The sequence below is a fragment of the Sphaerimonospora thailandensis genome, assembly GCF_016863115.1.
GTDB lineage: Bacteria > Actinomycetota > Actinomycetes > Streptosporangiales > Streptosporangiaceae > Sphaerimonospora > Sphaerimonospora cavernae.
The window spans coordinates 56,314-105,923 of sequence record NZ_BOOG01000025.1 but is presented as its reverse complement, the minus strand read 5'-3'; the positions used below and the strand labels follow the sequence as shown (position 1 = coordinate 105,923).

The window sequence follows — 49,610 nt, the reverse complement described above, 5'->3', positions numbered from 1 at the left end:
GACAACGCCCAACGACCAAGCCGTGTCACACCTATCGGGCACCGTGGATGACAACACGCCGACCCGCGACGACATTCCCCCCCGGGCACGGACGTGAGGCAGGGACGAGCAGCCCACCCGTCCCCGCCTCACCCGACCCGACCACGGCAACACCGCGGATCAGGCGACCTCGACGCCGCCGATGGTCTTCTTGCCGCGCCTGAGCACGAGAAAGCGCCCCTGGAGCAGATCATCGCCGGTCGGCACGTACTCCTCGTCCGTGATCTTCACGTTGTTGAGGTAGGCGCCGCCCTCCTTGACCGCGCGCCGCGCGGCCGACTTCGACTCGACCAGGCCGCTTTCGGTCAGCAGGTCGACGTACGTCGCGCCCAGCGCGGATACGGCGGCCTTCGGGACCTCGGCCAGCGCCGACTCGAGGGTCCGGGCGTCGAGTTCGGCGAGTGATCCCTGCCCGAACAGCGCCCGGGATGCGGCGACGACCCGGGCCAGTTCGGCTTCGCCGTGGACCAGGGTGGTCAGGTCTTCGGCCAGAGCGCGCTGAGCCTGCCGCGCCGCCGGACGCTCGGCCACGGCCTTCTCCAACTCGTCGATCTCCTCACGCGAGCGGAAGGTGAAGACCTTGAGGAAGCGGGCGACGTCGCGGTCGTCGGCGTTCAGCCAGTACTGGTAGAACGCGTACGGCGACGTGAGGGCGGGATCCAGCCAGACGGCGCCGCCGGCCGTCTTGCCGAACTTGGTGCCGTCGGCCTTCGTGATCAGCTTTCCGGTGTAGGCGTGGACGTGCGCGCCCTCGACACGGCGGATGAGGTCGACACCCGCGGTGATGTTCCCCCACTGGTCGCTGCCGCCGACCTGCAGCGTGCAGCCGTGCCGGCGGTACAGCTCCAGGTAGTCGTTGGCCTGGAGGATCTGGTAGCTGAACTCCGTGTAGCTGAGCCCCTCCCCCGCCAGCCTGGCCGACACCGACTCCCTGGCCAGCATGCGGTTGACCGGGAAGTGCTTACCGACGTCACGCAGGAATTCGATCGCCGACAGCCCGGCCGTCCAGTCAAGGTTGCTGACCAGGGACGCGGCCGTCGGTCCCTCTTCGAACGAGAGGAACTTCTCGACCTGCACCCGGATCCGCGACACCCACTCCGCGACGACGTCCTCCGAGTTCAGCGCGCGCTCGGTGCTGCGTCCGCTCGGGTCACCGATGAGGCCGGTCGCGCCGCCGACCAGACCGATGGGCCGGTGACCGGCCCGCTGGAAGCGGGTGAGGATCAGCAGCGTGGCCAGGTTTCCCACGTGGAGCGAAGGCGCGGTCGGGTCGAAGCCCGCATAGACGGTGATCGGTCCCTCGGCCAGTGCCTTCCGCAGTGCGTCGGCATCGGTGGTCTGCGCGGTGACGTCGCGCCATTCAAGCTCATCGAGGAAGTCTGTCACTGCCCTGGCTTTCGCTAATCGATGGATGTACGGCTTACGCCCCCGTACCAGCCTGCCTGACCAGGAAACCCTATCGCCACTCGCCTACGGCCGAGGCAGGCGGCGGATCAAACCCGGGTGCGCTGACGCCGTACGTGCGGGCGATAGGGCGACACCGTGGGGTCGCCGTCGATCCAGAACCGCCAGGGGGTCTCGGCTCCGGCCGCGACCCCCGTGCGGGGCCCGGTCCTGACCAGCGACGGGTCGACCGGCGCCCCTTCGAAGACCCGGATCCGCCCGCCGGCCGAGCAGCAGTCCAGGCCGTTGTGCTCCCGGACCAGGCCCAGGGACACCGCGAGCCGCGCCGGGCCCCTCGCCAGATCGCGGTCGGGGACGGTCCGCGCCGTACGGCCCGCGGACGACCCGTTCGTCCCGTTCCCTCCCGCGAGGCGGCGGGAACGGGCCACGTCGGCTCCCGCGATCACCTCACCGGCCCGCATCAGCACGGCCGAACCCACATCCTCGGGCAGGCAGACGAGGTTCGCGCAGAAGTGCATGCCGTACGTGAAGTACACGTACACATGTCCCGGCTCGCCGAACATGACCGAGTTACGCGGCGTACGACCCCGGTAGGTGTGCGACGCCGGGTCCTGCCCGGGCCCGCCGTACGCCTCGACCTCGGTCAACCGTACGGCCACGGGCCCATGGGCGATCACGCGGCCGAGCAGGTCGGGCGCGACCTCGCAGGAGGGACGATCGAAGAAGGCCCGATCGAGCGGGCGGCCGAAGAGGCCACCCACCCCGGGCAGGTCCGGTCCCGCCTCGTCCAATCCTCGCCCGTCCAAACTCTCCCTCAGCTCTCGTTCGCCCAGGCCGCCTGATCGTCGACCGTCTCACGCAGCGCGGCGATCTGGTCCCGGACCCGGTCGGGGGCGGTGCCGCCGCGCGCGGCACGCGCGGCCAGGGCGCCCTGCACGTTCAGTACGTCCCGGACACTACCGTCCGGCCCGGAGGCGAAGTACGGGGAGACCTTCGCCAGCTCCTCGTCGGTCAGCTCGCCGAGGTCCTTGTCGTTCACCTGGCACCACACCACGAGGTGGCCGACCGCCTCATGTGCCTCCCGGAACGGAACACCCTGGCGGACCAGCAGCTCGGCGAGGTCGGTGGCGAGGGCGAACCCGTCGGGGGCGCTCGCCTCCAGCTTCGCCTTGTTCACCCGCATGGTCGACACCATCCCCGACACCGCGGGCAGCACGAGCAGCAGCGTGTCGACGGCGTCGAACACGGGTTCCTTGTCCTCCTGGAGGTCCCGGTTGTAGGTCAGCGGCAGGCCCTTCAGCGTGGTCAGCAGGGACATCAGCGACCCGATCAGGCGGCCGCTCTTGCCCCTGGCCAGCTCGGCCACGTCCGGGTTCTTCTTCTGCGGCATGATCGATGAGCCGGTGGAGTAGGCGTCGTCCACCTCGATCCAGCGGAACTCCTGCGACGCCCACAGCACGAGCTCCTCGCCGAGCCGGGAGATGTGCACTCCGATCATGGCGGCGCAGAACAGGAACTCGGCGGCGAAGTCGCGGTCGGCGACCGCGTCCATCGAGTTGGGCGCGGCGGAGTCGAACCCGAGCTCGGCGGCGACCGCGGCGGGGTCGAGCGGCAGCGAGGACCCGGCGAGCGCGCCGGACCCGAGCGGCGACACCGCGGCCCGCCGGTCCCAGTCGCGCAGCCGGTCCACGTCCCTGGTCAGCGCGTGAGCGTGCGCGAGCAGTTGGTGGCCGAACGCCACCGGCTGCGCGTGCTGCAGGTGGGTCATGCCCGGGGCGGCGGTCTCGGCGTGCTCCTCCGCCTGGCCGATCAGCGCCGTCTCCAGCTCCACGAGCCGGGAGACGATCGTGCGCACATGGTCACGCAGGTAGAGCCGCAGGTCGGTGGCGATCTGGTCGTTGCGGCTGCGACCGGCGCGCAGCTTGCCGCCGAGCGTGCCGAGGCGTTCGAGCAGGCCGCGTTCGAGCGCGGTGTGCACGTCCTCGTCGGCGACGGTGGGACGGAACTCCCCGTTCCGGCATGCCTGGTCCAGGTCGTCGAGCGCGCCGAGCATACGGTCGAGTTCGTCCTGCGCGAGGAGCCCGGCGCGGTGCAGCACCCGGGCGTGCGCGCGCGAGGCGAGCAGGTCGTACGGCGCCAGCCGCCAGTCGAACTGCACGCTCACCGACAGGCGTGTGAGCGCGTCCGAGGGTCCCCCCTCGAATCTGCCGCCCCACAGCCGCATCGGCTTGTTGTCCGCCACCGTCTTCTCCCTCCGACATGATGCTGTTAGCTGACGTACGCCCCGGCTCCGCAGCCGGGGGACCGGGGCGTATGGACAATACGCGAGGCCTGGGCCGTGCCGTACGGCCGTGCCGCGCTAGCGCACGTCCCTTGCGGCGGCGATCTTACTGGGCAGCGCCCAGAGCTGTACGAAGCCCTTGGCCAGCGACTGGTCGAAGGCGTCACCGGTGTCGTACGTGGCGAGCGAGAAGTCGTACAGCGAGTCGTCGGACCGGCGCCCGGTCACCACGGCGCGCCCGCCGTGCAGCACGAGCCGGATCTCGCCGGACACGTGGCGCTGCGCGTCGGCGATGAACGCGTCGAGGGCCCGCTTGAGCGGCGAGAACCACAGGCCGTCGTAGACCAGCTCGCCCCACCGCTGGTCGACCGACCGTTTGAACCGGGCGAGGTCACGCTCGACCGTGACGTTCTCCAGCTCCATGTGGGCCGTGATCAGCGCGATCGCGGCGGGCGCCTCGTACACCTCGCGTGACTTGATGCCGACGAGCCGGTCCTCGACCATGTCGAGCCGCCCGACCCCCTGGGCGCCGGCCCGCCGGTTGAGCTCGGCGATGATCTCGTACGGCGACAGCGTCCGCCCGTCGAGCGCCACGGGGACGCCCCGCGCGAAGGTGATCACGACCTCGTCGGGCTCGCGTGGCACGGCGGGGTCGGCGGTGTAGTCGTAGACGTCCTCGATCGGGCCGTTCCAGATGTCCTCGAGGAAGCCGGTCTCGACGGCGCGGCCCCAGAGATTCTGGTCGATCGAGTACGGCGACTTCTTGGTGACGTCGATCGGCAGGCCCTTCTCCTCGGCGAAGGCGATGGCCTTGTCGCGGGTCCAGGCGTAGTCGCGAGCCGGGGCGATGACCTTCAGGTCGGGGTTGAGCGCGGCCAGGCCGGCCTCGAACCTGACCTGGTCGTTGCCCTTCCCGGTGCAGCCGTGCGACACCTGCGTGCCGCCCAACTCCTTGGCCGCCGCGGCGAGGTGCTTGACGATGAGCGGCCGCGACAGCGCGCTGACCAGCGGGTAGCGGTCCATGTAGAGCGCGTTCGCCTGCAGGGCGGGGACGCAGAAGTCCCGTGCGAACTCCTCACGGGCGTCCACGACGACCGACTCGACGGCGCCGCAGTCGAGCGCCCGCTGCCGGATGACGTCCATGTTCTCGCCGCCCTGGCCGACGTCGATGGCGACGGCGATGACCTCGGCGCCGGTCTTCTCGGCCAGGAACGGGATGGCCACGCTTGTGTCGAGGCCACCGGAGTAGGCGAGTACAACCCTGTCGCTCATGAATTTCTCTTTTCCCATTGCAACTGCAAGATCACGGAGGGTGTTCGCGCAGGTGGTGCGGCATCTCTCGGAGAAACTGCAAGATCACAAACTGCCGAGGCGCAGGTCAGCGGCACCGGCTGCGAGCATTCGCAAGATCACGGCGTGGTCATCACGGTGGTCACGTGGTCCACGGTGGTCACGGTGGGGGTGGTGGGCGGCGGGGGGTGCCGGCCGGGGTGGCCATGTTGAGCAGCAACCTGGCCAGGGCGTCGCCCCCCGCGGGATCCCGGCTGATCACCAGGATCGTGTCGTCGCCGGCCACCGTGCCGAGGATCGACTCCCAGTCCGCGTGATCGATGGCCGAGGCGAGGAACTGCGCCGCCCCCGGAGGCGTACGGAGGATCACCAGGTTGGCCGAGGCCTCGGCCGACACCAGGAGCTCCTCGGCGATCCTGCGCAGCCGCGCGTCCGGATTCTCCGCCGAGCCGTTCGGCACGCCGGTCCGGTAGAGCGGGATCCGCCCCCCGCCCTCGCCGGGCAGCGCGTAGACCAGCGTGCCGTCGTCCGCTCGCAGCTTCAGCGCACCGAGTTCGTCGAGGTCCCGCGAGAGGGTGGCCTGCGTGACCTCCACGCCGCCCTCCGCGAGCAGCCGGGCCAACTCCGGCTGCGAGCGGACCTTGTGCCTGGTCAGCAGTTCGACGATGCGGGCGTGCCGCGCCGCCTTGGTGAGCGGGATGGTCACGACGCCTCCCCACCGCCCGTCTCCGCGCAGCCGCCCGTGGCCAGCCAGTGGAGCAGGGCCTTCTGCGCGTGCAGCCGGTTCTCCGCCTCGTCCCACACCACGCTGCGCGGGCCGTCGATCACCTCGGCGGTGATCTCCATCTCCCGGTAGGCCGGCAGGCAGTGCAGCACGATCGCGTCCGGCGCGGCCAGTTCGAGCAGCTTCGCGTTCACCTGGTAGGGGCCGAAAGCGGCGACCCGCTCCTCCTTGCCGTCCTGGCCCATCGACACCCAGGTGTCCGTGGCGACGACGTGGGCGCCGGCGACCGCCGCCTCCGGATCGCTGACCACCGTCACCGAGCCTCCCGTCTCCGCCGCGATCCGCGCCGCACGCTGCACGACGACGGCGTCCGGCGTGTATCCGGCCGGGGTGCCGATCCGCACGTGCATGCCGGCCGTGGCCCCGCCCAGCAGGTAGGAGTGCGCCATGTTGTTCGCCCCGTCCCCGAGGTAGGCCAGGGACACCCCGCGCAGGGCGCCCCGGTGCTCACGGACCGTGAGCAGGTCGGCGAGGATCTGGCAGGGATGGAACTCGTCGGTCAGCGCGTTCACCACCGGGACCGAGGACGCCGACGCCATCGCCTCGATGCGCTCCTGCCCCCCGGTCCGCCACACGATCGCCGCCACCTGGCGTGACAGCACGCGGGCGGTGTCCTCAATCGGCTCGCCGCGGCCCATCTGCGAGGTGCCCAGGTCCATGACCAGCGGCTGGCCGCCGAGCTCGGTGACGCCGACGCTGAACGAGAGCCTGGTACGGGTGGAGGCCTTGTCGAACAGCACGGCCACGGTCTGCGGGCCCTCGAACGGCCGGTAGCGGCTGCGCCGGCCCTGGGTGGCGGCGCGGTCCCGCTTCATCGCCTCGGCGAGGTCGAGCACCCGCGCCTGCTCCTCCGGCGACAGATCGTCATCTCGCAGGAAGTGCCTGACCTCAGACATCGGCGGCCTCCAGGATGGCGGGGAACGCGTCGAGGAAGCTCGACACCTCTGCTTCGGTGACGACCAACGGAGGGGCGAGCCGTACGGCGTCGGGCTGCACGGCGTTCACCAGGAAGCCGGCCTCCTGCGCCGCCGCCTGCACCTGACCGGCCCTGGCCGAGGTCAGCACGGCGGCCAGCCAGAGCCCTCGGCCCCGGACCCCCTTCAGCAGCGGGTGTGAGATGGCCGCGATCCCGTCGGCGAGCCGCCGTCCCACGGCCTCGACGTGCTCCAGCAGGCCCTCACGCTCGATCGTGTCGAGCACGGCGAGCGCGGCGGCGCACGACACCGGGTTGCCGCCGAAGGTCGAACCGTGGTCGCCCTTCTCGAAGATCGTGCCCGCCTCGCCGAAGCCGATGCACGCGCCGATCGGCATGCCGCCGCCGAGTCCCTTGGCCAGCGTCAGCACGTCGGGCAGCACACCCTCCGCCTGGTGGGCGAACCAGTGGCCGGTCCGCCCGATGGCCGACTGGATCTCGTCGGCGACGAGCAGCGCGCCCGCCGAGGAGCAGATCTCCCGGGCGGCCGCGAAATATCCGTCCGGCGGCGGCACGACCCCGGCCTCACCCTGGGTGGGCTCCAGGAACACCGCCGCGCAGTCGCCGGTCACCGCGTTCTTCAACGCGTCCGCGTCGCCGTACGGCACGAAGCGCACGTCGATCGGGAACGGGCCGAACTGGTCGCGGATCGAGGCCTTGCCGGTGAGCGACAACGCGCCGAGGGTCCGGCCGTGGAAGCCCATCTCGGCGGCGACGAAGTAGCTCCTGCCGTGTGCCCTGCCGTACTTGATGGCGAGCTTCAGCGCCGCCTCGTTGGCCTCGGTGCCGGAGTTGGCCAGGAACACCTTCGCCGGCCCGCCCAGCAGACCGATCAGCCGCTCGGCCAGCAGCACCTCGGGCTCGTGGAGGAACAGGTTCGAGGTGTGGGCGAGGACGGCGACCTGGCGGGAGACCGCCTCGACCAGGGCGGGATGGCCGTGGCCGAGCGACGTCACCGCGATGCCGCCGATGAGGTCGAGGTAGCGGCGGCCGTCGACGTCCCACACGACGCTGCCCTCGCCCCGGGCGATCGCCACGGGCGGCACGCCGTAGTTGGGCATGAACGCCGTCTCGAAGCGCTCGCTCAGCGCCTCAGTGCGCGTACTCATCTGGCCTCCTCCTCGCTCTCGTCGGTGCCGGGCACCACCATCGTGCCGATGCCCTGGTCGGTGAAGATCTCCAATAGCAGCGCGTGGGCCACCCGCCCGTCGAGGACGTGCGCCTGCGGCACCCCGCCGCGGACGGCCGACAGGCAGGCCTCCATCTTCGGCACCATGCCGCTGGACAGCGACGGCAGCAACTCGGCCAGGTCCGTCGCGCCGATCCGGCTGATCACCTCGTCACTGCTGGGCCAGTCCGCGTACAGGCCCTCCACGTCGGTCAGCACGATCAGCTTGGCCGCGCCGAGCGCCACGGCGAGCGCGGCCGCCGCGGTGTCGGCGTTGACGTTGTAGACGTCGGCGCCGGCGTCCACCCCGTCCGCCCCGTCCTGCCCGTCCTGCCCGTACTGCCCGGCGTCGAGGTCGGCGCGGGCGATCGACGACACCACGGGGATCCGCCCGTCGTCGAGCAGTGCCCGTACGGCTCCCGCGTCCACCCGGACGATCTCACCCACCTGACCGATGTCGACCTTGACGCCGTCGACGACCGCGTGCTTGCGCTCAGCGGTGAACAGGTGGGCGTCCTCGCCCGACATGCCGACCGCGAACGGCCCGTGCCGGTTGATCAGGCCGACCACGTCCCGGTTGACCTGGCCCGCCAGGACCATCCGGACGACCCGCATGGCCTCCGGCGTGGTGACCCGCAGGCCGGACACGAAATGGCTGTCGATCCCGAGCAGGTCGAGGTGGGCCTGGATCTGCGGGCCGCCGCCGTGGACGATCACCGGCCTGAGCCCGGCGTACCTGAGGAACACCACGTCGGCGGCGAACTTCGCGCGCAGGTGCTCCTCGGTCATGGCGTTTCCGCCGTACTTGATGACGATGGTCTCGCCGTGGAAGCGCGCCAGCCAGGGCAGCGCCTCGATCAGGGTGTGCGCCTTGTCCAGCGCGCCGCCCAGCCGCGCGCTCGCGTCGGTGAGGGGGGCGGTCATGACGAGTACGCCGAGTTCTCGTGGACGTACGCCGCGGTGAGATCCGTCGTGTGGACGGTCGCGGAGTGCGATCCGGCGGACAGGTCGACGGTGATGGTCACGTCGCGGGGGCGCAGGTCCGCCTTCGAACGGTCGTCACCGGCCGCGCCGCCGCGGCAGATCCAGATGCCGTTGATCGCGACGTTGAGCCGCTCGGGCTCGAAGGCGGCGTCGGTGGTGCCGACCGCGCTGACCACCCTGCCCCAGTTGGGGTCCTCCCCGTGGATCGCGCACTTGAGCAGGTTGGAGCGGGCCACGGCCCGGCCCACGGTCACCGCGTCGTGCTCCGAGGCCGCCCCGACCACCTCGATCGCGATGGCCTTGGTCGCGCCCTCGGCGTCGACCAGAAGCTGGCGGGCGAGGTCGGCGCAGACGGCGGTGACGACCTTCCCGAGCTCGGCGAGGTCCGGCCGCACCCCCGAGGCGCCGCTGGCCAGCAGCAGCACGGTGTCGTTGGTCGACATGCAGCCGTCGGTGTCGAGCCGGTCGAACGTCACGGCGGTGGCGTCGCGCAGCACCACGTCCAGGTCCTCGGCGCTGACGTCGGCGTCGGTGGTGATCACGCAGAGCATGGTGGCGAGGGCCGGCGCGAGCATGCCCGCGCCCTTGGCCATGCCGCCGACCATGTATCCGCCGTCCCCTCGGCGGAACGAGATCTTGCTGACGGTGTCGGTCGTCCTGATCGCATCGGCGGCCGCCAGGCCGCCGTCGCGCGAAAGCTGGGCGGCGGCCATGTCGACCCCGGCCAGCAGCGCGTCCATCGGCAGCCGCTCGCCGATCAGGCCGGTCGAGCAGACCGCGATCTCCGCGGCCCCGATCCCAGGGGCGCTGCCGCCCAGGACCTCGGCGGTCTTCTCCGCGGTGGCGTGGGTGTCCTGGAAGCCGAGCGGACCGGTGCAGGCGTTGGCGCCGCCCGAGTTGAGCACCACGGCCCGGACCCGGCCGCCGCTCAGGACCTGCGCCGACCACAGCACGGGCGCCGCCTTGACCCGGTTTCGGGTGAAGACGCCGGCCGCGGCGCACGACGGGCCGTCGTTGATGACGATGGCCAGGTCACGGGCACCGCCGCTCTTGATCCCCGCGGCCACGCCGGCCGCCCGGAACCCCTGCGGTGCTGTCACGCTCATGGCTGCTCCTCGGTTGAGACCGGCTCTGTGATCAAGGGGCGACTCCGTTCAGGGGAAGGCCGAGTTCTTCTGGAAGGCCAAGGGCGAGATTGGCGCTCTGGATCGCGCCGCCCGCCGTGCCCTTGGTGAGGTTGTCGATCGCGGCGACGGCGACGATCCGGCCCGCCCGCTCGTCCAGCGTGACCTGCAGGGCGGCCGTGTTGGCGCCGACCGTCATCGCGGTGGCGGGCCAGACGCCCTCAGGCAGCAGGCGCAGGAACGGTTCGTCCTTCACTGCCGTCTCGTACGCCTCCCGGAGCGCGGCGGCGGTGACGCCGGGCGTGGCGGGAGCCGTACAGGTGGCGAGGATGCCGCGGCTCATCGGCGCGAGCGTCGGGGTGAACGACACCCGGACCGGCCGCCCGGCCACCGCCGTCAGGTTCTGCTCCATCTCGGGGGTGTGCCGGTGGACACCGCCCACGCCGTACGCGCTGACCGAGCCCATGACCTCGCTGCCCAGCAGGTTCGGCTTGAGGGAGCGGCCGGCGCCGGAGGTGCCGCTCGCCGCGACCACGACGACGTCGGGCTCGGCCAGGCCGGCCGCGAACGCCGGGAACAGCGCGAGCGTCGCCGCGGTCGGGTAGCAGCCGGGGACCGCGATCCTGCGCGCGCCGCGCAGCCGCTCACGCCGGCCCGGCAGCTCCGGCAGGCCGTACGGCCAGGCGCCGGCGTGCTCGCCGCCGTAGAAGTGCGTCCAGTCCGCGGCGCTGGTGAGGCGGAAGTCGGCGCCACAGTCGACGATCAGCGTGTCCTGTCCGAGCCGGGCGGCGAGGTCGGCGGACTGGCCGTGCGGGAGGGCGAGGAAGACGACGTCGTGGCCGCTCAGCGCCTCCGGCGTGGTCTCCTCGATGATCCGGTCGGCGAGCGTGGGCAGGTGAGGCTGGTGCTCGCCGAGGCGGGTCCCCGCGCTCGACCCCGCGGTGAGCGTGCCGATGCCGATGGACGGGTGGCCGAGCAGCAGCCTGAGCAGCTCGCCCCCCGCGTACCCGCTCGCCCCGGCGACCGCCGCTTTCATCCCGTCCCCCAGCCTTTAGATGGCTTCTGCATGGCTATGCGGTACTGCTCATGAAATTGCTTACATGGAAAGTATGCAACCGACAGCATGATCATGCAACCACCGTCTCGCTGAGCGGACACCTGGCCTGCGTACCTACCGGTCGGTATCGTGATATTTCGGCGAACGACGACCCGGGAGCGCCCGACGATGACGATCACCAGGGAACAGGTCCAGGCCCAGCTCACCGCCCCCGGACAGCTCTTCGAGATGGAAGAGGCCGAGGTCGGCGGTCACAAGATCCGTACGTGGAAGCACGCCCCCTCGACCTTCCGGGCGCTGCTGGAGATCACCCGGTTCCATGGCGACAAGGTCTTCGTGGTCTACTCCGATGAGCGGTACACGTACGAGGAGCACTTCCGCCTGGCGGCGACGCTGGCGCACCGCCTGGTTGACGACTACGGCGTACGCAAGGGCGACCGGGTGGCCATCGCCATGCGGAACTACCCCGAGTGGATCGTCTCCTTCTCCGCCACCCTGGCCGTCGGGGCGGTCGCCGTACCGTTGAACGCGTGGTGGACGGAGCAGGAACTGACGTACGGCCTGGCCGACTCGGGGGCCAAGGTCGTGATCGCCGACGGAGAGCGCGCCGAGCGGCTGTCCGGCGCGGGGCTTCCCGTGATCGTCACGCGGGGCGCCGGCGCCGACCGCGCCGACTGGGCGAGCTGGGCCGAGGTGCTCGGCGAGGTGCGGGCCGATGTGACACTGCCGACGGTCGAGGTCGGCCCCGAGGACCCCGCCACGATCTTCTACACCTCCGGGACCACCGGCCGGCCCAAGGGCGCGCTCGGCAGCAACCTCAACCTCGGCCAGGCGCCGATGACCGTGGCCTACGCGACGATGCGCGGCGTCGCGCTCTCCGGCCAGGACCCGGCGGGCGCCGCGGGCAAACGCACCAGCACCCTCCTCGCCGTCCCGCTGTTCCACGCCACCGGGTGCTTCGCCGTGCTGCTGACCACGATGTTCAGCGGCGGCGGGCTGGTGCTCATGTACAAGTGGGACGCCGGCGTCGCGCTCGAGTTGATCGAGCGCGAGAAGGTCACCGGGATGACCGGTGTGCCGACCAGCGCCTGGCAACTCCTGTCGCACCCGTCCCTTCACGGCCGTGACATCTCGTCGCTCGGGTCGATCTCCTACGGGGGCGCGCCGGCCCCGCCCAAGCTGCTGGAACGGGTCACCGAGCTGCTCCCGGGCCGGACCCCGTCCAACGGGTACGGCATGACCGAGACGTCGGCGCTGGCCATCTACAACAGCGGCGGAGACTACCTCGCCAGGCCCGACAGCATCGGCCATCCGCTCCCGGTGGTGGATGTCAAGGTCTGCGACCCGCTCGGTGAGGAGCTGCCCCCGGGTCAGGTCGGCGAGCTGTGCGTCCGCGGACCGATCGTGATCATGGGGTATTGGAACCGGCCAGGGGCGACCGCCGAGACGTTCGTGGACGGCTGGCTGCACACCGGCGATCTCGCCAGGATCGACGAGGAGGGCTTCGTCTACGTCGTCGACCGAGCGAAGGACATGGTGATCCGCGGTGGCGAGAACGTCTACTGCGCCGAGGTCGAGGCGGCCTTGTTCGAACACCCGGCGGTGGACGACGCCGCGGTCATCGGCATCCCGGACGATGAGCTCGGCGAGCAGGTCGGGGCCGTCGTACGGATCAGGCCGGGCTCGGCGGCGTCCACCGAGGAACTGCGGGAGTTCCTGCGCGGACGACTGGCGGCCTTCAAGGTGCCGATCCGGTTCTGGTTCCGCGATGCCGAGCTGCCGCGCAACCCCGGCGGCAAGGTCCTCAAGACCCTGCTCAGGCAGGAGACCCTCGGCCGGTGAGTCCCTGCCGGATACGTCGGCCTGACCTTCGACGACGGCCCCGACCCGGGCAACACCACCACGCTGCTCGACACACTGAAAACAACGCCCGGCCGGCCCGGCGCAATACCATTCAGAGAAACGGATGGTGACGAAGGAATTTCGAGGGCCGCGAATCCCGGCCGAATCGCAGAAGATTGCCTCACCTGATGATTCGCCGCTTCGAGCGGCCGTGAGACTGCCAGGAAAGCGGGCTGGTACGGCTCCCGATCCAACAGGAGAGCCGTACCTCTAACGCCCGCATTCCGCTCCAGCAAGCCCCCCATGACTCGGCTGCGCCATCGCTGGAACGCTCTCCGAAAGAAAGCAATCGAAATCTATACAGAATCCGCAAACCATGTCCACAATGGCGGATGTGACCTGCATCACATCGAATTCTAGATTTCTTCTAGATAATTGAAAACGATAGCACCGGCTCAAGGTCGCCGCATTTTTCCGCGATCGCGAGAGCCACGTCCGAAACTCCGACGGGGACCCTCATCCGGGCGTCAGATCTGCCAGGGCTCCCAGAGCTTCGTCGAGATCTCCACGCCGAACGGCTCGGGGAGCTCGACCGTCTGGCCGAAGTCCCACACACCGGCGAGCATGCCGTAGGTCCCCTGCTCCCGGTCGGGATCGGCGTAGAGCAGCACTCTAGCCACCCGGGGATCGCGGTCCACCAGTAGGTAATGCGGGATCCCGCTCCGGGCGTACCGGCTCCCCGTGGTCAGTGGGGAACGCAGCGTCCCCGGGTGCGGCAGCTCATCCACCGCGTTCCCCCGCGAGGTGACCTCCATGACCATGACCACCTGTGCGGGGAGCAGGTGCCGCGTGCGCTGTTTCCGGGCCTCCACGAGCGTCCCCCCGTCGACCACGAGCAGGTCGGGAGTGCGCCCGTCCCCGATGTCGGCCAGGTTGAGGTCGGCCGCGTGAACGGCCTGCCACTCGGAACCGGTCCTGCCGGTCTCCGCAGCGGAGAAGACCTTCTCGACGTCTCTGACCATTTCGTTGTGATCGACCGGGGGGCACGGCGATCCGCCGATCTCGGCGTCCGGAAGCAGGTGGTGGACCACCGCGGCAACGCTCACGACTCCTCCAGGAATTCAGATCTACTGAGCGTAACATCGCAGTCACCGAAAGGTATGGAAATTTCCGGAACGGGTCAGAGCCGGTGATACATCACGTGCAGCCCCACGAAACCGTGCTCGGGATGGTCGAACGCCTCCGGCACGGTACCGATGATCTCGAAGCCGAGAGACTTCCACAGGTGCACGGCGGGGTCGTTGACCTCGACTACCGCGTTGAACTGGATGCCCCGGTAGCCCTCGGCACGCGCCCAGTCGACGACATGGCGACCGAGAGCGCGGCCCACCCCCCTGCCCTGCCGGGCCGGGTCGACGAGGAACGACGCGGTGGCCACGTGTGCGCCGCGACCGGGCCGGTTGGGCCCCATCTTCGCCGAGCCGAGGATCACACCGTCCTCGACCGCGATCACGGTCTGCCCCGGGGGCGGTTCCATCCACCACGGCCGGGCCTCTTCGAGGGTCTGCCCCTCGGGGAAAGCGTAAGTGCGCCCCGCATCGATGATCGCGGAGTAGAAGGGATGGATGTCGGGCCAGTCCTCGTCGGTGGCGGTTCTGATCTCCATCCGCCGAGGGTACTGACGGACACCGGCGGGCGCCGATTGATTTTCCGGCGCCCGCCGCGCTGTCCGTCCTGCCGTACGGCCCCGTCGTTCAGGTTGGCGGGTCAGGCTCCGCGGAGCCGGGCCCCGGTCCGGTCGGCGGCCAGGGAGACCGCGGCGTCGCGGGCCGCGGTGGTCTCCTCGACCGTGAGCGTCCGGTCGGCGGCCCGGAAGCGCAGCGTGTAGGCGAGCGACTTGCTGCCCGCGCCGACCTGCGGGCCCTGGTACACGTCGAACAGCCGGACCGACTCCAGCAACTCGCCCGCGCCCTCGCCGAGCGCGGCCGCCACCTCGGCGACCGGCGTCTCAGCCGGGACGATCAGCGCGACGTCCTGGGTGGCCACCGGGTAGGCGGACACCGCGGGCGCCTGAACCGGGCCCGGCGGCCGGAGCAACGACAACTCCAGCTCCATCGCGGCCGTGCGGGGCGGCAGGCCGTACGCCTCGACGACACGCGGGTGCAGCTCGCCCGCGTGGCCGACCACGACGCGCTCACCGGTGCCCGAGTCGGTGATGCTCAGCTCCGCGCACCGTCCGGGATGCCACGGCTCGTGCCGGCCGGCCCGGACCTGGATCTCGATCCCGGCCTCGCGGGCGACGACGCGAGCCGCCTCGATCGCGTCGGCCCAGGTGGCCTGGCGGCCCTCGCCCCACCATCCGGAGCGCTCGAGCTCTCCCGCGAGGACCACGGCCACGTGGTGCGGCTGCCTCGGCAGCGCCCTCTCGATCCGGGCGAGCTCCTCGTCGGACGGCCTGCGGTCGACCGCGAGCACCGGCGCCGTGGCCGGCGCGTCCGGCTCCGGCCGGTAGACCAGGCCGGTCTCGAACAGCGCCACGTCGGTGAAGCCACGACCCACGTTGCGTACCAGGGTCTTCAGCAGGCCCGGCAGCAGCGTGGTCCGCATGAACGGCTCGTCCTCGCTCAGCGGGTTGACCAGCCTGGTGACCCAGCGGCGCGCGTCGCCGGCGGCCAGTTGCAGGTTGTCGAGGTCGCGGCCGCCGATGAACGGATACGACAACACCTCGACGTACCCCGACATCGCCAGCGCCCGGCCCACCTTGCGGCGCAGCCGCTGCTCCTCGGTCAGCCCGGCGCCGGCCGGGGCGGCGGGCAGCACCGACGGGAGGTGCTCGTAGCCCTCCAGCCGGATGACCTCCTCGGCGAGATCGTTCGGGTCGGTCAGGTCGGGCCGCCAACTCGGTGGAGTGACCGTGATCAGGTCGTCGCCGGGGACGGCGAGCTTGTCGGCCAGGTCGCCGCTCGACACCACTCCGGTGGCGGCGACGCCGCCCGTCCCGGCGCCGGACAGCTCGGTACCGGACGGCTCCTGCGCCCCTTCGGCCACGGCGCAGCCGATCTGCTCCAGCCTGCGGATCACGGTCTCTCGCGAATACGGCAGACCGGCGACGCGGCCGGGGTGGCCGACGGGGATCGCGATCCGTACCGGGGCGGGCTCGACCCGGGCGTGGGTCACCCCGGGCTCGACGGTGGCCCCGCCCAGCTCGACGAGGAGTCGTACGGCACGCCAGGAGGCGGCCAGCGGCAGTTCGCGGTCGACGCCGCGCTCGAACCGCTTGGAGGCCTCGCTCACCAGGTTGTGCCGGCGCGACTCCCTGGCGATGCCGGTCGCGGAGAAGTGCGCGGCCTCGATCACGATGCCGGTGGAGACGTCGGAGATCTCGGTGTGCAGGCCGCCCATCGTGCCGGCCATCGAGATCGGCCCGGAGTCATCGGTGATCAGGATGTCTTCCTCGTGGAGCTCACGCACCACATGGTCGAGCGTCTCCAGGCTCTCCCCCGGCCGGGCGCGCCGTACGACGATCTCGCCCGTCAGGCGGGAACGGTCGAAGGCGTGCAGCGGCTGGCCGAGTTCCAGCATCACGTAGTTCGTCACGTCGACGGCGAGCGAGACCGGCCGCATGCCGGCGCGCGCCAGTCGCACCCGCATCCACAGCGGGCTCTCGGCGGCGGGGTCGAACCCGGTGACGGCGCGCAGCACGAACCGGTCGCAGGCGGTGGGGTCGGCGATCGACGCCGGCCACGACTCGCCATCGGCGGCGGGCACCTCGATCTGGGCGGGATCGCGGAACGGCACGCCGAACGCGATGGCCGCCTCGCGCGCCACGCCGCGGATCGACAGCGCGTACCCCCGATCGGGGGTGACCTCCAGCTCCAGCACGTCGTCGCGCAGGCCGAGCAGTTCGACCACGTCGGCCCCGATCGGGGTGTCCTGCGGCAGCAGCAGAATTCCCGGGGAGGACTCGGCGATGCCGAGCTCGGCCTCCGAGCAGATCATGCCGTCCGACATCCGCCCGTAGGTCTTGCGGGAGCCGATCTCGAACCCGCCGGGCAGGACGGCGCCGGGCAGCGCGACCGGCACGACCGCGCCCTCCGAGAAGTTGGTCGCGCCGCACACGATCTCACGCGGCGCGGCCTCCCCGACCTCGACCTTGCAGTGCCGGATGGGCTTCTTGAACCCGGTCAGCTCCTCGATCTCGAGGACCCGGCCGACGACCACGTTCTTGATCTCGTGGCCGTACGAGGTGATGGCCTCCAGCTTGAGACCGGCGGCGGTGAGCTTGTCCGCCACCTCGTGGGCGGTGACCGCGGGAAGATCGACGTACTCCCGCAGCCAGGAGAGCGGGACCCTCATCAGACCTCCATCCCGAACGGCAGGGTGAACCGGATGTCGCCCTCGACCATGTCGCGCATGTCCTCGGCGTTGTGCCGGAACATCAGCGTGCGCTCGATGCCCATGCCGAAGGCGAAACCGGAGTAGACGGACGGGTCGACCCCGCAGGCGAGCAGCACGCGCGGGTTGACCATGCCGCAGCCGCCCCACTCGATCCAGCCCTCGCCCTTGCACGTACGGCACGGCGGGTTGCCGGGCGCCGCCGAAGCGCCGCGGCAGACGAAGCAGCGCAGGTCGAGCTCGGCCGACGGCTCGGTGAAGGGGAAGTAGTTCGGCCGGAACCGGGTGTCGATGCCCGTGCCGAACATCACCTCGGCGAACCTGTCGAGCGTGCCCTTCAGGTGAGCCATCGTCAGCCCCTTGTCGACCGCCAGGCCCTCCACCTGGTGGAAGACCGGCGTGTGGGTGGCGTCGAGCTCGTCGGTGCGGAAAGTCTTGCCCGGCGAGACCACGTAGACCGGCAGCGGACGCGACAGCAGCGCGCGGATCTGCACCGGCGAGGTCTGGGTGCGCAGCACCTTGCCCGACTCGGTGCTCTCCACGAAGAACGTGTCGTGGTCGGAGCGGGCCGGGTGGTCGGGCGCGATGTTCAGCGCGTCGAAGTTGAACCACTCACCCTCGAGCTCGGGGCCCTCCGCGACCTCGTAGCCCATCGCGACGAACGCGTCGGCGACGTGCTCCTGCAGTGTGGTGAGCGGGTGCCGGGCGCCGCGGGGCCCGCGGTCCCACGGCAATGTGACGTCGACGGTCTCCTCGATGAGGACGCGGGCGTCGCGTTCGGCCTCCAACTCGACCTGGCGGGCGGCCAGCGCCTCGCCGATGGCCTTGCGTGCGGCGCCGATCCGCTTGCCCGCCTCGGACCGCGCGGCGGGCGGTAGCGCGCCGATCTCGCGGTTGGCGAGCGCGACGGGCGATCTGTCTCCGGCGTGCGCGAGCCGGGCCTGCTTGAGTTCGTCGAGGTCTTTCGCCGTGGCGATGGCGGCGAGCGCATCGTCCTGCGCCCGCGCGACCTCGTCCGCGTGCAACGGCGTCACCTCGACCGGGTCATAGGTGTTCGACAAGAGAAAGCTCCGTATCCAGGGCGGCGAGCGCCGGGCGCTCGGCGGAGTCGAGTCTAGTGCCCTGGCCGTCAGTCTCCGTCCCGGACGGATCTTGACAGCTGGGACACTGTCCGATCAGCCCACCGGGCCGTCAACCGAAGTCGGGGGCGCCGGCGGGCAAGATAAATCGGAACTCGGCGCCACCGCCGGGCGCGCGCTGCACGCTGATCGTGCCGCCGTGGGCCTCCACAAGGCCCTTGACGATGAACAGGCCGAGCCCGGTGCCTCCCCGGCGACGCCCGTTGCCGCGCCAGAACTGGCGGAAGACACGCCCGACCAGCTCGGGCGCCACGCCCTCACCCTCGTCGCGTACCGACACCGCCACTCCCCACTCGACCGGCTCCACCACTATGGTCACCGTACCGCGTCCGTGCCGCAGCCCGTTTTCCACCAGGTTGCCGAGGATTTGGTCGATCTTGTCCTGGTCGAGCCAGGTCTCGGGCAACTCGCCGCGGACCTCCAGGCGGAAGCGCTCCTCCCGCTCCCCCGCCGCCACGCGGCCGGCGATGATCCGGCGGGCACGCGCCGGAATGTCGACGATCTGGCGGTGAATCTGCAGCCGGCCGGACTCGATCCTGGACACGTCGAGAAGTTCGGTGATCAACCGGGTGACCCGGTCGGCGTCGGCGTTCACCGTCTCCAGCATGACGAGCTTCTGCGCGTCGGAGAAGCGCTCCCACTTCCCAAGCAGCGTGGCGGTGAACCCCTTGACGCTGGTCAGCGGCGATCTGAGCTCGTGGGCGACGGTGGACACGAGGTCGGCCCGGCTGCGCTCGAGACGGGCCCTGGCCGAGGCGTCCCTGAGCGTGAGCACGATCCGGACGACCGGGCCGCCGCGCTCGGGACTGCGGACGAGGCGCGTGACGGCCAGGAGTTCCGGGCGGCCCGGCAGATGCAGCGGGCGCTCCGGCTGACGGCTGCGGGTAGCCAGTCCGCCATGCGGGTCCAGGCATTTCCACCAGTCACGGCCGTCCGCGTCACGTAACGGGAGGGTGTCGCTGATGTGCCGGCCGGTCGCCGCCTCGCGCGTCACCCCGGTCAGCCGCTCCGCGGCCCGGTTCACGCCGAGCACGACGCCGTCGACGTCGACCACGACCAGCCCGTCGGGAAGCTCGTCCATGTCGATGTGCGCACTCCCCTGGTCGGCCCGATCCCGGGTGCCGCCTGGGGTGTCGTCACATCGCACGAGAGCGCCTCCTTGACTTCCGCCTGGGACTTCCGCCAGGGACTTCCGCCTGGGTCCTGCCCGCCGACAATAGCGGGATTCCTGGGAATGTCGGCAGGGTCAACCGCGCCGGGTAGTGGGTTCTTCTACAGCGTGTAATGTCTGCCGTTGAACTCGCGCGGAAGCGTAGAGGCAAACACCCGCCGCGGTGGCGAGATTGAGGCTTTCGGCCCGGCCGTAAATGGGCACCCGCACCACCTCGTCCGCGAGATCGAGCAGCTCGGCCGGCAGCCCCCATGCCTCGTTCCCGAACACCCACGCCGTCGGCCGGGACAGGTCGGCATCGTCGAGCGTCCGGGTGCCCGCGCCGTCGGCGGCGAGCACCCGCAGCCCCGCCTCGCGCACCTGCCGTACGGCCTCGGCCACCGGGGCGCCGGTCGCGACCGGGAGGTGGAACAGGCTCCCGGCACTGGCCCGGACGCACTTGCCGTTGTAGGGATCGACCGAGGCGCCACTGAACACCACGGCGTCCGCTCCCGCGGCGTCCGCCGTACGCAGGACCGTGCCCGCGTTGCCGGGGTCGCGGACGTGGGCGAGCACGGCCACGAGCCGGGCGCCGGACGGCACCGCCTCAGCGAGCGGGACGTGGACGAACCGGCACACGGCGACGATGCCCTGCGGCGTGACGGTCTGGGTCAGCTCGGCCATGACCTCGCCGCTGGCCCGATGGACCGGGACACCCGCCGCCGCGGCGGCGCCCACGATGTCGGCGTGCCGCGTCCGCGCCTCGGTGGTCGCGAACAGTTCGACCGTCGCGCCCTCGACCGCCAGTGCCTCGCGGACCGCCTGCGGTCCCTCGGCGAGGAACGCCCGGTCTCGATCGCGGAAGGCTCGCTTGACCAGTCTGCGCGCGGCCTTGGCCCGCGGCGACCTGATATTCGTGATCTCCGCCATGACCACCTCGGATCCCTCGTTTCCCCTCAACATGACCGAGGGCCCACCGGACGACGGTGAGCCCTCGAGTTCAGGTGGCCGGTTCAGGCGACCGGTGCGTTCACGTCGGCCGGGAGCGCCTTCTTGGCGGACTCGACCAGCGTGGCGAAGGTCTGCGCGTCGTTCACCGCGAGGTCGGCCAGGATCTTGCGGTCCACCTCGATGCCGGCGAGGCGCAGGCCCTGGATGAACCGGTTGTAGGTCATGCCGTTGAGGCGCGCGGCCGCGTTGATCCGCTGGATCCACAGACGGCGGAACGCGCCCTTCTTGTCCTTGCGGTCACGGTACGCATAGGTCATCGAGTGGAGCATCTGCTCCTTGGCCTTGCGGTACAGCCTCGACCGCTGCCCCCGGTAACCGCTCGCCCGCTCGAGGACGACCCGGCGCTTCTTCTTGGCGTTGAGCGCCCGCTTCACGCGTGCCATTTCGTTCTATCTCCCCGGGTCGTTACTTGGCGAGCAGCTTCTTGATCTTCTTGGTGTCGGCGTCCGACATGACGACCACACCGTCGAGACGGCGCGTGCGGGTGGACGGCTTGTGCTCGAAAAGGTGCTGCCGGTTGGCACGGCGGCGCATGACCTTGCCGGTACCGGTCAGCCGGAACCGCTTCTTCGCACCGCTGTGCGTCTTCATCTTCGGCATGTCAGCCGTCTCTCCCTACTTATCCGTGCCGCCGGTCCGGACTCGACCCTCCGGGCCGACGGCGTGATCTACCACGCCGGGACCATGACAGCCCTGGCTCATCCAATATGTCGTCTGTTTCCGAGTGCTCGGACCCGGCTCACCCGGCCGGACGCGCCGTCACTCGGGTTGCGCGGACTGCACGGCCTGCGCGGGCTGTTCCTGGGCGTCGGCGGAATCCTCCGCCGTCGGATCCGCTCCGCGCTGTGCCTTGGCCGCCGCCTTCTCGGCCTTCGCCTCGGCCTTCTTCTTGTGCGGCCCGATCACCATGATCATGTTTCGGCCGTCCTGCTTGGGCTGCGACTCCACGAAGCCCAACTCCATGACGTCCTCGGCGAGCCGCTGGAGCAGCCGGAACCCCAGCTCCGGACGGGACTGCTCGCGGCCCCGGAACATGATCGTGACCTTGACCTTGTCTCCCGCCTTCAGGAAGCGCACGACGTGACCCTTCTTGGTCTCGTAGTCGTGCGGATCGATCTTCGGCCGGAGCTTGATCTCCTTTATGATCGTGTGCGCCTGGTTGCGGCGGGCCTCTCGCGCCTTCATGGCCGACTCGTACTTGAACTTGCCGTAGTCCATGAGCTTGCAGACCGGCGGCCGGGCCGTCGCCGCGACCTCCACGAGGTCGAGGTCGCTCTCCTGCGCCAGCTTCAGGGCGTCACCGATGGAGACGATGCCGACCTGCTCGCCGTTCGGGCCGACGAGGCGGACCTCGGGCACACGAATGCGGTCGTTGATGCGGGGCTCGGTGCTGATGGGACCTCCAAAAGACTTCCGCTAGCTGCTCGACCGTGCGGGAAACACAAAAACCCCGCACGTCACGCATGCGGGGTCACTGAGCCGAGCTCTTGCCGAAACTCCCGGCCCAGCCGGGTGCTCCGGTGTGATCCTTGACCCGTCCACCTTTCGGTGGATCAGGTGGGAGGAGGACCTCCGCTTGCGCGTCCGGCGGCGCGCCGGACCGATCGATGACTCACAATAGCACAACGCCGAGACCGCACGGAGCATTCCTCCCGCCGCTCCTCGCGACGGCGGTTCACCCGGCCCGACCCGCGATCCGACGCGCGATCTCGGCCTCGCCGGCGACGCGCATCGCCTCGACCGGGACGTCGTCCCGGCCCGTCATCAGCTCCACCTGCCTGACCGCCTGGTGCAGCAGCATCGGGAAGCCGCCGACCACGGTCAGTCCCCGGTCCCGTACGGCTGTCGCCAACGGTGTCGGCCAGGGAGAGTACACGACGTCGAACAGCGCGCCCTTGTGCGGCAGCGCGGCGGCCACCTCCCGGGCGAGGCGGTCGGCCGCCCCGGAAGGCAGCGTGGAGATCACCAGTTCCCCCACGCGGGTCCGGCCGGCCCGATCGCCGCCGAACCGGTCGAACCCGCTCACGGTCACCGCCATCCCGAGCCGCTCGGCCACCCGGAGGGTCTCCCCGGCACGGGCGGGGTCGCGGACCACGAGGGCGACCTCGGTCAGCCCCAGCTCGCGCAGGGCGGCGATCGCCGAGGCCGCGGTCGCCCCGCCGCCCAGGACCGTCGCCCCCGCCGGCGCGGACACCCCCGCCTCGTTGAGCGCCGCCACGATGCCGTACACGTCGGTGTTCTCGCCATGCCGCGCGCCGCCGTCCCTGAGGTCGCCGTCCCTGAGGTCGCCGTCCCTGAAGCCGCCGTCCCTGAAGCCGCCGTCCCTGAAGACCACGGTGTTGGCGCCGCCGACCGCCTCGGCCAGGTCGGAGACCGTGTCGAGCAGGGGCAGCACGGCGCGCTTGAGCGGCATCGTGAGCGACAGACCCGCCCATTCCGGTCCCATCGTGGCGAGCAGCCCGGCCAGGCCGTCCTCGTCGCACTCGATCGCGTCGTAGCGCCAGTCACGCAGGCCCAGCCCGGCGTAGGCCGCCCGGTGCAGGACCGGGGACAGCGAGTGCGCGATGGGCGAGCCGAGCACGGCGGCCCGGCGGGCGATCGCGGTCATCGGGTGTTCCTGTTGAGCTCTTCGACGAACCTCTGGTGCTCGGTGTCGCTGTCGGTGAACTTCGTGATGCCCCGCTTGGGGTCCACGGTCACGAAGAACAGCCAGTTGCCGTCGGCCGGCTTCAGCGCCGCCTCGATGGCGTGCTCGCCCGGGTTGCTGATCGGGCCGGGCGGCAGACCGAGGTACTTGTAGGTGTTGTACCGCGAGGTGCTCTTCAGGTCGGCGTGCGTGGCGGCGATGCCGTACTTGCCCAGGCCGTACATGACCGTGCTGTCCATGGAGAGCGTCATCTGCGGGTTGTGTCCGAGCCGGTTGTAGATGACCCGCGCCACCTTGGGCATGTCCTGCGTGCTGCCGGACTCGGCCTGCACGATGCTGGCAATGATCATGATCTGGCGAGGCGTGAAGCCCAGTTGCTTGGCCCGTACGTCGAGGTCGAGGCGCTCGGCGGTCTGGGTGAACCGCTCGACCATCTTGGCCAGGGTCTGCTTCGGCGTCTGCTTCGGACTGATCTCGTAGGTCGCGGGGAACGCGTACCCTTCGAGCCTGCCCTTGGCGTACGAGGGAAGGCCGAGGTCCTCCTTGGCGGCCTTGCGGAACTCCGAGACGGGCCTGCCCGTGGCCGTGGACAGTTCGGTGTAGATCTTGCTGAGGCGCAGACCCTCGCGGATCGTCAGCCTGTTGAGCACCCGGTTCTTCGGGTCCAGCAGGGTGAGGGCGGCGGCGGCCGACATGCCCTTGCGCATCGCGTACTGCCCCGGCTGGAGTGAGGAACTCTTGCCCGCCGCGCCGACGGCGTTGACGAACGCCCTGGCACTGGCGACGACGCCCGCGTCCTCCAGCATCTGGGCGATGTCGGAGGCGGTGGCCCCCTCGTTGATCTCGACGACGACCTCCCCGGTCCCCTCGCCGGTGTAGTCCTTCGGGATCATCACGTCGCCGACCCAGTTGAAGCCGTAGTATCCGGCACCGCCCAGGACGCCGACGATGATCACAAGGGCGAACAGGGTCGCGACGTAGCCCTTGCGACGCTGCCGCTTGCGCCGCCGGCGACTGCGACGCTGCTGGGTCCGGCTGCCGGGGGCCCGACGGCGGGACGGCGCCTCGTCGTCCTCGGCGCCTAGCAAGAAGTCCATGTCCAGATCATTCATAGTGCGCTGGCCAATCTCCCGGTCCGGACGGTCCCGCGTCAAGCGGATGGACCGAACCGGGGGTCGGGGCCGTCCTCCTCCGGGACCAACTAACGCTAGTTCGCCCCGAGATACCTGTTCAGCTCCTCCCGATATTTCCGGAACTCCGTCTCTTTGTCAGTAAATTTGGTGATTTTCCGCCGTGGATCGGTCGTTACGAACCAGTACCAGTCGCCCTTGGCCGGTTGGAGGGCCGCCCGCAGGGCGCTCTCCCCCGGGTTGCCGATCGGCGCCGGCGGCAACCCCGGGCGGGCGTAGGTGTTGTACGGCGAGTCCACCTTGGTGTCCTGCACGGAGACCTTCAGCGTGTGCCTGCGCAATGCGTAGTTGACCGTGCTGTCCATCTCCAGCTTCGCGCCCCGCCGCAGCCTGTTGTACACGACCCGTGCGATCTTGGGGTAGTCGGAGTCCCGGCCGCCCTCGGCCTGCACGATGCTGGCCAACGTCACGGCCTGCAGCGGCGTCAGGTTGTACCGGGGGGCCAGCCGCTCCAGGCGGACGTCGCGGGCCGCCTGCCGGAACCGGTCGATCATCGCGGCGAGCAGTCCCTGGGCGGTCGTGCCCGGCGTGATCTCGTAGGTCGCCGGGAAGAGGAACCCCTCGACCACGCCCCCGGCGTACGCGGGCAGCCGCAGGCCGTCCGGCCGGGCTACGGCCCTGGTGAAATCCTCCAGCGGGATGTCCGACTTGGCCGAGAGCGTGGCGAGCACCTCGGACAGGCGCATCCCCTCGGGCACGGTCACCGTGCGCATCACGCGTGAAGTCGGGGCAAGCAGGAGATCGAGCGCCGAGGCGGCCGCCATCCCCCGGCGCATGCGGTAGCGGCCGGGCTGCAGGCTGCCCTCCTTGGACCGCGCCACGACCGCCTGCACGAACGACTGGGTGCTGGCCACCACACCCGCCCGCCGCAGGGTCTCGCCGATCTCGCCCGCACTCTGGCCTGGGATGATCTCCACGATCACCGCGCCGGAGCCTGCGCCCACGAAGTCCTCGACATCGGGGACGGGGCGCAGGACGGAACGCACGCCGAACACGGCGGCCACCGTGACCAGGGCGACGCCTCCGGCCACGATGACCGGACCACGCCTCACGCGCCGGTCCCGCCGCTCGCTTCCTCGCCGGGATCGATGCCCGAGTCGTCCTCGAGCCTCCGGCCCGGCGGTCGGCCGGTGGCGCGTTCACCGTCGAGCGCGGCCTGCAGCAACACGACGGCCGCGGCCTGGTCGATCACGCTGCGCTGGTCGCGCGACCGCACGCCGCTGGAGCGCAGTCCCCGCTGGGCCGCGACCGTGGTCAGCCGCTCGTCGACCAAGCGGACGGGGGCCCGGCCGATGGCCGCGGCGAGTCGCGCGGCGAGCCGGGTCGCGAACTCCCGCGCGGCCGCGGCGGCGTGACTCTCCCGTCCGGACAGCGAGGTCGGCAGGCCGACGATGACCTCGATCGCCTCGTGCTCGGCCACGATCTCCACGATCCTGTCCAGGTCTCCCCGGCCGCGCCGTACGGTCTCCACGGGCGTGGCCAGCAGGCCGGACGGGTCGCTGCGGGCCACCCCGATCCGGACCGTGCCCACGTCGACGCCGATCCGGGCGCCATGCCTCATGACACGACCGCCGTCAGCCAAGGGACGAGGAGATGGCCTCCTCGACCGCGCGAAGCGCGTCGCCGACCGCCTCCGGACGGGTTCCGCCGCCCTGCGCCACATCGTCCTTACCGCCACCGCCACCCCCAAGTGTCCTGGCGGCGACGCCGACGAGCCGACCGGCCTTCAGACCGCGCTCGCGTCCCGCCTCGTTGACCGCGGCCACGACGACCGGTCGGTCAGAGGGGATGCCGACCACCACGATGACCGCGGCGCGGTCGCCCGGGAACCGGCCGCGCACATCGAGGGCGAGTTTACGCAGGTCGTCCGGGGAGGTGCCATCAGGCGCGCGGTGCGCCACCACGGAGACCCCATGGATGTCACGGGCACCGGCGGCCAGCTCGCCGGCGGCGGCGAGCACCTGCGCCGACCGCAGCCGCTCGAGCTCCTTCTCCGCGGTGCGCAGGCGGGTGACGATGCCCTCGATCCGCTCGGGCAGTTCCTCGCGGCGGGTCTTGAGCTGCTCGCTGAGCTGGGCGACCAGCACGCTCTCGCGGGCGAGGAACCGGAACGCGTCGAGGCCGACCAGCGCCTCGACCCGGCGCACGCCCGCGCCGATCGACGCCTCGCCGAGCACCTTGACCAGGCCGAGCTGGCCGGAGCTCGCGACGTGGGTGCCGCCGCACAGCTCACGGGAGTAGTCGCCGACCTCGACGACGCGGACCTCGTCGCCGTACTTCTCGCCGAACAGCGCGAGCGCGCCCATCGCGCGGGCCTGCGCCTGGCTGGTGTAGAAGGCGTTGACCTTGAGGTCGTTGATCAGGATCGCGTTGACCTCGTCCTCGACGTCGCGCAGCACGCTGGGCGGTACGGCCCCGGCCGCGGTGAAGTCGAAACGGAAGCGGCCCGGCGAGTTCTCCGAGCCCGCCTGCGCCGCCGACTCCCCGAGTGCGTTGCGGAAGCCGCGGTGGACGAGGTGGGTCGCGGTGTGGCTGCGGGAGATCGCGCGGCGCCGCTCCAGGTCGATCTCGGCGTGCGCCTGGTCGCCGACGCGGACCTCACCGGTGCGTACCTTGCCACGGTGCACGATCAGGCCGGCGACCGGCGACTGGACGTCGTTGATCTCGATCTCGGCGCCTTCGGTGCGGATGACCCCCTGGTCGGAGAGCTGGCCGCCGCCCTCGGCGTAGAACGGCGTGCGGTCGAGGACGACCTCGAGCGTCACGCCGGCGCCCACGGCCGGTACGGCGAGGCCGTCGACGAGCAGGCCGATGACGCCGGCCTCGGCCACGATGTGGTCGTAGCCCAGGAAGTCGACCCTGCCGGACTTCTCCAGGATGCTCGTGAAGACCGAAATGTCGGCGTTGCCGGTCTTCTTCGCCGCCGCGTCGGCCTTGGCCCGGTCCCGCTGCTCCTGCATGAGCCGCCGGAAGCCCTCCTCGTCGACCTGCAGGCCCTGCTCGGCCGCCATCTCGAGCGTGAGGTCGATCGGGAAGCCGTACGTGTCGTGCAGTTGGAACGCCTGGTCGCCGCCCAGAACGGCCCTGTCCTTCCGCTTGGTCTCCTCCACCGCCGCGTCGAAGATCGCGGTACCGGTGCGGAGCGTGCCGAGGAAGGACGCCTCCTCCGCGTCGATGACCGTGTGGATGTTCGCCGCGTCCGCCTTGAGATCGGGGTACTGCTCACCCAGGGCGTCGATGGTCACCGCGGTCAGCTCGTGCATGTACCGCTCCTCGCCGGCGCCGAGCAGGCGGAGGTTGCGGATCGCCCGGCGGAGCATGCGGCGCAGCACGTAACCGCGGCCCTCGTTGGACGGCAGCACGCCGTCGCCCACGAGCATCACACCGGCGCGCATGTGGTCGGCCACGACCCGCAGCGACACGTCGCCGCGATTGTCCCTGCCGTAGCGGGACCTGGTCAGCTGGGCGGCACGATCGAGGATCTTGTACGTCGTGTCGATCTCGTAGATGTTGTCGACGCCCTGCAGGATCGCCGCCATGCGCTCCAGGCCCATGCCGGTGTCGATGTTCTTGGCCGGCAACTCGCCGCTGATGTCGAAGTCGACCTTGTTGCGGACGGTGGCCAACTGCTCCTGCATGAAGACGAGGTTCCACACCTCGAGGTAACGGTTCTCGTCGGCGATCGGACCGCCCTCACGACCGTACTCGGGGCCGCGGTCGTAGTAGATCTCCGAGCACGGCCCGCCGGGACCCGGCACGCCCATGTGCCAGTAGTTGTCGGCGAGGCCGCGCCGCTGGATGCGCTCGAGCGGCAGGCCCACCTTCCCGTGCCAGATGTCCACGGCCTCGTCGTCGTCCAGGTAGACGGTCGCCCAGAGCCGGTCCTCGGCGAAGCCGAAACCGCCCTCGGACTCCGGCCGGGTGAGCAACTCCCAGGCGAACGGAATCGCCTGCTCCTTGAAGTAGTCGCCGAAGGAGAAATTGCCCAGCATCTGGAAGAAGCTGGCGTGCCGGGTCGTCTTGCCGACCTCGTCGATGTCGAGCGTGCGCACGACCTTCTGCACGCTGGCCGCCCGCGGATAGGGCGGCTTCTGCTGCGCCAGGAAGTAGGGCTTGAACGGGACCATGCCCGCGTTGACCAGAAGCAGCGTCGGGTCCTCGGCGACCAGGCTGGCCGAGGGCACGATGGTGTGCCCGCGCTCCTCGAAGAAGCGCAGGAAGCGGCGGGCGATCTCTGCCGACTCCATTTCAGCGGCCATCCTTTGCGTCGTCGTTTCCGTGGGCGCCGATCCCGTCGACGGCGCCGCTCCTGTCAACACTGCTGATTCGGTTAACACTGCCGAGCCCGAGTTCGGCCCGCAACTCACTTTCCCTGCTCGCCGCGTGCCGCCGTACCTCCCCGGCGAACTCCCTGAGCCGGTCGGCGAGGGTCACCGCGCGGCCGGCCGCGCGCCGGGCGACGTGCTCGGGCCGCAATGACTGAAGCTTACGCATGACCCAGACCGCCAGGCACGCTCCCAGCGCCATGTAGAAGAGGCGCCGGATCACCCGCGCCCCCTCCGGGCCGGTGACCGGTCGCCCTGCCGGGGAGCCGGTACGGACACCGGGCCCCCGCGTCGCGCCGCGATCGCGGCGCGCAGGCCGTGCCCGAGCGCGGAGATCTTGATCAGCGGAGTGGCGAACAGCGCGGACGCGACGCCGGTTATCTTCACCAGATCGCCACTGACGGCGCGCGCGTTGTCGGTGATGGCCTCGGTCTCCACCAGCCTGCGGTTGGCCTCGGAGACCGTCCGGCCCATGTCGTCGAGCAGCGGTGCCAGGCGCTCGCTCAGCTCGGCCACCGACTTGGTCGTCTCGTTCAGCAGTCTGGTCAGCTTCACCAGCACGACGGCCAGGAAGCAGACCAGAATCGCCCAGAAGACGGCGACGAGCAGACCCGCCAGCTCTCCCGCGCTCAGCATGCGCCGATCTCCCTAGTTCGTTTACTTGATCAGCCGAGGGCAGATCTTGTCGGTCAGGGCACCAGACCCTACCGCGAACGCGTTGCCCGCCGATCCTCGCCACACACTTGGCGGATTTTTCACTCGCCGCGGAGGAAGGCCCTGATCTTCGTCCAGCGCTCGCCGTAGCGCGCCTCGGCCCCGTGGCCGGTCGGCTCGTAGTAGCGGCGGTCCCGCAACTCTTCCGGGGCGTAGTCCTGCTTGACCAGGCCGTGCTCGAAGTCATGCGGGTACTGGTAGCCCTTCCCGTGGCCCAGCTTCTTCGCACCGGGGTAGTGCGCGTCACGCAGAGGGGCGGGGACCGATCCGATCCTGCCGCGCCGTACATCGTCGCAGGCGGCGCCGATGGCCTTCACGACCGCGTTGGACTTGGGCGCGAGCGCGCAGTGGATCACCGCGTGCGCGAGGTTGATCCGCCCCTCCGGGAGCCCGATGAAGTCCACGGCCTGTGCGGCGGCGACCGCGGTCTGCAGGCAGGTGGGGTCGGCCATGCCCACGTCCTCGGACGCGAAGATCACGATCCGGCGGGCGATGAACCGCGGATCCTCCCCCGCCTCCACCATCCGGGCCAGGTAGTGCAGCGCGGCGTCGGCGTCGGAGCCGCGCATGCTCTTGATGAACGCGCTGACCACGTCGTAGTGCTGATCGCCCTGGCGGTCGTAGCGTACGGCCGCCTTGTCGACCGCCCGCTCCACGACGTCGACGGTGACCTCGCCCGCGCCGCCGTCCACGAGCAGCGCGGCGGCCTCCAGGTAGGTGAGCGAGCGGCGGGCGTCGCCTCCGGCGAGCCGTACGAGCTGGTCGAGCGCGTCGGGCCGCAGGGTGACCCGCCCGCCGAGGCCACGCGGGTCGGCGACCGCGCGCTCCAGAACGGCCCGGATGTCGTCTTCGGTCAGCGACTCGAGCGTGAGCAGCAGCGAGCGGGACAGCAACGGGGAGATCACCGAGAAGAACGGATTCTCGGTGGTCGCGCCGATGAACGTGACCCAGCGGTTCTCCACGGCGGGCAGCAGCGCGTCCTGCTGCGCCTTGTTGAATCTGTGAACCTCGTCGACGAACAGCACGGTCTGCCTGCCGGTCATGCCCAGCTCGCGGCGGGCCTGGTCGATCGCGGCGCGCACGTCCTTCACGCCCGCCGACACCGCGGAGATCTCCACGAACCTCCGCTTCGTGACGCCCGAGACCACGTAGGCGAGGGTCGTCTTGCCGGTCCCCGGAGGCCCCCACAGGAACAGCGACATCGGCGCGTCGCTCTCGACGAGCCGCCGCAGCGGGGTGCCGCGGCCCAGCAGGTGCCGCTGCCCGATCACCTCGTCCAGGCCGCGCGGACGCATCCGCACCGCCAGCGGTTCCTGACCGCGGTGGGCCTCCTCGGCCGCCGAATCGAACAGGCTCTCCACATCGCCGACACTACCGTCACCCACCCCAGACCGCCGTCGCTCCGCTGTGCCCGAGCCGTACGACGTAGTAGCCGACGGCCAGGGCGAGCACGACGGAGGCGGCCGAGACGGCGACGACAGGAACGACTTCACTGCTCCTGGTGGGGCTTGAGCGAGTGCTCGGGACGGGTTTCCGCCCTGATTACGCCGCGGCGCGGCGGACGGTTCGCCGGAAGATCAGACGGAGGGAGGGGCAGTTTACTGCAAAAGAGTAGTAATACCCACGATGCCCCCGCTTTACACGAAGCGAACGCGATCACGACTAGAGTGACGATCCGAAATCGTCATAGAAGGTAAAAGGAAAGGCAAAGCGGTGACCGACACTGATCGGCAGAAGCAGCCGGCTTCGCGCACGGCCAGGCGTACTACCACCCCTCGTGTCGGCCCCTCGCGCGTCGGCCTGGGTCTCGGAGTCGGCCTCAGCGTGCTCGCGCTCGTCGGCGGCCTGGCCGCGTGCGGCGGCACGAGTGACAAGGCGTCGGGCGGGGAGAGCCCGAGCGCCGCGCCGTCGGCCGGACCCTCGGTCACCGAGACCGAGTTGCCGGAAGCCACGCCCAGCGCGCGCCCCACCGACCTTCGGCAGATCAGCTGCCAGTACCGAAAGGACGACACCGGCAGCCCCGCGAAGCTCGTCGGCTACCCGCCGAAGCGGCTCACCCGGTCGGTGATCAAGGCGACCAAGATGACCCTCAGGACGAACCTCGGCGACATTGTGATCAACGTGTCCGCCGAGGCGACGCCCTGCGCGCTGAACTCCTTCGCGTTCCTGGCCGAGAAGAACTTCTTCGACAACACCGTCTGCCACCGCCTCACGACCATGGAGTCCAACGGCCTCGGCCTACTGCAGTGCGGCGACCCTCAGGCCAAGGGCGACGGCAAGAACCCGACCGACGGCACGGGCGGTCCCGGCTACCTGTTCGACGACGAGAACATCGGAGTTCCCCTCGCCCGCGGCACCGTGTTCCTGGCCCAGTCGCCGGACGCGGTCAACGCCAACGGCAGCCAGTTCGTGTTCTCCTACACCGATGAGAACGGCCAGCTTCCCGCTGACTACACCGTCTTCGGAATTGTGAGCGAGGGGCTCGACATCATCGACAAGGTGGCCAAGGGCGGTGTCATCGTCTTCCCCGACGGCGGCGACATCACCAACGAGGACGGCGGCTCCAACGCCCCCAAGACCCGCGTGCTGATCAAGGACCTGACGGTCTCCTGACCCCAACCCCCGTGGTGATCTTGCGAATTCTCGCAAGCGGGGGCGATGAGCTGCGCAAACACCCTTCGTGATCTTGCAGTAACTCGCATGCGGGCCATCCGAGCAGGGCTTCCGTCGTTCGTGATCTTGCAGTCGCATCCGAACTGCAAGATCACGAACGATGTTCTCGCAAGATCACGCGCCGGGGGTGGGGGTGGGCTGGGCGGGAGTCTCACCCTTGGGCTTGGCGTCGACGCCGGCCTCCTTGCGCTGCTCGCCCGTGATCGGCGTGGGAGCCCCGGTGAGCGGGTCGTAGCCCGACGCCGTCTTCGGAAACGCGATCACGTCGCGGATCGACTCGCCGCCCGACAGCAGCATGCAGACCCGGTCCCAGCCGTAGGCGATGCCGCCGTGCGGCGGCGGGCCGTACTTGAACGCCTCCAGCAGGAAGCCGAACTTGCTCTCGGCCTCCTCCTTGGAGATGCCGAGCACGTCGAACACGCGCTGCTGCATCTCGGCCCGGTGGATACGGATCGAGCCGCCGCCGATCTCCATGCCGTTGCAGACCATGTCGTAGGCGTACGCCAGGGCCTCGCCCGGGGTGTCCTGGAAGCTTTCGGCCCACTCGGGCTTCGGTCCGGTGAACGGATGGTGGACGGCGGTCCAGCCGGTCTGACGGCCGACCTCGTCGACGACGGGCTCGAACATCGGCGCGTCGACCACCCACAGGAACGACCACCGGGACTCGTCGATCAGATCGCAGCGGCGGCCGATCTCCAACCGGGCCGCGCCGAGCAGCTCCCGCGAAGGGCCGGGCAGACCGGCGGCGAAGAAGATCGCGTCCCCGGACCGCGCGCCCGTCGCCTCGGCGAGCCCGGCGAGCTCCGCCTCGGACAGGTTCCTGGCCACCGGGCCGCCGAGGCCGCCGTCCTCCTGCACCAGCACGTACGCCAGGCCGCGGGCGCCGCGTGACTTGGCCCACTCCTGCCAGCCGTCCAGCTCCTTGCGGGTCTGCGAGGCGCCGCCGGGCATGACGACGGCGCCCACGTACGGCTGCTGGAACACCCGGAAGGCGGTGTTCGCGAAGTACTCCGTCAGATCGGTCAGCTCGACGCCGAACCGCAGGTCCGGCTTGTCCGAGCCGTACCTGGCCATCGCCTCGGCGTAGGGCATCCTGGGCAGCGGCGAGGGCAGCTCGTAGCCGAGCGTCTCCTTCCAGATGCGCCCGATCAGGGCCTCGCCCAGCTCGATCACGTCGTCCTGGTCGACGAAGGACATCTCGATGTCGATCTGGGTGAACTCAGGCTGCCGGTCGGCGCGCAGGTCCTCGTCGCGGAAGCAGCGGGCGAGCTGGTAGTAGCGCTCCAGGCCGGAGACCATGAGCAGCTGCTTGAACAGCTGCGGCGACTGCGGCAGGGCGTACCAGTTGCCCGGCTGGAGCCGTACGGGCACCAGGAAGTCGCGCGCGCCCTCGGGCGTGGATCGGGTCAGGGTGGGCGTCTCGACGTACACGAAGCCACGCTCACGCATGACGTCGTGGGCGAGGTAGGTCGCCTGGGACCGGATCTTCAGCGCGTCGCCGATCCCCTGCCGCCGGATGTCGAGGTAGCGGTACTTCAGCCGCGCCTCCTCCGACACACCGGACGTGCCCTCGATCGGGAACGGCAGCGGGGCCGACTCGCTCAGCACCGTCACCTCGGTGGCGACGACCTCGATGTCGCCGGTCGGCAGGTCGGGGTTCTCGTTGCCCGCCGGGCGGAGCCGGACCTCGCCCGTCACCTTCACGCAGTACTCCGAGCGCAGGTCGTGGGCGTGATCCTCCTCACGGAAGACCACCTGCGCCGAGCCGGAGGCGTCACGCAGGTCGATGAACACGACGCCGCCGTGGTCGCGCCGGCGCGCCACCCATCCGGCCAGCGTCACCTGCCGGCCGGCATGCTCCTTACGAAGCGTCCCTGCTTCGTGGGTGCGGATCACGAGAGTCTTCCCTTCAGGACGTCGACGACCTCGGTGAGCGGCACCGCGGTCTGGTCGGCTGTGGTCAGGTCCTTCACTTGTACGGCTCCCGCCTCGATGTCGCGGTCGCCGAGGATCACGGCGTAGCGGGCGCCGCTGCGATCGGCGGCCTTCATGGCGCCCTTGACGCCGCGGCCGCCGAAGGCCATGTCGACGGCGAGACCGGCCCGGCGCAGCGCGGCGACCAGCGGGAAGATCCGCCGCCTGGCCTCCTCGCCCAGCGGGACCGCGAACACGTCGACGCGTCCGGCGGGCTCGGCGAGCAGCCCCTCGGCCTCCAGCGCGAGCACGGTGCGGTCCACGCCGAGCGCCCAGCCGACGCCGGGCAGCTGCGGGCCGCCGATCATCTCGCTCAGCCCGTCGTAGCGGCCGCCGCCGCCGACGGCGGACTGGGCGCCCAGCCCGTCGTGGACGAACTCGAAGGTCGTGCGGGTGTAGTAGTCGAGACCGCGGACCAGCCGGGGATCGTCCTCGTACGGCACGTCCGCCGCGGCCAGCAGGCCCCGGACCTCCTCGTGGTAGGCCTTGCACGCCCCGCAGAGGTGATCGGTCACCAGCGGCGCGCCGGCCAACTGGGCGCGGACCTCGGGCCGCTTGTCGTCGAGCACCCGCAGCGGGTTGATCTCGATCCGCTGCCGGGTCGCCTCGTCGAGGTCGAGCGCGCGCAGGAAGTCCTGCAACGCGGCCCGGTAGGCCGGGCGGCATTCCCTGCAGCCCAGCGAGTTGAGCAGCAGCCGCACGTGGCGCAGGCCGAGCGAGGCGTAGCCGTCCATGGCCAGCACGATCAGCTCGGCGTCCAGCGCCGGGTCCTCGGCTCCCAGCGCCTCGGCGCCGACCTGGGAGAAGTGGCGGTAGCGGCCCGCCTGCGCCCGCTCGTAGCGGAAGAAGCTGCCCGAGTACCAGAGCTTGATCGGCAGCGGTCCGCCGTACAGTCCGTGCTCGATCACGGCGCGCACCACGCTGGCCGTGCCCTCGGGGCGCAGCGTCAGGGACTGCCCGCCCCGGCTGGTGAACGTGTACATCTCCTTGGTGACGATGTCGGTCGACTCGCCGACACCGCGTGAGAACAGCCCGGTGTCCTCGAACGCGGGCGTCTCGACGTATCCGTACCCCGCGCGGCGGGCGGGCCCGGCCAGCGCGTCGCGCACGGCGAGCACGGTCTCCGAACGCGGCGGCATCCAGTCGAAGGTGCCCTTGGGCGCCTGAAAATTCATCACAATCCCCTGCTCGGGCCTGCCGCGACGTCCCCGAGGAAGGGGTTGGTCGCGCGTTCGCGGCCGATGGTCGTCTGTGGTCCGTGACCGGGCAGGACCACGGTGTCGTCCGGCAACGTCATCGTCTTCGCGAGACTGCGGAGCATCACGGCGTGGTCCCCGCCGGGAAGGTCGGTTCTGCCGATGGAGCCGGCGAAGAGCAGGTCACCCGAGAACAGGACCGGGGAATCCTCTCCCTGTGAGTCCTGCAGGGGTGTCCGGAACGTCACCGACCCCCTGGTATGGCCGGGCCGGTGGTCGACTGTGAGCTCCAGGCCGGCGAGCTCGATCACGGCGCCGTCCGACAGTTCCCTGACGTCGTCGGGCTCGCCGAACTCCAGCCCCCCGAACATCTGCCGGGCCGGGCCGGGGAACCCCTTCGCCGGGTCCGACAGCAGGTCGCGGTCGTCGGGGTGGATCCAGGCGGGTACGTCACGGGCGCCGCACACCGGGACGACAGACCACATATGGTCGATATGACCGTGGGTGAGCAGCACCGCGACGGGCTTGAGACGGTGTTCGCGCAGGAGGTCGTCGAGACCCTCGACGGCGTCCTGACCTGGATCGACGATCACGCACTCCTCGCCCGGAGCGGGAGCGACGACGTAGCAGTTGGTCTGGAACGACCCTGCGGGAAACCCGGCGACGAGCACGGAAGCGGCCTCTGCATCTGATGAGGATGTATCAAGGATTACGCGAGCGAATGTAACCGAAGGGTACCGGTGCGGGTCGGCAGGCTGCGAACCCACGCCCGTCAGCCGATACGATTCGCCCACCTCAATAGTCATTCTTGGAGCAGTCGAGCCGGATGCTATACAACCACCACCGCTCCGGCGAGGCGGCACTGAGCGTACGACCATGGGAAACAGGGAGGTCGAAGTGGCCACCGGCAAGGACCGGCGCAGGCAGCTCGCCCGGGAGCACCACGAGCGGCAGATGAAGACACGAGTCGAACGCCAGCGCAAGGCGCGGCGCAACGCCGTCATCGGCACCACGACCGCGGTCGTGGTCGTGGTGGGCGGCGGCGTGGCCGCCGCGACGCTGATCGACCGCGAGGAACCTGCTCCGAAGCAGAGCCCCGTCGCCGCCGTCGAGGAGCCCAAGCCGTACGACCCGGCGACCGGAATGTGCGGGTACGTCGCCGACAAGGGCAGCGGTCAGGTCAAGGACGTCGGCATGCCTCCGACGAAGGTCAGCACCGCTCCGGCGACAATGAAGATCAAGACGAGCCTCGGGGACATCGACGTCAAACTGGAGACCGAGAAGGCGCCCTGCACGGTCAACTCGTTCCGGTACCTGGCGTCGAAGGACTACTTCGACGACTCCAAGTGCCACCGCATGGGCACGAAGGACTTCCCGATCCTGCAGTGCGGCGACCCGCTGGCCAAGGCCGACGGCAAGAACCCGACCGACGGCACCGGCGGCCCCGGCTACCGGTTCGCCGACGAGAACCTCGCGGGCGCCAAATACACGCGGGGCGTCGTGGCCATGGCCAACAGCGGTCCCAACTCCAACGGCAGCCAGTTCTTCATCGTGTTCGGGGACACCGGGCTGCCCCCGAGCTACACACCTTTCGGTACGGTGACCAAAGGACTCGAAATCGTGGACAAGGTCGCCAAGAAGGGCATCGTCGGCGGCGATGGCGGCACCGGTGCCCCGAAGCAGCCAGTGGAAATCAAAGACGTGACAATCACTGGCAAGAGCTGACGTAATTACTACACCAAGGCGATATCGGGCCCTGGAGGCTGATTCAAGTGCGGGAGGACACGGTGAGCACCGACCCGTGGGGCCGGGTAGACGATGACGGCACCGTCTACGTGCGTACGGCTGAGGGAGAACGGGCCGTCGGGTCCTGGCAGGCCGGTGAACCGGAGGAGGCCCTGGCCTACTTCCACCGCAAGTTCGACGAGCTGGCCGGGCAGGTCCAGCTCCTCGAGCAGCGGATGCGCGAGACCGATCTGGCGCCGGCGCAGGCCGAGGCGAGCATCGCCAAGCTGCGGGAGGCGGTGGCCGGGGCCCACGCCGTCGGAGACCTGGGATCGCTCGAGCAGCGTCTGACGGCGCTGAGCGAGCTGGTCGGCCGACGCCGCGAGGAGCTGCGGGCCGCCCGCGAGCAGGCCCGTACCCAGGCGCGGGAGACCAAGGAACGGATCGTCGCCGAGGCCGAGCGGATCGCCGAGGAGGCGACCCACTGGAAGTCCGGTGGGGAGCGGCTGCGCCAGCTCATCGAGGAGTGGAAGGCGGCGGAGCGGATCGACCGCGCCACCGAGGCGACGCTGTGGAAGCGGCTGTCCGCGGCGCGTACGGCGTTCGCGAAGCGGCGTAAGGCCTACTTCTCCTCGCTGGACGAGCAGCGCGACGCGGTGCGCACGGCCAAGGAACGGATCGTGGGCGAGGCCGAGACGCTGGCGGCCTCCACCGACTGGACCGGCACCGCGGCGGCCTACCGCGAGCTGATGCGGCAGTGGAAGGCCGCCGGTCGGGCGTCCCGGGATGTCGAGGACGAGCTGTGGGCGCGGTTCAAGGGCGCCCAGGACCAGTTCTTCCAGGCCAGGTCGGCGGCGTTCGCCGAGCGGGACGCCTCGTTCGCGGCCAACGCCGAGGTGAAGGAGGCTCTGCTGACCGAGGCCGAGCGCCTGCTGCCGGTCACCGACGTCCGATCCGCCCGGGGGGCGCTGCGCGGCATCCTCGAGCGCTGGGAGGCCGCCGGGCCGGTGCCGCGTGACATGCGCGACCGGCTGGAGGGCGGCCTGCGCAAGGTCGACGACGCCGTCCGCCGGGCCGAGGACCAGGAGTGGAAGCGCACCAACCCCGAGGCCAGGGCACGCGCTCAGGACACCGTCAACCAGCTGCGCAGGTCGATCGACCAGCTCGAGACACGGCTCGCCAAGGCCCAGACCGCCGGCCGCGACAAGGATGTCAAGGAGACCGAGGAGGCCATCGCCGCCCGCCGCTCCTGGCTGTTGGAGGCCGAGCGCACGCTCGCCGAGTTCTCTTAGGTCGTGTCCCGTGACCTGAGCCCCGTCCACGCACCCACCCCGTCCATGATCTTGCAGTTACTCGCATGGAGGGTGGCTGACCTGCGCATTATCACTTCGTGATCTTGCAGAAACTCGCAGCCGACGCCACCCACTTGCGCAAACGATTCTCGTGATCTTGCAAATGCAAGATCACGACGTGTATCAGGGCAGGCCAGCGGTGGTCGCTGCGAGAAACTGCAAGATCACGCCCCATGGGTGCGAGGCGAGAACCACCCCCATGGGTGCGAGATCACCCATGGGGGTCGGTCAGTTGGTGACGCGATAGACGTCGTAGACGCCGTGGATGCCCCGCACGGCCTTGAGCACGTGGCCCAGGTGCTTGGGGTCGCCCATCTCGAAGGTGAACTTGCTGATGGCCACCCGGTCCCGGCTGGTCGCCACCGACGCGGACAGGATGTTGACGTGCTGGTCGGACAGGGTCCGGGTGACATCCGACAGCAGCCGGGGCCGGTCCAGCGCCTCCACCTGGATGGCGACGAGGAAGACCGAGTCGCCCCCAGGCGACCAGGACACCTCCACCAGGCGGTCCGGCTGTGTGTTCAGTTGGGCGACGTTCGGGCAGTTGGTCCGGTGCACCGAGACCCCGTGCCCGCGGGTGACGAAACCGATGATCTCGTCGCCTGGGACCGGGGTGCAGCACCGCGACAGCCGTACCCACACGTCGGGATCGCCCGCCACTATGACGCCGGCGTTGGCATGGGCCCCCGCGCGCCCTGTGAGCCTCGTGGGGAGCGCGACCTCGGCGATGTCCTCCTCTGCCCCTTGGACGCCGCCCACGGCCTGTACGAGCTTCTCAACGACCGACTGGGCCCCGACGTGGCCCTCTCCCACGGCGGCGTAGAGCGCCGACACGTCGACGTAGTGCAGGTCACGCGCCAGGGCCAGCAGGGCCTCGCCCGACATCAGCCGCTGCAGCGGCAGGCCCTGCTTGCGCATCGCCCGGCCGATGGCCTCCTTGCCCGCCTCGATCGCGGTCTCGCGCCGCTCCTTGGAGAACCACTGACGGATCTTGTTGCGGGCGCGGCCGCTCTTGACGAACTTCAGCCAGTCGCGGGACGGCCCGGCGTCCTGCGACTTGGACGTGAAGATTTCAACGGTGTCGCCGTTTCCGAGGCGGGATTCCAGCGGGACCAGCCGGCCGTTCACCCGGGCCCCGATGCATCTGTGGCCGACCTCGGTGTGCACGGCGTAGGCGAAGTCCACCGGGGTGGCGCCCTCCGGCAGTGAGATCACCTGTCCGCGCGGAGTGAAGACGAACACCTCCGACACCGACAGGTCGAAGCGCAGCGACTCCAGGAACTCCCCCGGGTCGGCGGTCTCCTTCTGCCAGTCGAGGAGCTGCCGCAGCCAGGCCATGTCGTTGACCTGCTTGATCTTGGCCGGCCCTGAGGCCGACATCTCCTCCTTGTACTTCCAGTGCGCGGCCACGCCGTACTCGGCGCGGTTGTGCATGGCGTGCGTGCGGATCTGCAGTTCGATCGGCTTGCCCTCAGGTCCCATGACCGTCGTGTGCAGCGACTGGTACATGTTGAACTTGGGCATGGCGATGTAGTCCTTGAACCGTCCCGGCACCGGCCGCCACTGCGCGTGGATCGTTCCGAGCACGGCGTAGCAGTCGCGGACCGTGTCGACCAGGACGCGGATGCCGACCAGATCGTAGATGTCGTCGAAGGCCAGGCCTTTCGCGATCATCTTCTGGTAGATCGAGTAGTAGTGCTTGGGCCGGCCCCGTACCGTCGCCTTGATCTTGGCCTCGCGCAGGTCGGCGAAGACCTGCTCGATGACGTCCTGCAGGAACAGGTCGCGCCGCGGCGCGCGCTCGGACACCATCCGGGCGATCTCGTCGTACCGCTTGGGGTAGAGCATGGCGAACGCGAGGTCCTCCAGCTCCCACTTGATGGTGTTCATGCCGAGCCGGTGGGCCAGCGGTGCGAAGATCTCCAGCGTCTCCCGGGACTTCTGCTGCCGCTTGTGCTCGGGCATGTAGCGCATCGTGCGCATGTTGTGCAGCCGGTCGGCGAGCTTGATGACCAGCACGCGGATGTCGCGCGACATCGCGACGACCATCTTGCGCACGGTCTCGGCCTGCGCGGCGTCGCCGAACTTCACCTTGTCCAGCTTGGTCACACCATCGACGAGCAGCGCGATGTTGTCGCCGAAATCGGCTCGTAACTCGTCGAGGCTGTAGGCGGTGTCCTCCACGGTGTCGTGCAGCAGCGCCGCGCACAGCGTCTCGTCGTCGGTGCCCAGCTCGGCGAGGATCGTCGCCACGGCGAGCGGATGCGTGATGTACGGGTCGCCGCTCTTGCGCTTCTGATCACGGTGATGGTAGGCGGCGACCTCGTAGGCGCGTTCGATGAGACGCAGGTCGGCCTTGGGATGGGTCGCCCGGACCGTTTTGAAGAGCGGCTCGAGCACGGGGTTCACCGCACCCCACTGCCCCCCGAAACGGGAGAGCCTGCGCCGCGTCGCCGGGGCGGGTCTCTCATCTCGCGACGAGGCCTCTTCGGCCGTGGCGCGTTCCTCGGCTGCGGGCACGGCGGCGGCAGCGGGGTCTGAGACGGCGGACTCGGCGGTGTCGCGCGAGACCGCGTCGCGATCAGCCCTCGCGCCGTCGGGCACGACCACATCACGGTGCACACAGACTCCTCACGTCGAGTCCAGATTCCCTCAGTGTATCGGCGCGGCCTGCCGAGTCAGACGCTGACCAGCGTACGGACGTCCAGCCCGGGCAGCCGGTCCCTGCCCGCGAGGACGGACAGCTCCATCAGGAACGACACCGCGACGACCTCCGCGCCCGCCCTCCTGACCAGCTCCACCGTCGCGGCGGCGGTGCCGCCGGTGGCCAGCACGTCGTCGACGATCAGGACCCGTTCCCCCGGGTTGAACGCGTCGGCGTGCACCTCGATCGCCGCGGAGCCGTACTCCAGTTCGTAGGACGCCTCGAGGGTGTCGGCGGGAAGCTTGCCCTTCTTGCGTACCGGGACGAAGCCCGCGCCGCTGCGGTAGGCCACCGGCGCGGCGAGGATGAACCCCCGCGCCTCGATCCCCACCACCTTGTCGAACGCCAGGCCGTCCGCGAGCTCGTCCACGACCTGGGTGAACCCCGCGTGATCGGCGAGCAGCGGGGTGATGTCCTTGAAAAGGATCCCCGGCTTCGGATAGTCGGGAACGTCTCTGATGAGCGCCGTCCAATCTGTCACGACGCCAACATTAGGGCACCTACGCGCGCGCCCCGCGACCCTGGCCGGGCCGCGGGGCGCGGGGAACGCGTGAGACGCTCCTCGAGTCGGTCAGCGCTTCCTGCGCTTGGCGTCGGTGATCGTGACGTTGCGGGACCCCGCGACGGCCGCCGGGGCCGCACCGTCGTCACGCACCGCGGCCGCGGCCGCCTTGGCTGCGGAGGCCTGCTTGGCGGCCACCCGCTTGGCCAGGGCCCGCCATTTGGGCTCGCGCTCCTTGAGGGTCACCAGGATCGGCGTGGCCACGCACAGAGACGAGTAGGTGCCGACGACCATGCCGACGAACAGCGCCAGCGACAGGTCCTTCAGCGTGCCGGCGCCGAGTAGCGTGGTGCCGACGAACAGGATCGCCGCCACCGGCAGGATCGCGGTCAGCGAGGTGTTCAGCGACCGGATCAGCGTGTGGCTCAGCGCGTCGTTGGCGGCCTGCGTGTAGGTCATCTTGGCGCTCGCGCCGAGATTGCCCGTCACTTCTTTGATCATGTCGAAGACGACGACCGCGTCGTACAGCGAGTAACCGAGGATCGTGAGGAACCCGAGCATGGTCGCCGGGGTGACCTCGAAGCCCGTCCAGGCGTAGACGCCGGCGGTGATGACCAGGTCGTGCACGAGCGCCACGATGGCCGCCAGCGCCATCCGCCACTCGAAGGCCACGGACAGATAGAGCATGATCGCGAGCATGAAGACCGCCAGGCCGATCCACGCCTTGTGGGCGACCTCACCACCCCAGGTCGCGCCGATGACCTGCGAGCTCACCTGCTCCTGCCGGACGCCGAACCGCTCGGCGACGGCCGTCTGGACCTTGGACACCTCGTCGCCGTCGAGGCTCTGGGTGGTGACCCGCCAGTTGCGGCCGGCCTCCTGCACGATGGGGTCGTGCCCGACGATGTCCCGCACGGTCTCGCGTACCTGCTCCACGCTGGAGCCCGGCGTGCGGGCGAAGTCGAGCACCGACCCGCCCTGGAACTCGACGCCCAGCGTGAGCCCGTGGATCAGGACACCGAGGATGGAGACGGCCATCAGGAACGCCGACAGGCCGTACCAGAGCCTGCGCTTGCCGACGAAGTCGATGTCGATGTCGCCGCGGTAGAGGCGGCTGATCACTCCCGGCATCACGCCTCCTGCAGGGTCTGCTCGGCGGGGCTGGTGCGGCCCATGCGCTCCGCGTCGAGTCCGGACAGCTTGTGGCCCTTGGCGAAGAACCGCAGCCGCGCCGCGATCGTCATCAACGGCTTGGTGAACAGGAACACCACCACGATGTCGATCAGCGTGGTCAGGCCCATCGCGAACGCGAAACCGGCGACGCCGCCCACCGCGAGGAAGTACAGCACCACGGCGGCGATGAACATGACGGCGTCGGCGACCAGGATCGTACGCCGTGCCCGTCGCCAGGCGACCTCCACCGCCGAACGCAGGGTGCGGTGGCCCTCCTTGATCTCGTCACGGACCCGCTCGAAGTAGACGATGAACGAGTCCGCCGTGATGCCGATCGACACCACCAGGCCGACGATGTGCGGCAGCGAGAGCCGGAATCCCGCGTTGTAGCTGATGACGGCCACGGTGAGGTAGGTGACGATCGTCGCGCAGCCGAGGCTGGCCACGCCGATCACGCCGAGGCCCCGGTAGTAGAGCAACAGGTAGATCACGACCACGAGCAGGCCCAGCGCGCCCGAGATGAGACCGCCGCGCAACTGGTCCTGACCCAGTGTCGAGGAGACCGACTCCACCGACCCCTGCTTGAACTTCAGCGGCAGCGCGCCGTACTTGAGCTGGTCGGCCAGTTCGGTCGCGGTGACCTGGTTGAAGCTGCCGGAGATGCGGGCGCTGCCGCCCGGGATGGCCTCCTCGATCGTCGGTGCGACGACGACGACGCCGTCGAGCACGTTCGCGAGCTGGTTGCGCGGAGCGGGGAGGCTGGTGATCCGCCGGGTGATGTCGGCGAACTGCGAGGCGCCCTTGGACTTGAAGCTGACCTGGACGATCCACTCGCCGGTGGTCGGGTCGGTGCCGGCCGTGGCTCCGCTGATCTCGGTGCCCTGTACGGCGGCCTTGTCGAGGATGTAACGGGCGGTGCCGTCGTCACTGCAGGCGACGATCTGCTTGTCCGGGTCGTCCTGCGCGCCCTGGCCGCGGTTCTTGGCGGTGCAGTCGATCTTGCGGAACTCCGTCAGCAGGGCGGGATCGATGCCGCTGGTGTCCTGACCGGCCAGGGGGTCGTCGGCGGACTCGGGGCTGGGCGGAGCGCTGGGCGTCGCCCCGCCCCCCGCATCGGCGGCTGGTCCGCCCTCCGATCCGCTGTCGGATCCGGCCCCGCGCTTCGCGCCGCCCTTCGCTCCCGACCTCGCACCGGCTCGGTGCCCGGTCCTGGCCGCCGGAGACGGGGTGGGAGCGGTCAGCGCCGAGGCCAGCGCGCGGCCGGCCGGCGTCGTCGACGCCGTGGCGCCGGGGCCGCCGCTCGGGGCTCCGCTCGGCTTGCGCGCGGCGCTCGGCATCGTGCTCGGGCTCATGCCCGGGTCCGGTGCCGGCGCCTCAGTGGGCAGCTGCTGGGGCTCCATTTTCGCCGGAGCCATCGCGAGCACCTGCCGCATCCGCAGCTCGGCGGTGGTCGAGACGAGTTTCAGCGCCTCAGACTGACCCACACCCGGGATCTGGATCACGATGTTCTCATTGGCCTTGGCGACCTCGGCGTCCGAGATGCCGGTGCCGTTGACGCGGGCGCGGATGATGTTGACGGCCCGGTCGAGGGACTCCTGCGAGGGAGCCTTCCCGTCCAGCGTGACCGGGGTGAGCGTCACCGTGGTGCCACCCGCGAGGTCGAGGCCGAACTTGGGGACGAACGCCTTCTGGAGCGCGACCGTCGCGCCCATGGCGAGGATGAGCGCCAGGAGCGTCAGGAGTGTTCGTCCCGGCCTGCTCTGGCTACTTTTCGGTGGGGCCACTGGTGGTCAGTTCTTTCCGTCAAAGGATGTGCGATCAGCCTACTCAGGACTGCTTGCTGCTCGTGTCGTCTCCCTTCCCCGTGTCGGAAGTGTCGGCCGCGGAATCGGTGGCCGACTCGATCGGCGGCAGGCCCTCCGGCGTTTCCTCCACCGGGGTGACGACCCTGCCGATCGCCGCCTTGACCCAGCGGGTCTCCACGCCCGGCGCGACCTCCAGGATGACATCGTCGTCCTCGATGCCGGTGATGGTCCCGAACAGGCCGGTCGTGGTCATGACCCGGGCACCCGGAGTGAGCGAGCTCTGCATCCGGAGCGTCTCCTGCTGCCGCTTGCGCTGCGGGCGGATCAGGAGGAAGTAGAACACCACTACCAGCAAGATCAGTGGCACGAACGTCCCAAGGCCTTCCACGGGGGCCACCCTTCCATTAGGTGATGAGCCGGCGTGACGCCGGAGGTTGTGTGCGCGTTCCGCGTGGCCGGCGGTACGCCGAGGGCGTCGGCGTAAGCGGCCAGTCAAGCCACGCAGTGTATGCGAGCCGTTCAAAGCCCGGCAACGAACACACGATCTGGCACACGGGAAAGTTCCGCTTTCGCGGCCTTTGCAATCGTTCTGTGACCCCAACCCGGCGTCACATCGCGGGTGTCCGGCTTGCGCCGCCCCCTGCAGTGCCTTTCATTCCCCGGATGTACGGCTTCGCACCCGCACGGAGAAGGACGTTCAGGCGCCGTCGAGCAGTCCCGGGATCACTCCGGCGCCGAAGGCGTCAGGAGGCGGAGTCAGGCCGAGATGCATCCACGCCGACGCGGTGGCGACCCGGCCTCTCGGGGTGCGGGCCAGCAGGCCCTGCCGGACGAGGAACGGCTCCGCGACGACCTCCACCGTCTCCGGCTCCTCCCCCACCGCGACGGCCAGGGTGGACAGTCCCACGGGACCGCCCCCGAACTTCCGCAGCAGCGCGTCGAGCACCGCCCGGTCGAGCCGGTCGAGGCCCTCCGCGTCCACCTCGTACAGGTTGAGCGCGGCGGCGGCGACATCCCGGGTGATCACACCCTCCACCCGCACCTCGGCGAAGTCGCGCACCCTCCGCAGCAGCCGGTTGGCGATCCGGGGCGTGCCGCGGGACCGGCGGGCGATCTCGTGCGCGCCTTCCGGAGGGAGCTCGACCGACAGCAACCGGGCCGAGCGGTGCAGCACCCGTTCGAGCTCGTCCACCTCGTAGAAGTCCATGTGCGCGGTGAAGCCGAACCGGTCGCGCAGCGGCGCGGGCAGCAGCCCGGCCCGTGTCGTCGCTCCCACCAGTGTGAACGGTGCGATGTCCAGCGGGATCGAGGTCGCCCCCGGCCCCTTGCCGACGACGATGTCGACCCGGAAGTCCTCCATCGCGAGATAGAGCATCTCCTCGGCCGGCCTGGCCATGCGGTGGATCTCGTCGACGAACAGCACCTCGCCCTCCGACAGGGTGGAGAGGATCGCGGCGAGGTCGCCCGCGCGTTCCAGCGCCGGTCCCGAGGTCATCCGGAGCGGCGCCCCCAGCTCGGCCGCGATGATCATGGCGAGCGTCGTCTTCCCCAGCCCGGGTCCCCCGCTCATCAGCACGTGGTCCGGCGGCCGGCTGCGGCGCAGCGCGCTCTCCAGCACCAGCGACAACTGCTCGCGGACCCGGCCCTGCCCGATGAACTCGTCGAGGCGCTTGGGGCGCAGCGCCGCCTCGATCAGCCGCTCATCGCCCTCGGGCTCCGGGGAAACGAGATCACGCTCGATGCTCATGGACGCCTCACCTGACGCTCAGGGCACGGAGGGCGGACTTCAGCAGCGCGGCGACGTCGGGAGCGCGCCCCGCGGCCGCAGCGGACTCGGCCTCGGGCGCCACGGCGGCCACCGCCTCGTCGGCGTCCTTGGCCGAGTAGCCGAGCCCGACCAGCCCCGAGTGGACCTGCTCTCGCCATGGGGCCCCGCCGGTTCCGCCGCCATGGGCGGCAGCGGTGAGCGCCCCTTCGGGGACGCCGAGCCGGTCTTTGAGCTCGAGCACGATGCGCTGGGCTCCCTTCTGGCCGATGCCCGGCACCATGGTCAGCGCCTTCAGGTCGCCGCCCGCCACGGCGACCCGGAGGGCGTCAGGGGCATGCACCGCGAGCATGGCCAGGGCGAGTCGCGGCCCGACGCCGCTCGCCGTCTGCAGCATCTCGAAAACCCTGCGCTCGTCGTCGGTGGCGAAGCCGTACAGCGTGAGCGAGTCCTCGCGCACGACCAGCGTGGTGGACAGCCGCGCGGGCTCTCCGAGGCGCAGGCCCGCCAGCGTCCCCGGCGTGCAGTGCACGAGCACGCCCACGCCGCCCACCTCGATCACCGCGTGGTCCGGCCCGACCGCCGCCACCGGCCCCGCCACGGATGCGATCATCTCCGCGCTCCCTTCGACTGCCCGGTCCCGGATTGCACAGTCCTACCAGAACGGGCCTGCGCGAGCGCCTCGGCCAGGCGGTTCTGTACGCCTCCCCGCCACACGTGGCAGATGGCCAGCGCGAGCGCGTCGGCCGCGTCGGCCGGCCGGGGCATGGCCTCGAGCCGCAGCAGGCGGGTCACCATCGCGCCGACCTGCTTCTTGTCGGCGTTGCCGTTGCCGGTGATCGCCGCCTTGACCTCGCTGGGGGTGTGCAGGGCGACCGGCAGGCCCCGCCGCGCCGCGCAGACGATCGCCACCGCCGCCGCCTGCGCCGTGCCCATCACGGTCCGGACGTTGTGCTGCGCGAACACGCGCTCCACCGCGACCGCGTCGGGCCGGACCTCGTCCAGCCACTGCTCGATCCCGGCCTCGATCGCGACGAGGCGGGGCCCGATGTCGTCGTCGGCGGGAGTGCGCACCACACCGACGGCCACGAGGCTCAGCGGCGCCCCGGGGCGGCCCTCGACGGCGCCGAGGCCGCATCTGGTCAACCCCGGATCCACCCCGAGCACCCGCAGCGCAGTCACCCGCACCCGCCGACCGCCTCTCTCGCACCTCCGCCGAACGCATGTTCGGCATCGCACTCTATCGTGCGCGGTTCAGAAGTAGTCAATCATGTACGCAGAGCAGTTGAAGGCCGCGTCAAGAGCGGAGTCGGTTTCCGGCGAACCGCCGGCGAGGCGGCCGGTGCGGCGGAGCGTGGCCGCCGGGATCCCGGCGAACAGCGCGGACATGCTCCCGATGGTGAACCTCGCGGCGGCGGCCGGAGCCGTACCGTCCAGCCGTTCGGCGGAGCCCGTGCCGGCCTCGACGCACAGCCGCCAGACCCCCGCGTTGGCGGGGCGCTGCGGGTCCTCGACCTCGATGACGGCGTCGACCGAGACGCCGGGCGGGTAACCGCGCGCTTCGACGGCGGCCGGCAGGTCGATCACGCGCAGCATCCATCGGGTCTGCGTCACCTCGTCGTGCGACCGCTCCCGCAGCAGCCACAGGACCGGGTCGTACGGCTCGACGCACGCCCTGACCGACTCGGCGATCGAGGAGGCGGTGCCGACGAGCGACCACAGTGCCCGTGCCGTGGCCTCCGATCCGGCCACGAGGTTGTCCACCTGGATGTCCCTGCCGCTCCAGCGGTAGATGACGTAACCGTCGTCGGCGAGGTAGCAGAAGTCGTCCTCGTCGGCGAGCCAGAGCCGCCAGGTGCGCTCGTCCTGGACCAGTGGGCCGCAGGCACGGGTGGCGGCGTAGACCCGGGACAGCACGGACCTGAGCTCGCCGGCGTCTTCCGGGCCCATGCGGCGCAGTTTGGCGTCCCCGCCCCCATGGCCGCCGCGCAGCGTGCGCAGCGCCTCGGCCGGCGACGTGGCGATGAACTGCGCGCCGGCGTGCTCCCAGCCCAGGCCGCGGTAGATCGGCGTGGTGGCCGGATAGAGCGCGGAGACGGCGTGTCCCAACTCGGCGCAGCGGTCGATGACGGCGCGCATGAGCCGCCCGCCCACGCCACGGCCCCGGTCCTCCGGAGCCACGGTCACGCTCGCGACGCCGCCCATGGAGACGGGCCGCCCGTGCCACCACTGGGTGTACGGGTTCACCCGGGCGGTGGCCGTCAGCCTCGATCCGTCGAAGACACCGAGATAGCGCCCCTCCGGCAACATCGGCGTGACCATCTCACGCCAGATTTCGGCATCCCGTGCCGAGATCGGGCCGAATGCACGTTTGCGGTTGTCGAGGACCGCGTCCAGGTCGCCGGGGCTCAGCTCACGAATCTCCACAAGCGGCACATGCTACGTGGTCCGGCGCCGGGCCCGCCAACGGGTATCAGACTTCGAGCTTCTCCATGATGTCGTCGCCGACGTCGAAGTTGGCCCAGACGTTCTGCACGTCGTCGCTGTCCTCGAGTGCGTCGACGAGGCGGAAGACCTTGCGGGCGCCCTCCTCGTCGAGCGGCACGTTCAGCGTCGGCAGGAAGCTCGCCTCGGCCGACTCGTAGTCGATGCCGGCCTCCTGCAGCGCCTTGCGCACCGGGACCAGGTCGGACGCCTCGGACACGACCTCGAAGTTCTCACCGAGGTCGTTGACCTCCTCGGCGCCCGCCTCCAGGACCGCCACGAGCACGTCGTCCTCGCTCAGCGAGCCCTTCGGGACGATCACCACGCCCTTGCGGTTGAACATGTACGACACCGAGCCGGGGTCGGCCAGGGATCCGCCGTTGCGGGTGAGCGCGACGCGGACCTCGGAGGCGGCGCGGTTGCGGTTGTCGGTGAGGCATTCGATCAGGATCGCGACGCCGCCGGGGCCGTACCCCTCGTACATGATGGTCTGCCAGTCGGCGCCGCCGGCCTCCAGTCCGCCGCCGCGCTTGCGCGCCCGCTCGATGTTCTCGATCGGAACGGAGTTCTTCCTGGCCTTGAGGATCGCGTCGAACAGCGTCGGGTTGCCGTCCGGGTCGGGGCCACCGGTCCTGGCGGCGACCTCGATGTTCTTGATGAGCTTGGCGAACAGCTTGCCGCGCTTGGAATCAAGCGCGGCCTTCTTGTGCTTGGTCGTCGCCCATTTGGAGTGGCCGGAC

44 protein-coding genes (1 of these 44 running past the window's edge) are annotated in these 49,610 nt (G+C 70.3%); 4 read left to right on the top strand and 40 right to left on the bottom strand.

Annotated features, from left to right (window positions below; all coding sequences use genetic code 11):
- Positions 1–159: 159 nt before the first annotated feature.
- The 10 genes from tyrS to argC all read right to left on the bottom strand — a co-directional run bounded on the left by tyrS (position 160) and on the right by argC (position 11,083).
- Positions 160–1,425 carry a tyrosine--tRNA ligase gene (gene tyrS / locus Mth01_RS15250; protein ID WP_204016503.1) on the bottom strand — a complete coding sequence of 422 codons (1,266 nt, stop codon included), beginning with the start codon at positions 1,423–1,425 and terminating at the stop codon, positions 160–162.
- 107 nt (positions 1,426–1,532) lie between these two features.
- Entirely contained in the window at positions 1,533–2,249 is a 717-nt protein-coding gene (locus Mth01_RS15245) for a DNA-3-methyladenine glycosylase (protein ID WP_308440802.1), read from the bottom strand.
- An 8-nt stretch (positions 2,250–2,257) separates the two neighbouring features.
- Complete coding sequence (gene argH / locus Mth01_RS15240) at positions 2,258–3,667, bottom strand: argininosuccinate lyase (protein ID WP_204016517.1); 1,410 nt, start codon at positions 3,665–3,667, stop codon at positions 2,258–2,260.
- A 135-nt stretch (positions 3,668–3,802) separates the two neighbouring features.
- On the bottom strand, positions 3,803–4,996 hold the full coding sequence (locus tag Mth01_RS15235) for an argininosuccinate synthase (protein WP_204016502.1): 1,194 nt from the start codon (positions 4,994–4,996) through the stop codon (positions 3,803–3,805).
- A gap of 178 nt (positions 4,997–5,174) precedes the next feature.
- Positions 5,175–5,720 carry an arginine repressor gene (locus Mth01_RS15230; protein ID WP_204016501.1) on the bottom strand — a complete coding sequence of 182 codons (546 nt, stop codon included), beginning with the start codon at positions 5,718–5,720 and terminating at the stop codon, positions 5,175–5,177.
- Complete coding sequence (argF, locus tag Mth01_RS15225) at positions 5,717–6,694, bottom strand: ornithine carbamoyltransferase (protein WP_204016500.1); 978 nt, start codon at positions 6,692–6,694, stop codon at positions 5,717–5,719. The genes Mth01_RS15230 and argF overlap by 4 nt, the downstream gene beginning before the upstream one ends.
- Positions 6,687–7,880: an acetylornithine transaminase gene (locus tag Mth01_RS15220; RefSeq protein ID WP_204016499.1), complete on the bottom strand. Its 1,194-nt coding sequence runs from the start codon at positions 7,878–7,880 to the stop codon at positions 6,687–6,689. The genes argF and Mth01_RS15220 overlap by 8 nt, the downstream gene beginning before the upstream one ends.
- Positions 7,877–8,863 (bottom strand): acetylglutamate kinase, encoded by a 987-nt coding sequence (argB, locus tag Mth01_RS15215; RefSeq protein WP_204016498.1) that lies wholly within the window; start codon positions 8,861–8,863, stop codon positions 7,877–7,879. The genes Mth01_RS15220 and argB overlap by 4 nt, the downstream gene beginning before the upstream one ends.
- Positions 8,860–10,029: a bifunctional glutamate N-acetyltransferase/amino-acid acetyltransferase ArgJ gene (argJ, locus tag Mth01_RS15210; RefSeq protein ID WP_204016497.1), complete on the bottom strand. Its 1,170-nt coding sequence runs from the start codon at positions 10,027–10,029 to the stop codon at positions 8,860–8,862. The genes argB and argJ overlap by 4 nt, the downstream gene beginning before the upstream one ends.
- A gap of 31 nt (positions 10,030–10,060) precedes the next feature.
- Positions 10,061–11,083 carry an N-acetyl-gamma-glutamyl-phosphate reductase gene (gene argC / locus Mth01_RS15205; RefSeq protein ID WP_204016496.1) on the bottom strand — a complete coding sequence of 341 codons (1,023 nt, stop codon included), beginning with the start codon at positions 11,081–11,083 and terminating at the stop codon, positions 10,061–10,063.
- Between the two features lie 189 nt (positions 11,084–11,272).
- On the opposite strand from argC, the gene Mth01_RS15200 reads away from it, so the two are divergent.
- Positions 11,273–12,946 carry a class I adenylate-forming enzyme family protein gene (locus Mth01_RS15200; protein WP_204016495.1) on the top strand — a complete coding sequence of 558 codons (1,674 nt, stop codon included), beginning with the start codon at positions 11,273–11,275 and terminating at the stop codon, positions 12,944–12,946.
- Between the two features lie 527 nt (positions 12,947–13,473).
- On the opposite strand, the gene Mth01_RS15195 is transcribed toward Mth01_RS15200, so the two are convergent.
- The 17 genes from Mth01_RS15195 to Mth01_RS15115 all read right to left on the bottom strand — a co-directional run bounded on the left by Mth01_RS15195 (position 13,474) and on the right by Mth01_RS15115 (position 30,878).
- Positions 13,474–14,052 carry a Uma2 family endonuclease gene (locus Mth01_RS15195; protein ID WP_204016494.1) on the bottom strand — a complete coding sequence of 193 codons (579 nt, stop codon included), beginning with the start codon at positions 14,050–14,052 and terminating at the stop codon, positions 13,474–13,476.
- 74 nt (positions 14,053–14,126) lie between these two features.
- Positions 14,127–14,612 (bottom strand): GNAT family N-acetyltransferase, encoded by a 486-nt coding sequence (locus Mth01_RS15190; RefSeq protein WP_204016493.1) that lies wholly within the window; start codon positions 14,610–14,612, stop codon positions 14,127–14,129.
- A gap of 101 nt (positions 14,613–14,713) precedes the next feature.
- On the bottom strand, positions 14,714–17,302 hold the full coding sequence (locus Mth01_RS15185) for a phenylalanine--tRNA ligase subunit beta (RefSeq protein WP_204016492.1): 2,589 nt from the start codon (positions 17,300–17,302) through the stop codon (positions 14,714–14,716).
- The gene (gene pheS / locus Mth01_RS15180) at positions 17,302–18,402 is read right to left on the bottom strand and encodes a phenylalanine--tRNA ligase subunit alpha (RefSeq protein WP_204016491.1); all 1,101 of its coding nucleotides are present in this window, start codon (positions 18,400–18,402) and stop codon (positions 17,302–17,304) included. The genes Mth01_RS15185 and pheS overlap by 1 nt, the downstream gene beginning before the upstream one ends.
- Positions 18,403–18,532: 130 nt before the next feature.
- A complete protein-coding gene (locus Mth01_RS15175) occupies positions 18,533–19,561 on the bottom strand; it encodes a sensor histidine kinase (protein WP_204016516.1) in 1,029 nt (342 codons plus the stop codon).
- 165 nt (positions 19,562–19,726) lie between these two features.
- A complete protein-coding gene (locus tag Mth01_RS15170) occupies positions 19,727–20,560 on the bottom strand; it encodes a TrmH family RNA methyltransferase (protein ID WP_407695949.1) in 834 nt (277 codons plus the stop codon).
- 83 nt (positions 20,561–20,643) lie between these two features.
- Positions 20,644–21,024 carry a 50S ribosomal protein L20 gene (gene rplT / locus Mth01_RS15165; RefSeq protein ID WP_055481924.1) on the bottom strand — a complete coding sequence of 127 codons (381 nt, stop codon included), beginning with the start codon at positions 21,022–21,024 and terminating at the stop codon, positions 20,644–20,646.
- 22 nt (positions 21,025–21,046) lie between these two features.
- Positions 21,047–21,241: a 50S ribosomal protein L35 gene (gene rpmI / locus Mth01_RS15160; RefSeq protein ID WP_204016490.1), complete on the bottom strand. Its 195-nt coding sequence runs from the start codon at positions 21,239–21,241 to the stop codon at positions 21,047–21,049.
- 159 nt (positions 21,242–21,400) lie between these two features.
- Positions 21,401–22,018 carry a translation initiation factor IF-3 gene (gene infC, locus Mth01_RS15155; protein ID WP_275408951.1) on the bottom strand — a complete coding sequence of 206 codons (618 nt, stop codon included), beginning with the start codon at positions 22,016–22,018 and terminating at the stop codon, positions 21,401–21,403.
- Between the two features lie 298 nt (positions 22,019–22,316).
- Complete coding sequence (locus Mth01_RS15150; RefSeq protein WP_204016489.1) at positions 22,317–23,249, bottom strand: shikimate dehydrogenase; 933 nt, start codon at positions 23,247–23,249, stop codon at positions 22,317–22,319.
- Positions 23,246–24,385: an endolytic transglycosylase MltG gene (gene mltG / locus Mth01_RS15145; RefSeq protein WP_239089677.1), complete on the bottom strand. Its 1,140-nt coding sequence runs from the start codon at positions 24,383–24,385 to the stop codon at positions 23,246–23,248. Before mltG (Mth01_RS15145) ends, Mth01_RS15150 begins: the two co-directional genes overlap by 4 nt.
- 110 nt (positions 24,386–24,495) lie before the next feature.
- A complete protein-coding gene (gene mltG / locus Mth01_RS15140) occupies positions 24,496–25,530 on the bottom strand; it encodes an endolytic transglycosylase MltG (protein WP_204016487.1) in 1,035 nt (344 codons plus the stop codon).
- A complete protein-coding gene (gene ruvX, locus Mth01_RS15135) occupies positions 25,527–26,039 on the bottom strand; it encodes a Holliday junction resolvase RuvX (protein ID WP_204016486.1) in 513 nt (170 codons plus the stop codon). Before ruvX ends, mltG (Mth01_RS15140) begins: the two co-directional genes overlap by 4 nt.
- A 13-nt stretch (positions 26,040–26,052) precedes the next feature.
- Entirely contained in the window at positions 26,053–28,725 is a 2,673-nt protein-coding gene (alaS, locus tag Mth01_RS15130) for an alanine--tRNA ligase (protein WP_204016485.1), read from the bottom strand.
- Between the two features lies 1 nt (position 28,726).
- Entirely contained in the window at positions 28,727–29,026 is a 300-nt protein-coding gene (locus Mth01_RS15125; RefSeq protein WP_204016484.1) for a hypothetical protein, read from the bottom strand.
- Positions 29,023–29,439, bottom strand: coding sequence for a DUF948 domain-containing protein (locus Mth01_RS15120; RefSeq protein ID WP_204016483.1), 417 nt, complete (start codon positions 29,437–29,439; stop codon positions 29,023–29,025). Before Mth01_RS15120 ends, Mth01_RS15125 begins: the two co-directional genes overlap by 4 nt.
- Before the next feature lie 119 nt (positions 29,440–29,558).
- Positions 29,559–30,878: a replication-associated recombination protein A gene (locus Mth01_RS15115; protein WP_239089676.1), complete on the bottom strand. Its 1,320-nt coding sequence runs from the start codon at positions 30,876–30,878 to the stop codon at positions 29,559–29,561.
- Between the two features lie 352 nt (positions 30,879–31,230).
- Here Mth01_RS15115 and Mth01_RS15110 point away from each other — a divergent pair, with 352 nt between their 5' ends.
- Positions 31,231–32,130, top strand: coding sequence for a peptidylprolyl isomerase (locus Mth01_RS15110; RefSeq protein ID WP_204016482.1), 900 nt, complete (start codon positions 31,231–31,233; stop codon positions 32,128–32,130).
- A gap of 174 nt (positions 32,131–32,304) precedes the next feature.
- On the opposite strand, the gene aspS is transcribed toward Mth01_RS15110, so the two are convergent.
- The 3 genes from aspS to Mth01_RS15095 are packed head-to-tail and all read right to left on the bottom strand — an operon-like array spanning position 32,305 to position 36,031.
- A complete protein-coding gene (aspS, locus tag Mth01_RS15105; RefSeq protein ID WP_204016481.1) occupies positions 32,305–34,086 on the bottom strand; it encodes an aspartate--tRNA ligase in 1,782 nt (593 codons plus the stop codon).
- Positions 34,083–35,339, bottom strand: a complete 1,257-nt coding sequence (gene hisS / locus Mth01_RS15100; protein ID WP_204016480.1) for a histidine--tRNA ligase — start codon at positions 35,337–35,339, stop codon at positions 34,083–34,085. Before hisS ends, aspS begins: the two co-directional genes overlap by 4 nt.
- Positions 35,339–36,031 carry an MBL fold metallo-hydrolase gene (locus tag Mth01_RS15095; RefSeq protein ID WP_204016479.1) on the bottom strand — a complete coding sequence of 231 codons (693 nt, stop codon included), beginning with the start codon at positions 36,029–36,031 and terminating at the stop codon, positions 35,339–35,341. Before Mth01_RS15095 ends, hisS begins: the two co-directional genes overlap by 1 nt.
- Before the next feature lie 205 nt (positions 36,032–36,236).
- On the opposite strand from Mth01_RS15095, the gene Mth01_RS15090 reads away from it, so the two are divergent.
- Positions 36,237–37,085 (top strand): peptidylprolyl isomerase, encoded by an 849-nt coding sequence (locus Mth01_RS15090; RefSeq protein WP_204016478.1) that lies wholly within the window; start codon positions 36,237–36,239, stop codon positions 37,083–37,085.
- A 62-nt stretch (positions 37,086–37,147) separates the two neighbouring features.
- Entirely contained in the window at positions 37,148–38,377 is a 1,230-nt protein-coding gene (locus tag Mth01_RS15085) for a DUF349 domain-containing protein (protein WP_204016477.1), read from the top strand.
- A gap of 288 nt (positions 38,378–38,665) precedes the next feature.
- Here the strand turns inward: Mth01_RS15085 and Mth01_RS15080 are convergent, their stop codons facing one another.
- The 10 genes from Mth01_RS15080 to Mth01_RS15035 all read right to left on the bottom strand — a co-directional run.
- A complete protein-coding gene (locus Mth01_RS15080; RefSeq protein WP_239089681.1) occupies positions 38,666–40,846 on the bottom strand; it encodes a RelA/SpoT family protein in 2,181 nt (726 codons plus the stop codon).
- A gap of 269 nt (positions 40,847–41,115) precedes the next feature.
- Positions 41,116–41,622, bottom strand: a complete 507-nt coding sequence (locus Mth01_RS15075; RefSeq protein ID WP_204016476.1) for an adenine phosphoribosyltransferase — start codon at positions 41,620–41,622, stop codon at positions 41,116–41,118.
- Between the two features lie 90 nt (positions 41,623–41,712).
- Positions 41,713–42,774 carry a protein translocase subunit SecF gene (gene secF / locus Mth01_RS15070; protein ID WP_204016475.1) on the bottom strand — a complete coding sequence of 354 codons (1,062 nt, stop codon included), beginning with the start codon at positions 42,772–42,774 and terminating at the stop codon, positions 41,713–41,715.
- Positions 42,774–44,528 carry a protein translocase subunit SecD gene (secD, locus tag Mth01_RS15065; RefSeq protein ID WP_204016474.1) on the bottom strand — a complete coding sequence of 585 codons (1,755 nt, stop codon included), beginning with the start codon at positions 44,526–44,528 and terminating at the stop codon, positions 42,774–42,776. Before secD ends, secF begins: the two co-directional genes overlap by 1 nt.
- 115 nt (positions 44,529–44,643) lie before the next feature.
- On the bottom strand, positions 44,644–45,009 hold the full coding sequence (gene yajC / locus Mth01_RS15060) for a preprotein translocase subunit YajC (protein WP_204016473.1): 366 nt from the start codon (positions 45,007–45,009) through the stop codon (positions 44,644–44,646).
- 309 nt (positions 45,010–45,318) lie between these two features.
- Entirely contained in the window at positions 45,319–46,368 is a 1,050-nt protein-coding gene (gene ruvB / locus Mth01_RS15055) for a Holliday junction branch migration DNA helicase RuvB (RefSeq protein ID WP_204016472.1), read from the bottom strand.
- 7 nt (positions 46,369–46,375) lie between these two features.
- A complete protein-coding gene (gene ruvA / locus Mth01_RS15050; RefSeq protein ID WP_204016471.1) occupies positions 46,376–46,999 on the bottom strand; it encodes a Holliday junction branch migration protein RuvA in 624 nt (207 codons plus the stop codon).
- Complete coding sequence (gene ruvC / locus Mth01_RS15045; RefSeq protein ID WP_204016511.1) at positions 46,996–47,559, bottom strand: crossover junction endodeoxyribonuclease RuvC; 564 nt, start codon at positions 47,557–47,559, stop codon at positions 46,996–46,998. The genes ruvA and ruvC overlap by 4 nt, the downstream gene beginning before the upstream one ends.
- Positions 47,560–47,640: 81 nt before the next feature.
- The gene (locus Mth01_RS15040; RefSeq protein WP_239089675.1) at positions 47,641–48,813 is read right to left on the bottom strand and encodes a GNAT family N-acetyltransferase; all 1,173 of its coding nucleotides are present in this window, start codon (positions 48,811–48,813) and stop codon (positions 47,641–47,643) included.
- 46 nt (positions 48,814–48,859) lie between these two features.
- Positions 48,860–49,610 carry the 3' portion of a YebC/PmpR family DNA-binding transcriptional regulator gene (locus tag Mth01_RS15035; RefSeq protein ID WP_204016470.1) on the bottom strand. The gene runs 2 nt beyond the window's last position, so only the last 751 of its 753 coding nucleotides appear in the window; only part of the start codon is in view: it crosses the right edge, with 1 base visible at position 49,610; it ends in the stop codon at positions 48,860–48,862.

Coding starts and splice junctions, on each gene's coding strand:
- Mth01_RS15170 (WP_407695949.1), bottom strand. CDS start 20,560: ATGGCGGAGATCACGAATATCAGGTCGCCGCGGGCCAAGGCCGCGCGC.
- Mth01_RS15175 (WP_204016516.1), bottom strand. CDS start 19,561: ATGGACGAGCTTCCCGACGGGCTGGTCGTGGTCGACGTCGACGGCGTC.
- ruvB (WP_204016472.1), bottom strand. CDS start 46,368: ATGAGCATCGAGCGTGATCTCGTTTCCCCGGAGCCCGAGGGCGATGAG.
- Mth01_RS15235 (WP_204016502.1), bottom strand. CDS start 4,996: ATGAGCGACAGGGTTGTACTCGCCTACTCCGGTGGCCTCGACACAAGC.
- argB (WP_204016498.1), bottom strand. CDS start 8,863: ATGACCGCCCCCCTCACCGACGCGAGCGCGCGGCTGGGCGGCGCGCTG.
- argH (WP_204016517.1), bottom strand. CDS start 3,667: ATGCGGCTGTGGGGCGGCAGATTCGAGGGGGGACCCTCGGACGCGCTC.
- argJ (WP_204016497.1), bottom strand. CDS start 10,029: ATGAGCGTGACAGCACCGCAGGGGTTCCGGGCGGCCGGCGTGGCCGCG.
- rpmI (WP_204016490.1), bottom strand. CDS start 21,241: ATGCCGAAGATGAAGACGCACAGCGGTGCGAAGAAGCGGTTCCGGCTG.
- Mth01_RS15150 (WP_204016489.1), bottom strand. CDS start 23,249: ATGACCGCGATCGCCCGCCGGGCCGCCGTGCTCGGCTCGCCCATCGCG.
- hisS (WP_204016480.1), bottom strand. CDS start 35,339: ATGAATTTTCAGGCGCCCAAGGGCACCTTCGACTGGATGCCGCCGCGT.
- Mth01_RS15185 (WP_204016492.1), bottom strand. CDS start 17,302: ATGAGGGTCCCGCTCTCCTGGCTGCGGGAGTACGTCGATCTTCCCGCG.
- ruvX (WP_204016486.1), bottom strand. CDS start 26,039: ATGAGGCATGGCGCCCGGATCGGCGTCGACGTGGGCACGGTCCGGATC.
- ruvA (WP_204016471.1), bottom strand. CDS start 46,999: ATGATCGCATCCGTGGCGGGGCCGGTGGCGGCGGTCGGGCCGGACCAC.
- alaS (WP_204016485.1), bottom strand. CDS start 28,725: ATGGAGTCGGCAGAGATCGCCCGCCGCTTCCTGCGCTTCTTCGAGGAG.
- secF (WP_204016475.1), bottom strand. CDS start 42,774: ATGCCGGGAGTGATCAGCCGCCTCTACCGCGGCGACATCGACATCGAC.
- argF (WP_204016500.1), bottom strand. CDS start 6,694: ATGTCTGAGGTCAGGCACTTCCTGCGAGATGACGATCTGTCGCCGGAG.
- secD (WP_204016474.1), bottom strand. CDS start 44,528: ATGGGCGCGACGGTCGCGCTCCAGAAGGCGTTCGTCCCCAAGTTCGGC.
- Mth01_RS15220 (WP_204016499.1), bottom strand. CDS start 7,880: ATGAGTACGCGCACTGAGGCGCTGAGCGAGCGCTTCGAGACGGCGTTC.
- argC (WP_204016496.1), bottom strand. CDS start 11,083: ATGAAAGCGGCGGTCGCCGGGGCGAGCGGGTACGCGGGGGGCGAGCTG.
- Mth01_RS15200 (WP_204016495.1), top strand. CDS start 11,273: ATGACGATCACCAGGGAACAGGTCCAGGCCCAGCTCACCGCCCCCGGA.
- Mth01_RS15190 (WP_204016493.1), bottom strand. CDS start 14,612: ATGGAGATCAGAACCGCCACCGACGAGGACTGGCCCGACATCCATCCC.
- mltG (WP_239089677.1), bottom strand. CDS start 24,385: ATGGACTTCTTGCTAGGCGCCGAGGACGACGAGGCGCCGTCCCGCCGT.
- rplT (WP_055481924.1), bottom strand. CDS start 21,024: ATGGCACGCGTGAAGCGGGCGCTCAACGCCAAGAAGAAGCGCCGGGTC.
- Mth01_RS15120 (WP_204016483.1), bottom strand. CDS start 29,439: ATGCTGAGCGCGGGAGAGCTGGCGGGTCTGCTCGTCGCCGTCTTCTGG.
- Mth01_RS15090 (WP_204016478.1), top strand. CDS start 36,237: ATGGGAAACAGGGAGGTCGAAGTGGCCACCGGCAAGGACCGGCGCAGG.